At 57.6% G+C, this 57,671-nt stretch carries 51 protein-coding genes and 3 pseudogenes (2 of these 54 cut by a window edge); 38 read left to right on the forward strand and 16 right to left on the reverse strand.

Features of this window, described 5'->3' with window-relative positions; genetic code table 11:
• Positions 1 to 632 carry the start of an ATP-binding cassette domain-containing protein gene (locus NH395_RS06800; RefSeq protein ID WP_253023405.1) on the reverse strand. It extends 1,315 nt beyond the left edge of the window, so only the first 632 of its 1,947 coding nucleotides appear in the window; its start codon is at positions 630 to 632; the stop codon falls past the left edge of the window.
• 29 nt (positions 633 to 661) lie between these two features.
• On the opposite strand from NH395_RS06800, the gene NH395_RS06805 reads away from it, so the two are divergent.
• From NH395_RS06805 to NH395_RS06835, 7 genes are all read left to right on the forward strand, one after another.
• Positions 662 to 1,249 (forward strand): TIGR02444 family protein, encoded by a 588-nt coding sequence (locus NH395_RS06805; protein ID WP_253023407.1) that lies wholly within the window; start codon positions 662 to 664, stop codon positions 1,247 to 1,249.
• Positions 1,250 to 1,420: 171 nt separating this feature from the next.
• Positions 1,421 to 2,443, forward strand: coding sequence for a TRAP transporter substrate-binding protein DctP (gene dctP, locus NH395_RS06810; RefSeq protein WP_253023409.1), 1,023 nt, complete (start codon positions 1,421 to 1,423; stop codon positions 2,441 to 2,443).
• Positions 2,444 to 2,701: 258 nt separating this feature from the next.
• Positions 2,702 to 3,280 carry a TRAP transporter small permease gene (locus tag NH395_RS06815; protein ID WP_253023411.1) on the forward strand — a complete coding sequence of 193 codons (579 nt, stop codon included), beginning with the start codon at positions 2,702 to 2,704 and terminating at the stop codon, positions 3,278 to 3,280.
• 30 nt (positions 3,281 to 3,310) lie between these two features.
• A complete protein-coding gene (locus tag NH395_RS06820; RefSeq protein WP_253023413.1) occupies positions 3,311 to 4,594 on the forward strand; it encodes a TRAP transporter large permease in 1,284 nt (427 codons plus the stop codon).
• A 21-nt stretch (positions 4,595 to 4,615) separates the two neighbouring features.
• Entirely contained in the window at positions 4,616 to 5,059 is a 444-nt protein-coding gene (locus NH395_RS06825) for a universal stress protein (RefSeq protein ID WP_066316329.1), read from the forward strand.
• A gap of 150 nt (positions 5,060 to 5,209) precedes the next feature.
• The gene (locus NH395_RS06830) at positions 5,210 to 5,890 is read left to right on the forward strand and encodes an FKBP-type peptidyl-prolyl cis-trans isomerase (RefSeq protein WP_253023415.1); all 681 of its coding nucleotides are present in this window, start codon (positions 5,210 to 5,212) and stop codon (positions 5,888 to 5,890) included.
• Positions 5,891 to 5,893: 3 nt separating this feature from the next.
• On the forward strand, positions 5,894 to 6,952 hold the full coding sequence (locus NH395_RS06835; RefSeq protein WP_253023417.1) for a PHB depolymerase family esterase: 1,059 nt from the start codon (positions 5,894 to 5,896) through the stop codon (positions 6,950 to 6,952).
• On the opposite strand, the gene NH395_RS06840 is transcribed toward NH395_RS06835, so the two are convergent.
• Entirely contained in the window at positions 6,949 to 7,539 is a 591-nt protein-coding gene (locus NH395_RS06840) for an SCO family protein (protein ID WP_253023419.1), read from the reverse strand. The genes NH395_RS06835 and NH395_RS06840 overlap by 4 nt on opposite strands.
• Before the next feature lie 116 nt (positions 7,540 to 7,655).
• Between NH395_RS06840 and NH395_RS06845 the strand changes: the two genes are divergently transcribed.
• The 11 genes from NH395_RS06845 to NH395_RS06895 all read left to right on the forward strand — a co-directional run bounded on the left by NH395_RS06845 (position 7,656) and on the right by NH395_RS06895 (position 20,741).
• A complete protein-coding gene (locus tag NH395_RS06845) occupies positions 7,656 to 8,573 on the forward strand; it encodes an AEC family transporter (RefSeq protein ID WP_253023421.1) in 918 nt (305 codons plus the stop codon).
• A 418-nt stretch (positions 8,574 to 8,991) separates the two neighbouring features.
• Positions 8,992 to 9,903, forward strand: a complete 912-nt coding sequence (gene thpD, locus NH395_RS06850) for an ectoine hydroxylase (protein ID WP_253023423.1) — start codon at positions 8,992 to 8,994, stop codon at positions 9,901 to 9,903.
• A 568-nt stretch (positions 9,904 to 10,471) separates the two neighbouring features.
• On the forward strand, positions 10,472 to 11,383 hold the full coding sequence (gene kdgD, locus NH395_RS06855) for a 5-dehydro-4-deoxyglucarate dehydratase (protein ID WP_253023425.1): 912 nt from the start codon (positions 10,472 to 10,474) through the stop codon (positions 11,381 to 11,383).
• A gap of 105 nt (positions 11,384 to 11,488) precedes the next feature.
• Entirely contained in the window at positions 11,489 to 12,496 is a 1,008-nt protein-coding gene (locus NH395_RS06860) for an ABC transporter substrate-binding protein (protein WP_253023427.1), read from the forward strand.
• 106 nt (positions 12,497 to 12,602) lie between these two features.
• Positions 12,603 to 13,046: a tripartite tricarboxylate transporter TctB family protein gene (locus NH395_RS06865; protein WP_253023429.1), complete on the forward strand. Its 444-nt coding sequence runs from the start codon at positions 12,603 to 12,605 to the stop codon at positions 13,044 to 13,046.
• An 18-nt stretch (positions 13,047 to 13,064) separates the two neighbouring features.
• Positions 13,065 to 14,576 carry a tripartite tricarboxylate transporter permease gene (locus tag NH395_RS06870; protein ID WP_230445585.1) on the forward strand — a complete coding sequence of 504 codons (1,512 nt, stop codon included), beginning with the start codon at positions 13,065 to 13,067 and terminating at the stop codon, positions 14,574 to 14,576.
• A gap of 34 nt (positions 14,577 to 14,610) precedes the next feature.
• Entirely contained in the window at positions 14,611 to 16,179 is a 1,569-nt protein-coding gene (gene garD / locus NH395_RS06875; RefSeq protein ID WP_253023436.1) for a galactarate dehydratase, read from the forward strand.
• Positions 16,180 to 16,227: 48 nt separating this feature from the next.
• Positions 16,228 to 17,553 (forward strand): glucarate dehydratase family protein, encoded by a 1,326-nt coding sequence (locus NH395_RS06880; RefSeq protein ID WP_253023438.1) that lies wholly within the window; start codon positions 16,228 to 16,230, stop codon positions 17,551 to 17,553.
• Between the two features lie 72 nt (positions 17,554 to 17,625).
• Positions 17,626 to 18,366, forward strand: a complete 741-nt coding sequence (locus tag NH395_RS06885; protein ID WP_234346834.1) for a FadR/GntR family transcriptional regulator — start codon at positions 17,626 to 17,628, stop codon at positions 18,364 to 18,366.
• Between the two features lie 49 nt (positions 18,367 to 18,415).
• A complete protein-coding gene (locus NH395_RS06890) occupies positions 18,416 to 19,993 on the forward strand; it encodes an aldehyde dehydrogenase (NADP(+)) (protein ID WP_253023440.1) in 1,578 nt (525 codons plus the stop codon).
• 145 nt (positions 19,994 to 20,138) lie between these two features.
• A complete protein-coding gene (locus NH395_RS06895) occupies positions 20,139 to 20,741 on the forward strand; it encodes a glutathione S-transferase family protein (RefSeq protein ID WP_253023442.1) in 603 nt (200 codons plus the stop codon).
• Between the two features lie 10 nt (positions 20,742 to 20,751).
• On the opposite strand, the gene trmB is transcribed toward NH395_RS06895, so the two are convergent.
• From trmB to thiS, 3 genes are read right to left on the reverse strand one after another with little or no spacing between them, the layout of a single operon-like run.
• Complete coding sequence (gene trmB / locus NH395_RS06900; RefSeq protein WP_253023444.1) at positions 20,752 to 21,480, reverse strand: tRNA (guanosine(46)-N7)-methyltransferase TrmB; 729 nt, start codon at positions 21,478 to 21,480, stop codon at positions 20,752 to 20,754.
• Positions 21,481 to 21,492: 12 nt separating this feature from the next.
• The gene (locus tag NH395_RS06905) at positions 21,493 to 22,287 is read right to left on the reverse strand and encodes a thiazole synthase (protein ID WP_066320789.1); all 795 of its coding nucleotides are present in this window, start codon (positions 22,285 to 22,287) and stop codon (positions 21,493 to 21,495) included.
• 11 nt (positions 22,288 to 22,298) lie between these two features.
• Entirely contained in the window at positions 22,299 to 22,520 is a 222-nt protein-coding gene (gene thiS / locus NH395_RS06910; RefSeq protein ID WP_092825090.1) for a sulfur carrier protein ThiS, read from the reverse strand.
• A 140-nt stretch (positions 22,521 to 22,660) separates the two neighbouring features.
• Here thiS and NH395_RS06915 point away from each other — a divergent pair, with 140 nt between their 5' ends.
• The gene (locus tag NH395_RS06915) at positions 22,661 to 23,053 is read left to right on the forward strand and encodes a DUF423 domain-containing protein (RefSeq protein WP_253023446.1); all 393 of its coding nucleotides are present in this window, start codon (positions 22,661 to 22,663) and stop codon (positions 23,051 to 23,053) included.
• A gap of 12 nt (positions 23,054 to 23,065) precedes the next feature.
• Here NH395_RS06915 and NH395_RS06920 read toward each other — a convergent pair whose 3' ends face one another.
• The 3 genes from NH395_RS06920 to NH395_RS06930 all read right to left on the reverse strand — a co-directional run bounded on the left by NH395_RS06920 (position 23,066) and on the right by NH395_RS06930 (position 29,095).
• Positions 23,066 to 24,799: an HD domain-containing phosphohydrolase gene (locus NH395_RS06920; protein WP_253023448.1), complete on the reverse strand. Its 1,734-nt coding sequence runs from the start codon at positions 24,797 to 24,799 to the stop codon at positions 23,066 to 23,068.
• A gap of 178 nt (positions 24,800 to 24,977) precedes the next feature.
• Positions 24,978 to 26,480 (reverse strand): methyl-accepting chemotaxis protein, encoded by a 1,503-nt coding sequence (locus NH395_RS06925; RefSeq protein WP_253023450.1) that lies wholly within the window; start codon positions 26,478 to 26,480, stop codon positions 24,978 to 24,980.
• A gap of 101 nt (positions 26,481 to 26,581) precedes the next feature.
• Positions 26,582 to 29,095, reverse strand: coding sequence for an EAL domain-containing protein (locus tag NH395_RS06930; protein ID WP_253023452.1), 2,514 nt, complete (start codon positions 29,093 to 29,095; stop codon positions 26,582 to 26,584).
• A 261-nt stretch (positions 29,096 to 29,356) separates the two neighbouring features.
• On the opposite strand from NH395_RS06930, the gene NH395_RS06935 reads away from it, so the two are divergent.
• Together NH395_RS06935 and NH395_RS06940 are read left to right on the forward strand one after the other, a co-directional pair.
• Complete coding sequence (locus NH395_RS06935) at positions 29,357 to 29,506, forward strand: hypothetical protein (protein ID WP_253023454.1); 150 nt, start codon at positions 29,357 to 29,359, stop codon at positions 29,504 to 29,506.
• Entirely contained in the window at positions 29,503 to 29,946 is a 444-nt protein-coding gene (locus tag NH395_RS06940; protein ID WP_253023456.1) for a DUF411 domain-containing protein, read from the forward strand. The genes NH395_RS06935 and NH395_RS06940 overlap by 4 nt, the downstream gene beginning before the upstream one ends.
• 12 nt (positions 29,947 to 29,958) lie before the next feature.
• On the opposite strand, the gene NH395_RS06945 is transcribed toward NH395_RS06940, so the two are convergent.
• Both NH395_RS06945 and NH395_RS06950 read right to left on the reverse strand, forming a co-directional pair.
• Entirely contained in the window at positions 29,959 to 30,375 is a 417-nt protein-coding gene (locus tag NH395_RS06945) for a PaaI family thioesterase (RefSeq protein ID WP_253023458.1), read from the reverse strand.
• A gap of 66 nt (positions 30,376 to 30,441) precedes the next feature.
• Entirely contained in the window at positions 30,442 to 32,616 is a 2,175-nt protein-coding gene (locus NH395_RS06950; protein WP_253023460.1) for a malate synthase G, read from the reverse strand.
• A gap of 230 nt (positions 32,617 to 32,846) precedes the next feature.
• Between NH395_RS06950 and NH395_RS06955 the strand changes: the two genes are divergently transcribed.
• From NH395_RS06955 to NH395_RS07015, 15 genes and pseudogenes are all read left to right on the forward strand, one after another.
• On the forward strand, positions 32,847 to 33,872 hold the full coding sequence (locus tag NH395_RS06955) for an alpha/beta hydrolase (protein WP_253023462.1): 1,026 nt from the start codon (positions 32,847 to 32,849) through the stop codon (positions 33,870 to 33,872).
• Positions 33,873 to 33,976: 104 nt separating this feature from the next.
• Positions 33,977 to 34,558 (forward strand): NAD(P)H-dependent oxidoreductase, encoded by a 582-nt coding sequence (locus tag NH395_RS06960; protein ID WP_253023464.1) that lies wholly within the window; start codon positions 33,977 to 33,979, stop codon positions 34,556 to 34,558.
• A 269-nt stretch (positions 34,559 to 34,827) separates the two neighbouring features.
• Positions 34,828 to 36,542: pseudogene (locus NH395_RS06965) on the forward strand (ShlB/FhaC/HecB family hemolysin secretion/activation protein).
• Positions 36,543 to 36,628: 86 nt separating this feature from the next.
• Entirely contained in the window at positions 36,629 to 44,005 is a 7,377-nt protein-coding gene (locus NH395_RS06970; RefSeq protein WP_253023466.1) for a DUF637 domain-containing protein, read from the forward strand.
• On the forward strand, positions 44,005 to 44,376 hold the full coding sequence (locus tag NH395_RS06975; RefSeq protein ID WP_253023468.1) for a hypothetical protein: 372 nt from the start codon (positions 44,005 to 44,007) through the stop codon (positions 44,374 to 44,376). The genes NH395_RS06970 and NH395_RS06975 overlap by 1 nt, the downstream gene beginning before the upstream one ends.
• 182 nt (positions 44,377 to 44,558) lie before the next feature.
• Positions 44,559 to 45,023, forward strand: a complete 465-nt coding sequence (locus NH395_RS06980) for a hypothetical protein (protein ID WP_253023478.1) — start codon at positions 44,559 to 44,561, stop codon at positions 45,021 to 45,023.
• 54 nt (positions 45,024 to 45,077) lie between these two features.
• Positions 45,078 to 45,377: a DUF4258 domain-containing protein gene (locus tag NH395_RS18465; protein ID WP_366065401.1), complete on the forward strand. Its 300-nt coding sequence runs from the start codon at positions 45,078 to 45,080 to the stop codon at positions 45,375 to 45,377.
• A gap of 1 nt (position 45,378) precedes the next feature.
• Positions 45,379 to 45,672, forward strand: a complete 294-nt coding sequence (locus NH395_RS06985) for a hypothetical protein (RefSeq protein ID WP_253023480.1) — start codon at positions 45,379 to 45,381, stop codon at positions 45,670 to 45,672.
• Positions 45,673 to 45,786: 114 nt separating this feature from the next.
• A complete protein-coding gene (locus NH395_RS06990) occupies positions 45,787 to 45,930 on the forward strand; it encodes a hypothetical protein (protein ID WP_253023482.1) in 144 nt (47 codons plus the stop codon).
• 24 nt (positions 45,931 to 45,954) lie between these two features.
• Positions 45,955 to 46,059, forward strand: a pseudogene (locus NH395_RS18470) (DUF6862 domain-containing protein); the annotation flags it as partial.
• Positions 46,060 to 47,001: a polymorphic toxin type 43 domain-containing protein gene (locus NH395_RS06995; RefSeq protein WP_253023490.1), complete on the forward strand. Its 942-nt coding sequence runs from the start codon at positions 46,060 to 46,062 to the stop codon at positions 46,999 to 47,001.
• Positions 47,001 to 47,402 carry a hypothetical protein gene (locus NH395_RS07000; RefSeq protein ID WP_253023491.1) on the forward strand — a complete coding sequence of 134 codons (402 nt, stop codon included), beginning with the start codon at positions 47,001 to 47,003 and terminating at the stop codon, positions 47,400 to 47,402. The genes NH395_RS06995 and NH395_RS07000 overlap by 1 nt, the downstream gene beginning before the upstream one ends.
• Positions 47,403 to 47,461: 59 nt before the next feature.
• A pseudogene (locus tag NH395_RS07005) lies at positions 47,462 to 47,662 on the forward strand (transposase); the annotation flags it as partial.
• Positions 47,663 to 47,849: 187 nt separating this feature from the next.
• Entirely contained in the window at positions 47,850 to 49,139 is a 1,290-nt protein-coding gene (locus NH395_RS07010; protein ID WP_253023492.1) for a hypothetical protein, read from the forward strand.
• Positions 49,140 to 49,206: 67 nt separating this feature from the next.
• Complete coding sequence (locus NH395_RS07015; RefSeq protein WP_253023493.1) at positions 49,207 to 49,761, forward strand: hypothetical protein; 555 nt, start codon at positions 49,207 to 49,209, stop codon at positions 49,759 to 49,761.
• Between the two features lie 174 nt (positions 49,762 to 49,935).
• Here NH395_RS07015 and NH395_RS07020 read toward each other — a convergent pair whose 3' ends face one another.
• The 6 genes from NH395_RS07020 to NH395_RS07045 all read right to left on the reverse strand — a co-directional run bounded on the left by NH395_RS07020 (position 49,936) and on the right by NH395_RS07045 (position 56,542).
• Positions 49,936 to 50,196, reverse strand: a complete 261-nt coding sequence (locus tag NH395_RS07020) for a HigA family addiction module antitoxin (RefSeq protein WP_253023494.1) — start codon at positions 50,194 to 50,196, stop codon at positions 49,936 to 49,938.
• Between the two features lie 42 nt (positions 50,197 to 50,238).
• The gene (locus NH395_RS07025; protein WP_253023495.1) at positions 50,239 to 51,747 is read right to left on the reverse strand and encodes a YifB family Mg chelatase-like AAA ATPase; all 1,509 of its coding nucleotides are present in this window, start codon (positions 51,745 to 51,747) and stop codon (positions 50,239 to 50,241) included.
• A gap of 99 nt (positions 51,748 to 51,846) precedes the next feature.
• Positions 51,847 to 52,731 (reverse strand): ABC transporter substrate-binding protein, encoded by an 885-nt coding sequence (locus NH395_RS07030; RefSeq protein ID WP_253023656.1) that lies wholly within the window; start codon positions 52,729 to 52,731, stop codon positions 51,847 to 51,849.
• A gap of 136 nt (positions 52,732 to 52,867) precedes the next feature.
• The gene (locus NH395_RS07035) at positions 52,868 to 54,922 is read right to left on the reverse strand and encodes a TonB-dependent siderophore receptor (RefSeq protein ID WP_253023658.1); all 2,055 of its coding nucleotides are present in this window, start codon (positions 54,920 to 54,922) and stop codon (positions 52,868 to 52,870) included.
• 153 nt (positions 54,923 to 55,075) lie between these two features.
• Entirely contained in the window at positions 55,076 to 56,050 is a 975-nt protein-coding gene (locus tag NH395_RS07040; RefSeq protein WP_253023496.1) for an AraC family transcriptional regulator, read from the reverse strand.
• A gap of 126 nt (positions 56,051 to 56,176) precedes the next feature.
• Positions 56,177 to 56,542, reverse strand: a complete 366-nt coding sequence (locus tag NH395_RS07045; RefSeq protein ID WP_253023498.1) for an accessory factor UbiK family protein — start codon at positions 56,540 to 56,542, stop codon at positions 56,177 to 56,179.
• A 333-nt stretch (positions 56,543 to 56,875) separates the two neighbouring features.
• Between NH395_RS07045 and NH395_RS07050 the strand changes: the two genes are divergently transcribed.
• Both NH395_RS07050 and NH395_RS07055 read left to right on the forward strand, forming a co-directional pair.
• A complete protein-coding gene (locus tag NH395_RS07050; RefSeq protein ID WP_027337181.1) occupies positions 56,876 to 57,214 on the forward strand; it encodes a P-II family nitrogen regulator in 339 nt (112 codons plus the stop codon).
• Positions 57,215 to 57,259: 45 nt separating this feature from the next.
• Positions 57,260 to 57,671 carry the start of an ammonium transporter gene (locus NH395_RS07055; RefSeq protein WP_066320812.1) on the forward strand. 836 nt of this gene lie beyond the right edge of the window, so the window shows 412 of its 1,248 coding nt (coding positions 1-412); its start codon is at positions 57,260 to 57,262; the stop codon falls past the right edge of the window.

The following is a 57,671-nucleotide window of genomic DNA, read 5'->3' on the forward strand; positions in this document are numbered from 1 at the left end:
TCATCCAGGAAATCGCGGTCGTGGGAAATCAACAGCAAGGTGCCGGGGTAGCGGGTAAGCCACTGCTCCAGCCACAGCAGTGCATCAAGGTCCAGGTGGTTGGTGGGCTCATCCAGCAGTAGCAGGTCGGAGGGCATGAACAGGGTGCGAGCCAGGTTGACGCGCATTCGCCAGCCCCCAGAAAACGCCGACAGCGGTCGGTCGAGGTCGGCCTGAATAAAGCCGAGCCCGACCAGCAGTTGCGCCGCGCGGGACTCGGCGCGATAGCCGTCGAGGGTTTCAATCAAACCGTGCAGTTCAGCCTCCCGGTGGGCTTGACCCGCGTCACGGGCAGCCTGTAGATCCGCTTCAGCCTGGCGAAGGGCGATGTCGCCATCCATCACATACTCGATAATCGGCCGGTCCAGCGCCTCGACTTCCTGGGCCATATGCGCGATACGCTGCCCGCCGCTCAGTTCAACGTCGCCCTGGTCCGGGCCGAGTTCGCCCAGTAGCAGCTTAAAGAGGCTCGATTTGCCTGCACCGTTAGCCCCGATGATCCCCGCTTTCACCCCGTCGTGGAGGGTGAGGTCGGCGTTGTCGAGTAGCGTTTGCGTGCCGCGTTGCAGAGCGACTTGGCGCAGTGCGATCATGCGTTCTCCCGAATAAGATGGGGCATACAATGCCAGATTCTATGGCGCTTGATTCTACCCGATTCGCGGCGCTTCAGCAGACACCGCTGTGGGATTTCGCGCTAACCTTTTATCGCCGCCCCGGTGTCGAGCCGTCGTGCCTGACGCTACAGGACCATGCCGGTGTGGATGTCTGCGAGCTATTGTTTCATGGCTGGCTGTATGTGCATGGACTCGAGGCGTTACCCGAATCGCTTGTCGCGCATCGCCAGGCGCGCCGTGATTGGCAGGCGGGAGTCACAGAGGTGCTGCGTGGGCTTCGGCGCGATTTAAAGCATTATGATGCACCCAGCGAGACCGTCTCCGCCCTGCGTGAGCGGATCAAGCAGGCTGAGCTGCTCGCCGAGCGTGAAAACCTTCAACGTTGGCAAAGGTGGGCATGGGACCATGGGCAACCCTCTACGCGCCTGAAAAATATGCCAGCCAACTCGCACGATGCGGGAAGATGGCTGCAAGAACGTGTTTTATTACCGCACGATTCGATGCTGGACGGTGGCGAGCCAGAAGCCCGCGAGGCCCTTGAACACGCCTTTAGCGTGCTAGGTCAGCAACTTGACCCCTTACGGCGAGCGCGCTAGCCTGAAAATTAGCTGCTTTTGAATAACTGATTGTTATTAGGCCTTTGAGATGTGCAGCGCCATTCAGCGACTGCACAATGGTCAATGACACCGCGCGTTGTGAGACGCGCCGATCAAAGCAGATTCCTGCGCACTCGTACAGCGCGCTTACCACTGCAAGGGGAACACCGCATGAAGGCAAGCAAGTTAGTAACGACGGCGAGCGTCAGTGCACTGTTGGTTGGTATGTCGGGCGTCGCTCAGGCTGACAACTGGCGTTACGCGCACGAAGAATACGAAGGCGACGTCCAAGACGTTTTCGCCTATGCGTTCAAAGAGCACATCGAGGATAACTCCGATCATACCGTCCAGGTCTATCGCTTTGGCGAGCTTGGCGAGTCCGACGACATCATGGAGCAGACCCAGAACGGTATCCTCCAGTTCGTCAACCAGTCGCCTGGCTTCACCGGCTCACTCATCCCCGAAGCACAGATCTTCTTCATTCCTTACCTGCTTCCCACCGACGAAGAAACCGTGCTTGAGTTCTTCGACGAGAGTGAAGCCATCAACGAGATGTTCCCGGAGCTTTATGCCGAGCAAGGCTTAGAGCTACTGCAAATGTATCCAGAAGGTGAGATGGTCGTGACGACCAACGAGCCGTTCACCTCTCCTGAGGGGCTGGATAACAAGAAAATCCGTACCATGACCAACCCGCTGTTGTCGGAAACCTACGACGCATTCGGGGCTACGCCAACGCCGTTGCCATGGGGTGAGGTATACGGTGGTCTGCAGACCGGCGTTATCGACGGTCAAGAGAACCCGATCTTCTGGATCGAGTCTGGCGGTCTTTATGAAGTATCGCCACACCTGACCTTTACCGGTCACGGCTGGTTTACCACTGCGATGATGGCTAACCAGGACTTCTACGAAGGGCTTTCCGAAGAAGATCAGCAACTGGTCCAGGAAGCCTCTGAAGTGGCTTACGATCATACCATCGAGCATATCCAGGGCTTAGCCGAAGAATCGCTTGCCAAAATCCAGGAAGCCTCTGACGAAGTCACCGTCACGCGTTTGAATGAAGAGCAGATTCAGGCCTTCCGCGAACGTGCGCCTCAGGTTGAGGAAGCATTTCTGGAAATGACCGGTGAGCGTGGCGAAGAGCTGCTCAATCAGTTCAAGGAAGACCTGGAAGAAGTCTCCAGCGGCGAAGAATAAGCAGCCCTCGCCTTACAAGGTGCTGCAACGGAAGAACCAAAGGGGCGGCCAGCGGCTGCCCCTTTCTCATATGATCAATAGCAATATCAATTCGCTTGTTGGAAAGAAATTCGTTCATCCAGCGTTGAACCAGTAACGTTGGGTTACCGCTAGGCTGATTATGTTAGCCGTGGATGGCACAACAATTTCCGGCATTTAGATCGGGTGTGGAAAGGTGAAATCGCTAGCGCAAGGCTGCGTGATAAAAGGAGTCCGGCCATGACCGAAGAAGAGTCTGAGAAAAGCTACCGCTCTGGCTTGCCCGGTTTTTTAGGGGTAATTGATACCGCTATCAGCAAATTAGAAGCCGTCATTTTAGCGATGGGGGTTTTGCTCATGGCGCTGAATACGGTCACTAACGTGGTTACACGCTTTGTGTTCGGCCACAGCATCATGTTTACAGGCGAGCTCAACCGTATCCTGATTATCATGATCACCTTTGCCGGTATTGGCTACGCCGCCCGGCACGGTCGGCATATTCGCATGTCGGCCATCTACGATGCCCTCCCCACGGGAGGTCGCAAAGTACTGATGATCGTCATTGCCTTGTTTACCTCGCTGGTCATGTTCTTTTTGCTTTACTACTCGGTGTTTTACATCATCGATTTGTATAGCAAAGGGCGCGTGCTGCCATCCTTGGGGCTACCCATCTGGATCATTTACCTCTGGGTACCGATGGGCTTTTTGATTACCGGCATTCAATACCTGCTAACGGCAATTAAGAATATGACCTCCCGGGATGTGTACCTCTCCACCGGGGTGGTGGATGGTTATAAAGATACCGAAACGGAAGTCTAACGCAGGGCAACACTGCCTAGGGGAACCGCTATGACGACAATAATGGTCACTACGATGATTGCCCTGCTGTTGCTGGGCTTTCCGATGATGATCCCGTTGATCACCGCCTCGGCCATTGGCTTTTACATGATGTTCAACGGACTGGGGCAGATGGAAACCCTGATTCAGCAGATGATGGCGGGGATACGCCCTGCATCGCTGATCGCGGTGCCCATGTTTATTCTGGCCGCCGATATCATGACCCGGGGCCAGTCAGCCAGCCGATTGATTGACATGGTCATGTCGTTTATTGGCCATGTGAAAGGCGGCCTGGCCGTCAGCACGGCCGCGTCATGTACGCTGTTCGGGGCAGTGTCGGGATCGACACAGGCCACGGTGGTGGCCGTTGGCTCGCCGTTGCGGCCGCGAATGTTGAAAGCGGGGTATTCGGACTCTTTCACGCTGGCGTTGATTATCAACTCCAGTGATATTGCCTTTCTGATTCCCCCAAGTATTGGCATGATCATTTACGGGGTCATTTCAGGCACGTCCATTGGTGAGCTGTTTATTGCCGGGATCGGGCCGGGCTTGATGATTCTGATGATGTTTGCCGCCTACAGCATGATTTATGCGACGGTGAAAAACGTCCCTACCGAGCCAAAAGCCAGCTGGGGAGAGCGCGGCAGGGCTGTGCGCATGGCGCTTTGGCCTTTGGGTTTCCCGGTGATTATCGTGGGCGGTATTTATGGCGGTATTTTCAGCCCCACTGAAGCCGCGGCGGCCTGCGTGCTGTATGCCGTCTTCCTCGAGTTTCTGGTCTTCCGTTCGCTGAAAGTGAATGATATCTACGCCATTGCCAAATCGACGGGCTTGATTACCGCCGTGGTGTTTATTCTCGTGGCCGTGGGCAACAGCTTTTCGTGGATCATCTCGTTTGCGCAGATCCCCCAGGCGATTCTGGAGGCAGTGGGCGTCAATGAAGCAGGCCCCACCGGCGTCCTGATTGCCATTTGTATCGCGTTCTTCGTGGCATGCATGTTTGTCGACCCGATTGTGGTTATCCTGGTACTGACCCCCATCTTTGCGCCAGCCATTGCCTCCACGGGGCTGGATCCTGTTTTGGTCGGGATTCTGATTACCCTTCAGGTGGCCATCGGCTCGGCGACGCCGCCCTTTGGGTGCGATATCTTTACCGCCATTGCGATATTCAAGCGCCCGTATTGGGATGTGATCAAGGGCACCCCACCGTTTATCTTTATGCTGATTCTGGCGGCCGTGCTACTGATCATGTTCCCGCAAATTGCCCTGTTCCTGCGCGATGTAGCGTTTCGCTAAGTCGTCACAAGGAGAACGCCAATGTTCAACCGCATTTTAGTGCCGGTGGATGGCTCCAAGGGCGCCCTCAAGGCGCTTGAGAAGGCCGTAGGACTGCACATGCTGACCGGCGCAGAACTGTATCTGCTATGTGTGTTCAAGCACCACAGCCTGCTCGAAGCGTCGCTTTCCATGGTGCGGCCGAGCAAGCTGGATATTCCTGACGATGCGCTGAAGGAGTACGCCACCGAAATCGCGGTGCACGCCAAGTCCCATGCGATAGAAATGGGGGCAGACAGCGGAAGCGTGCGGGCCTTCGTCAAGGGAGGTCGACCTTCGCGCACCATCGTTCGCTTTGCCCGCAAACGTGAGTGTGACCTGATCGTCATTGGCGCCCAAGGCACCAATGGCGATAAAAACCTGCTGCTGGGCAGTGTTTCCCAGCGAGTGGCAGGCTCAGCCCACTGCCCCACCATGGTGGTGTGAACGCACTTTCCCGCAAACCTCGCTGGGTATCAAACACCCGCCGCCTTGGCAGATGCAGCCTGAGGCGGCGGGTGTTACTCTTTTAAGTGTCCTTTCAATACGCATCAATTACCCATACCACGGTGCTTCGCACCACAAAAAAGGTGTTCTATGAAAGTAGCGATTTCCTCAACGGCCCTGGTTGGCTTACTGCTGGTGACTCCCTTGGCCGCTGCAGCGCCGGAAACGGAAGAAGAGCGTTTGGCTTATAGCCTGGGCGTTACGCTGGGTGAAAGCATGCAGGCCGATGTCGAAGACCTGGATATCGATTCGTTTACCGACGGCATTCGCGATGTGTTTGAAGGTAATGATCTGGCGCTTGATGAAGCGCAAATGAGCGAAGCATTGATGGCTTTTCAGGAGCAATCCATGGCGGCCCGCGAAGCGGAAGCGGCGCAAGCCAGTGAAGCAAACCGAGAAGCCGGTGAAGCCTTCCTGGCCGAAAACGCTGAGCGCGATGAGGTGACGGTCACCGAGTCAGGGCTGCAGTACGAAGTGCTTGAGTCGGGCGATGGCGAGTCGCCTGGTCCCCAAGACACCGTCGAGGTGAATTACGAGGGCATGCTGCTGGACGGTACGGTCTTTGATAGCTCCTATGAACGTGGCGAGTCGGTCAGTTTCCAGGTCAATCAGGTGATCGAAGGTTGGCAAGAAGCCCTTCAAGCAATGAGTGTAGGCGACAGCTGGATGCTGTATATCCCTGCTGACCTGGCCTACGGTGAAGGTGGCCAGGGCCCGATTGGTCCCAACGAGGTGCTTACCTTCCGCGTGGAACTGTTGGACGTTGAATAAGTGATGCCTTTACCGTCGCGTTTATCCCTACGCTGCTTGGTCAGTGGGTTACTGTTTATCGGTAGCTGGCAGGGTGCGACGGTGGTTCAGGCAGCGCCCGGGCCGTTAGCTGCGCTGGGCGCTGGCAGTGACGTCAGCGTCGTGGGTATTTCGTCCGGTGGTTACATGGCCACGCAGTTGGCCGTCGCCTTCCCCGAGCGCTTCAGTGCAGTGGGCGTATTGGCGGCCGGCCCTTGGGAATGTGCAGAAGGTTCGTTAAGCCGGGCGCTGAGTTCCTGCATGACGACATCGGGCGGCGAGCCATCTCTCGACAGGCTTGAAAATCGCCGTCGCCGCTACGAAGCGGCAGGTCAGGTGGGGCCACGGGAAACGCTCAGTCAATTAAGGGTGTTTCTGTGGCATGGCGAGGATGACGATGTCGTGGAGCCTGAGTTGGGTGATTTATTGGCGGCTCAGTGGAAACGCTGGCTGGCCAATGCCGATCAGCTGCGCGTCGTTCGGCGAGAAGACACCGGCCATGGCTGGCCGGTAAGCCTGGACGATGAGGCACCGCCTCCACGAACCTTGGGTGACTGTCAGCAGGGCGGTGGCAGCTACCTGCTTGCCTGCGATGATGATGTCGCTGGCGCCATGCTGCGCTTTCTGTACCCTGATCGCGAAAAGAACGATGAAGGCCGGGGGCAATTAAGCACCTTTGACCAGTCTGACTTTGCGGTGACCGGACTAGCGGATCGTGGCTTTGTTTATATACCGGAAGGCTGTGAAGAGGGCGGATGCCAGGTCACGTTGGCCCTTCACGGTTGCCAGATGAGTGAAGACGCGATTGGCGATGCGTTTGCAAGGCACAGCGGGCTCAATGACTGGGCAGCACTGCATCAGCAGATCGTGCTTTATCCCCAGGTAGAGAACAGCATGATGAATCCTCAGGGCTGTTGGGACTGGTGGGGCTATGCCGAGCCCTCCTCACAGTTAGCCCCGATGCACAGTACCCGCGAAGGTGTTCAAATCAAGGCGCTAATGGCCATGCTGGAACGCCTTCAAGCAACACCCGAGCAGGATTAACGACTCAGCTCATGCGATAAGGCAGCCGTAAGCCCTTGAGGCGTTGGCGAATACAGCACACGCTGCAAAATATCGCCGTCGCGGTCGACCAAGTAAAGTGATGAGCTATGGTCAATGGTGTACTCGATGGCTGACTCGGGCGCCTCAACGCGACGCGTGATCACCCCATAACGGGACATCACGTCATCCAGTTCGGCTTTGTTGCCCCTGGCGCCGATAAAGTCCTCGCCGAAAAACGCCAGGTACTCTTCAAGCCGTTCCAGGGTATCGCGCTGTGGGTCGACGGTGACCATGACAGGCACCACCTGTTGGCGTTGCGATGCCGAAAGCTCAGCCAGCGCCTGGCGCTTGACCGACTGCGTCATGGGGCATACGTCAGGGCAATACGTATAGCCGAACGACAGCAGGGCAATTTGATCGTCGGCAAGCTGGGACAGCGAAAAGTCGCCTCGGGTGGACGGCAGTTCAATCTCACCGCCAGGTGGCATGTCGTCTTGAGGAGGCAGCGTGGCCTGGTAGAGCATGATGCCACTTGCCACGACCAGCGCGGCGACGCCGACGCCTAGCCATAATTTCGGATAGGCCATGGTATCTCCCTGCAGGCGATGAACCAGCGTCCGTTGATGACTGAAACCCTCTGTTCATAGTAACAGTAAACCTGCAACTGTCACGGCGTGGTCGATCAAAAGGAGAAGGATACTCAATGGAAAGTATTAGCGGTGCCCTCGGCCCCCTGTTTCTCTTGATCTTGATGGGTGCAGCGCTGGGCGTTAAACGCTGGCCCAGCGATACATTCTGGCCGTCCATGGAGCGGCTGATCTACTTCGTACTCTTTCCGGCCATGCTGGTGTCGACGCTGGCGACGGCGAATGTCAGCCAGGTACCCGTGACCCGCCTGGCCCTGGTATTGCTGAGCGCGATGGCTGTCTTTGGCGTATTGCTGTGGCGTCTGAGAACCCAGCTCAAGCTGGCGCCCGGGGCATTTACGTCGGTATTTCAAGGCGCCGTGCGATTCAATACGTACGTCGGGGTGGCGGGCGCGGCGGCCTTGCACGGCAGTGCAGGTGCCACTACCGCCGCCGTGGCAGTGGCGCTGATGGTGCCGGTGGTCAATATCATGTGCGTGGCAAGCTTTGTCGCTGCTGGCACCCTGGGTAACGCAAGTCTCGGCAAAAGCGTCATGGCGCTGGTCAAGAATCCCCTGATTCTGGCGTGCTTGCTGGGTATTGGGCTGAACCTTTCCGGCATAGGGCTGCCGGGCTGGAGCCACGATACCGTCGACCTATTAGGCCGTGCCGCCTTGCCGCTTGGGCTGGTGGCTGTGGGGGTGGCATTGCGCCCGGCAGCGCTGCTGCGCGTTGATCGCGGCGTGCTGGCGACAAACAGCGTCAAGCTGGTGCTGATGCCCGCGCTGGTGCTGGTACTTGCATGGCTGGTTGGCCTGGATACGGTGAGCCGCGACGTCGCGCTGTTGTTTGCCGCACTGCCCACAGCGACGTCTGCGTATATTCTGGCGCGCCAGTTGGGCGGTGATGCCGAATTGATGGCCGCGATCATCACCGGTCAGACGCTACTGGCGATGCTGACGCTACCGGTTTGGCTCCAACTGGCAGGCGGCTGAAAGCGGAATAAAAAATATTCGTATTTGTGTTGACGTGCTAAATGAGAACTATTACATTGTGATTGTGGCGTTTGATGAGACGCCACAGACCACGACAGATTTGGCAATTCATACCATTTTCCTGTCATGGTTTCTCCCTCTCATTGCTAGTCACGGTCTTTTGCCGCTCCTCTGGAGCGGCTTTCTTTTTTCTGAGTACCGGTTTCTGAATCGGTCTCTGAGTACCGGCCAACGCCCCGTTCTCTGCGTGGTTTTTTGGCGACTTCCTTCCTGCCTCCTTGCATAAATAAAACGATGAGCGTTCGTACGCTTTATGGGCGGGTATGGCGCGATTGCCGAAAGGCGGGTTCGTGTCTACGTTTTATAAGGAGTACCTGAAAAGCGTTTATTGGCCCGCATACTAACGGAGGAGTTTGCTATGAGCGATACACAAGATCTTTTCCCCACTCGTTTGGAACGCAAGTTGGGAATGTTTGAGCGCATCGATCCTGTGGTGTTTGGCGATGAGTCCCAGCTTGCCAATGGCCCATTGGATAGCTCGCAAATTGAGGAATACGAAAGAAAAGGCTTTCTCTCGTTTGAAGGTTTTTACGATGCCGAGGATATGCAGGTTTTTCTTCAAGAGTTGCGTGAGTATGAAGACGATGCTGACCTTAAGCTTTCCGAGGGCACGATCCTGGAACCCGGACGTGAGGAAATACGTACTGTTTTCGGTATTCATCAAGTCTCAAAACGTTTCCAGCGCTTGACTCAAGATCCCAAGTTGCTGGCGATCGTGAAGCAGTTGCTGGGCAGCGATGTTTATATCCACCAATCAAGGATCAACTACAAGCCAGGATTTAAAGGCAGGGGGTTCGAGTGGCATTCGGATTTTGAGACCTGGCATAGCGAAGACGGCATGCCGCGGATGCGAGCGCTCAGCTGTTCCATCGTCCTCACGGATAACGGCGAGTTTAACGGCCCCCTGATGCTGATTCCCGGTTCGCATCACTACTTTGTTCCCTGTGTGGGGCGAACGCCGGAGGATAACTACAAGGAATCGTTGAAAAGCCAAGAGGTAGGGGTGCCCCCGGCGAGCAGCTTGCGCGAACTGATGCTGGAAAACGATATTGAAGCCCCTAAAGGGCCAGCCGGCTCTCTGGTGATTTTTGAATGCAATACCATGCACGGCTCCAATATCAACATGTCGTGCTGGCCGAGAAGTAATTTATTCTTTGTTTACAACAGTGTTGAAAATACGCTTCACGATCCTTACTGCGGCAACCGGCCCAGGCCCGAATTTCTGGCCAATCGCTCGGAATGGGATCCAGTGCAACCGCTGGAAGAGTAAGGGCGTCAATGCATAGCGCGGGACGATCATCTGTGAGGTGATGTCCAAAAATAAATAAAAACCGTTCGCATTATTATTGACGTAGTAAATGAGAACTATTACAGTGCGGGTGTGGCGTTGATGAGACGCCACAGACCACGACAGATCGGGTAATCATTACCAGTTTCCTGTCATGGTTTCTCCCTCTCATTGCTAGTCACGGTCTTTTTGCCGCTCCCCTGGAGCGGCTTTCTTTTTTGGGGCCTGGGCAGCTCAACTGACCCGCACGACTGCCTGCACCCCGAGCTGTGAGCAGATTCTCCTATCCCGCTGTACAACCTCGTCTTTTATCACTAAGTCGCTATCAATACAGGTATTTATCTGTGCGATAGGCTTAAGTGTGATACCCGGAGCGTAGGCGACTGGCCTTCAACTTTGGTTGTATTTTGTGTCATGTGCCTTGCCTGATGGGAGCATGCGGCTTAACTTCTCACTTGTACGATGTATGACAACTAAGCGGTTGTCACGATTTCGAGCCTCGCTAATGGGTGTTGGCACACTGCAACGAGGGAAGCATGAGGATGGTGGCGTGAAGTTTTCCAAACAAGACGTAATACAAGCGATCGGCGATGGCCTGCTCTCGTTCCCGATCACCGACTTCGATGACAACGGCCAGTTCGATGAAGCCAGCTACCGCGAGCGGCTAGCCTGGTTTATCAGCCACGATATTTCTGCCGTCTTTGTAGCGGGCGGCACCGGTGAGTTTTTCAACCTATCGCTGGAAGAGTACCGCCGTATCGTTCAGGTGGCGGTTGAGGTGATTGACGGCAAGCTCCCCGTGATTGCCAGTGCGGGCTTAAGCGTGGCGACGGGCAAGGCCTTTGCCGCTGCTGCCGAAGAGGCCGGCGCCGATGGCATTTTGCTGATGCCCCCCTACCTGACCGAGTGTCCCCAGGACGGCCTGGTCGATTACGCCCGGCAAATTTGTGACGCCACGGCAATCAACGTTATCTACTACAACCGCGGTAACGGGATTCTCAATGCGGCGTCTGTTCAGGCGCTGGCGGATGCCTGCCCGAATTTGATTGGCCTGAAGGATGGCAAGGGCGATATCCAGGCGCTGAACAAGATCGTCAAGACCGTGGGCGACCGCCTGACCTATATCGGTGGCGTGCCCACCGCCGAGATTTTCGCCGAAGCGTATCTTTCCATCGGGGTTAATACCTACTCCTCGGCCGTGTTCAATTTTGTCCCTGATATGGCGGTGGCTTTCTATCGAGCTCTCCGTGCTGGGGACAGTCGTGTCGTTAAGCAAATTACCCAGGACTTTTTTATCCCGTTTATCGATTTGCGGGATCAAAAAGCCGGGTATGCCGTGAGCCTGATCAAAGCCGGTGCCGATATTATTGGCCGCCCGGCGGGAGAGGTGCGCGCGCCTTTAACGATGCCTACCGCTGACGAATGTCGGCAGCTCAAGCAACTAATCGATAAAGCCAAGTAAAATCCTTCTCAAACTGCAAGACCATAATAAATTTACAACGATCGAATGAGGTGAAGCATGTTGGTATCTAAGAAAGCGCTAGCTGGACTGGGTTCGGCCGCCTTGATGGCATCAATGACCGTTGGCTCGGGTGTTGCCTTTGCTCAGGATGGCCCTTTGCGGGGCAATGTACGGGTGGTCATCGGTTCTACGTCGACCGGTGGTGATACCTATCAAAACTCCAGCATTGTCGCGGATGCGTTATCCGAAAAACTTGATCTGAACATGAAGGTCGACGCGGTTGGCGCGAACTCTGCTTTCCGGACCCTGGACCGCGATTCCCGTGGCAACACGCTGATGATCTTCCACGATCAGTCTTATCTGGGACACTTGTATGGTGTTGAAGGCTACGACGATATTTTCGAAAAATATACCATCGGGCCGACCGTCGCCATCAACCCGGGTAACGCCTATCTCGTACCTAAAGACTCTCCTTACCAAACCCTCGATGACATCATTGCTGCTGTGGGAGCGGGCGAGACGGTGCGCGTCGCTATCCAGCCGGGTGGCGTCTCCGAGATTGGCTTCAGCGCCCTGAAAAACGCTATTTCTATCGAGCATCCGGGCCAGGAAGACAATCTGGTAGCGGTGAATACCGGCTCGCAGTCGGATAAAAACCAGCAGCTTTTTGATGACCAAGCTGACGTGATCAACGGGACGGTGCAGGCCAACGAGCAATACACGCGCTTGCCTGAAGATGACCAAAAGGCCATGCGATTTGTGTGGCTGACGGCGCGGCAAGATACCATCGAGCAGGCGCCAGAAGAGGGTCTTGGCCAGACGACTCGTGAGCAGTTGTTGGAGTATGTCGAGCCTAACGTCAATGTCACTATGGGGGGGGACGAAAGCTTCACCTTCGATAAAGAGTTCTTCTTCCTTTACAACAAGGATATGGACCCTGCCATCGTTGAGCAGATTGACGAGGCTTTAGCAGAAATCTACGCGGAAGGCGAAATTCAAGAAACACAAAAGAACGCGTTTTTCATTCCTAACTTCAAGCCTTCTGATGAAGCGTCTGAGTACCTGCAAGACAAGATGACGCGCTACGAAGGCATTATCGAAAACATCAAGTAAGCGATTCAGGCACCGGCACATGAGTGTCGGTGCCATCGCTATAAGACATAAAGCACTCTAGAACCATGATAGGCCAGGGTAGCCTGCTGCCTATATCGGAGCTGTTATGGAATCAGGTCTGTCAAGTCTGCTTAGCATCTCGATAGATTTCGAGACATCTCATCTGTTTTTCCCGATGATTATTCATTGGGTGTTGGCGCTGCTGTTCCTTGCCGTTTTAGTGACAAAGACAATTCCTTTTCTGGCCGCTGTAAAGCGCGGCGAGCGAACCTTGCCGATTATCGGTGAGTCCATGGATGGCTTCCGCTTTTTCGGCACTATCATCTTGATGGTGGCGTATTTCTACCTGATGGCGTTCGTGGGCAATATGTTTCCCTACACGGGTTACGGTTTCCTGTTCGTCTCGATGGTTTTCGTCCTGCTCATGGCATTGATGTATATGCATGAGTGGACAAAAAAGGCAGTGACCACTGCGGTGATCACGGCCATTGTTGCGCCTAGCCTCGCTTGGTTCGTCCTGGCCAAGCTGTTCAAAATCACCCTGCCGTGACCGAAGTGAGTGCCCCCTATGGAATTTTTGTCACTTCTTGATCTAACGTTTTTCCTTCTTGCTGCCTTGGGCGCCCTGGTCGGCATCATCTTTGGCGCGATACCCGGCATGACGGCCACTATGGCGGTAGCCGTGTGTCTCCCGTTGACCTACGCCCTGGGCCTTAACCACGGCTTGGCGCTGTTGCTTGGCCTGTATGTAGGGGGAATATCGGGCGGTATGGTGCCGGCGATTCTGATTAATATTCCCGGCACACCCTCGTCTATCACCACCACCTTCGATGGTTACCCGATGGCCCAGAAGGGTGAGGGCGAGAAGGCCCTGCGGGTCAGCGTCATCGCCTCAGTGGTCGGCGGTCTGATCAGTGCGGCCGTGCTGTTCTTTTTTGCGCCGATGCTGGCGGATTTCTCGATCAAATTCTCCTATGTGGAGAAGTTCCTGATCATTCTGCTTGCGTTGAGCGTGATTGCCTCACTTTCCAGCAATATGCTGGTGGGTATCTTCAGCGGCGTGATTGGCATCTGGCTGAGCCTGGTCGGCGTCTATAGCACCTCTGACGGTGGCAACGGCAAGACGCGGCTGATGTTTGACTTCATGGAGCCTTACCTGTTCGAAGGCTTCTCTTTGCTGCCTGTATTGATAGGTATCTTCGGTATCTCGACCATCCTGCTGGAGGCCGAAAAAGGCGTTAAGAATGACCTTACCGGTGAAGGCGTGAAGCTTGGCAAGGGGGGCAGCGGTTTCTCCATGTCGATCTTCAAAGGTCGTTTGACCAACCTGGTTCGCTCCTCCTTTATAGGTACTTTCGTCGGCATGCTGCCGGGGGTGGGCGGTAGTGCGGCGTCTGTGCTGGCTTACACCCAGGAGAAGAACCTGTCGAAGGATTCCTCCGAAATGGGCAAGGGCGCGCCTCAGGGCTTGATTGCCTCGGAGTCTGCCAATAATGCCTTGACCGGCGGTGCGCTTATTCCACTGCTTTCCCTGGGGATCCCCGGTGACTCTACCACCGCTGTGCTGATTGGTGCCTTCACCCTTCAAGGCATCCAGGTGGGGCCGCTGTTCATCCCGGAGAACGTGGATACCTGGTATGTGATGATGACGGCGCTGATCTTCGCCAACATCGTGATGTTCTTCCTGATGTTCTACGCCATCAAGCATATCGCCAAGGTGGTGATGGTACCCAAGCACCTGCTCTTCCCGATCATTGTGATGATGTGCGTGGTCGGTGCCTATGCGATCAATTACGGCATCATGTTCGATGTCTGGACCCTTTTGATCTTCGGTGTGCTGGGCTACGTCATTCAGAAGGTCGGGCTTGAAGTCGCGCCTTTGATTATCGGCTTTATCTTAGGCAGCCAGGCGGAAGTCTATTTCGTCAAGAGCCTTGAGTCTGCTGGCACTTTCTCAATCTTCTTCACCAAGAGCCCAATAGCCGTTGTGCTTTGGATCTTGATCATTGCGTCGGTGGTCTTTTCCATCTTAATGGGGCTCAAGCGTCGCAAGGTCAGCCGCGAGGAGGCTTCCCAGTGATAGCTATTCAACTGCATATCCCGGAGGGTCGACCATGACGCAGGACAATCCGTCACCTCGGGTGATCCGCATTCATCCCAGTGATAATGTTGCCGTCGCTGTCGCACAGGGTGGTCTGGCGGCTGGCGAACGTCTCGATGGCGGCATTGAACTCCAGACGCATGTGCCTCAGGGCCACAAGGTAGCGCTGGTGGCCCTGGCCGAGGGTGATGCCGTGATTCGCTACGGTGAGGTGATAGGAACGGCGGCCCTGGCGATTCCTTGTGGTGGCCATGTCAATGAGACCAATCTACTCATGCCTACACCGCCTGCGCTGGACGATCTGCCGCTGGCGACACGTCCGGCGCCACCCGTGGAGCCATTGGAAGGTTACACCTTTGAGGGGTTCCGTAATGCCAACGGTAGCGTCGGCACCCAGAATGTTCTCGGTATTACCACCAGCGTGCAGTGCGTGGCGGGTATTGTGGATCACGTGGTGCAGCGCATAAAACGTGAGTTGTTGCCCAAGTTTCCCAATGTCGATGCGGTGGTAGGGCTTAACCATAGCTATGGCTGTGGCGTGGCGATCAACGCTCCGGCCGCCGTGGTGCCCATTCGCACGCTCAAGCATCTGGCTCAGAATCCCAATTTTGGTGACGAAGTCATGGTCATCGGGCTGGGCTGCGAGAAACTGCAGCCCTCTACCCTGGTTGATGATCAGCCAGTGAGGATCTACGAGAATACTGAAGCTGCTGACCCCCAGGCCAATGTGTTGAGCCTGCAGGATGAGTCGTTCGAGGGCTTTGACGATATGGTGGCAGGGATCATGGCCATGGCAGAGCGACACCTTGAGCATCTCGATCAGCGCCAGCGGGAAACTTGCCCGGTGTCCGAGCTTGTGGTCGGCATGCAATGCGGTGGCAGTGATGCCTTTTCCGGGCTGACAGCCAACCCGGCAGTGGGGTTTGCTACCGACTTGATCGTCCGAGCCGGTGGTAGCGTGATGTTTTCCGAAGTCACGGAGGTGCGCGATGCGATTCACCTGCTGACGCCGCGCGCGATCGATTCTTTCGTCGCTAAAGCGCTGGTCGATCAAATGGCCTGGTATGACGATTACCTGTCTCAGGGGCAAACCGATCGGAGTGCCAATACATCGCCTGGCAACAAGAAAGGCGGATTGAGCAATATCGTTGAAAAAGCCTTGGGTTCGGTGATCAAGTCGGGTAACTCCCCCATCATTGACGTTATTGGGCCTGGAGAGCGTCTGCGAAAGCGCGGACTGACCTTCGCCGCCACCCCTGCCAGCGACTTTATCTGCGGTACCTTGCAGGCAGCAGCGGGCATGAACCTGCAGGTCTTTACCACCGGGCGCGGGACACCCTACAACCTGCCGATGACCCCGGTGATCAAGGTTTCTAGCAACTCTACCCTGGCGCATCGCTGGCATGATCTGATCGACCTGGATGCCGGGCGCATCGCCACGGGCGAGGCATCCATCGAGGAAATGGGCTGGGAGCTTTTCCAGCTCATTCTCGACGTGGCCAGCGGCCGTCGGCGCGTTGCTGCCGATAAGCTCGGCCTTTACAACGATCTGGTGCTGTTCAATCCCGCGCCAGTGACTTAAAGCAGAAATACATCTCGACAGAGCCGATACTACAAGAGGCAAATGTAAATGTTTCCGACGATTAAAAAAATGCGTGTTGTGCCGGTGGCTGGCTACGATGGCTTTCTGCTCAACTTGAGCGGCGGCCATGCGCCCTGGTTCATCCGCTGTGTGCTGATTCTGGAAGATGACGCTGGCAATCAAGGGGTCGGGGAAATCCCGTCCAGCGACGGTATCATCAAGGGCTTGGAGCAGTGCCGCTCCCTTGTTGAAGGCTCGCAAGTCAACAACGTCAAGCAGACACTGAATCAGGCGCGCCAGCTCCTGGCCCAAAATGGACGTGAAGAGCGTGGCCGTCAGACCTTCGATCTACGCGTTGCGGTTCACGTTATTACCGCTATTGAATCGGCGTTGTTCGACCTGTTCGGTCAGGCGTTGGGTATGCCGGTGGCAGATTTGCTGGGTCAATACGGCCGCCAGCGCGATGAAGTCGAAGCGCTTGGGTATCTTTTTCTGCTGGGGGACCCGGAAAAGACGGACCTGCCGTACCCCAAGGCCGAGAATCCCAAGGATGCCTGGGACGAGGTGCGCTACAAAGAGGCGCTCACGCCAGACGCCGTCGCTAACCTGGCAAAGGCCGCGTATGACCGCTACGGCTTCAAGGACTTCAAGCTCAAGGGCGGCGTATTGCGCGGCGAGGAAGAGGCCGACTGCATCCGCGCGCTCCACGAAGCTTTCCCGGAAGCCCGCTTGACCCTCGACCCCAACGGCGCCTGGAAGCTCGACGAAGCGGTACGCGTGCTCGATCCGATCAAGCACCTGTTGAGCTATGCGGAAGACCCCTGTGGTCAGGAAGAGAGTTACTCCGGTCGCGAGACCATGGCCGAGTTCAAAAAGCGCACCGGCCTGCCCACAGCAACCAACATGATCGCGACCGATTTCAAGCAACTGCAGTATGCCGTGCAGCTCAATTCCGTCGATATTCCGCTGGCGGACTGCCATTTCTGGACCATGCAGGGCGCTGTGATGGTGGGCGAGCTGTGCAACGAGTGGGGCATGACCTGGGGCTCACATAGCAACAACCACTTCGACATTTCCCTTGCGATGATGACCCATGTAGCGGCGGCCTGCCCTGGCGAGATCACCGCCATCGATACCCACTGGATCTGGCAGGATGGCCAACGCATCACTAAAGAGCCATTCCAGATCCGTGATGGCAAGCTGACCGTGCCTAAAACCCCAGGCCTCGGCGTCGAGCTGGATGACGAGAAGCTGAAAGAGGCACATGCGCTCTACAAGAGTCTCGACGTGACTCAACGCAATGACGCCATGGCCATGCAGTTCTTGATTCCAGGATGGGAGTTTGACCCCAAGCGTCCTGCGCTTGTGAGGTAAGAGCCACTCTGCTCTGATATGATGTATATCATCATACTTTAGGCGAAGGTGTTTATGGTCAAGGAAAGCGAAATGACATCGGTTCAACCTCCCCTTAACGTAAGCAAGGTCGCGAAGCAGGGTAGCCTCTCCCAATATGTCGCCGAACAATTGGAGGCATTGATCGTGCAGGGCAAGGTGGCAGTGGGCAATAAGCTGCCCACCGAAAACAGCTTGTGCGACTCCTTCGGTGTCAGCCGAACCGTTGTGCGAGAGGCCATTACCCACCTCAAGTCCCTGGGGCTGGTAGAGACGCGCCGGGGAGTGGGCACCACAGTGCTGCGGGCCAAGGCAGAGGAGCCAAGGCCCGCGCAGCATATCAACCCGACGACCGTGGCCGATATTCTGCACCTGCTCGAACTGAGGTTAACCCTGGAGCCTGCCGCGGCGGAACTGGCGGCGCTGCGCCATGACGACGCCGACCGAGAGCAACTGAGGGCCCAGCATAACGCCTTTATCAAAGCCCATGCCGAGAAGCGGCTGGCGCGGCAAGAGGATTACCTTTTTCACTTTGCGATTGCAAAGGCGACCAAGAACCCCTTCTTTGCATCTTTTTACGAGCAGTGGAGCAAGAGTGTCATTCCCCGTGCCAAGCTGCTCAGTATCGAAATCGACCCCAAATCATCCGACCGTTACCTGGAGCGTGTTCAGGCCGAGCATGACGAGATCATCGAGGCGATTCTGTCGCGTGACGCACAAAAAGCCCGCGAAATGATGTTTCGGCATCTTGATCGCGCCAAGAACATGTATGCCCAGTATCGCGACCAAACGTAGCACCATCGAGCATCCAAAACGCCCGATAAACTAAGCTAAGGAGGAACCTATGACGATCCGTGGTGAAATGCTGATCGGTCAGCAAGCCGTGAGCGGCAACCAGGCCAACATCCATGCGGTGAACCCGGCCACCGGCGAGACGATGGAGCCAACCTATGTGGGGGGGAGCAAAGCAGAAGTCGAGCGTGCCTGCGAGCTCGCTGAAACCGCCTTCGCCAGCTATCGCGAGACCGGCCTTGAAGCGCGCGCTACCTTCCTCGAAACCATTGCTTCCGAAATCGAAGGTATCGGCGATGAGCTCATCGAGCGTGCCATGGCCGAGACCGGCCTGCCTCGCCCACGCCTGGAAGGCGAGCGCGGCCGTACCTGCGGTCAGCTGCGCCTGTTTGCTTCCGTGGTACGTGCCGGTGAGTGGCTCGACGTGCGCATTGACCCGGCCCTGCCGGATCGTTCGCCCATGCCGCGGACTGACCTTCGCCAGCGCCATATCGGCCTTGGTCCGGTAGCCGTGTTCGGCGCCTCCAACTTTCCGCTGGCGTTCTCCGTAGCCGGTGGCGATACCGCTTCAGCACTAGCGGCCGGCTGCCCGGTGGTGGTCAAGGGCCACTCCGCCCACCCCGGTACGTCTGAACTGGTGGGGCGTGCCGTCCAGCGTGCCGTGGCCAAGTGCCATCTAGCCGAGGGTGTTTTCTCGTTGCTGTTCGGCTCCGGTAAAGAGATCGGCCAGGCGCTGGTCAACGACCCGCGCATCCAGGCCGTTGGCTTCACCGGCTCGCGCAGTGGCGGCACGGCGCTGATGGCCACGGCCCAGGCGCGCCCGCAGCCGATCCCGGTCTACGCGGAGATGAGCAGCATCAACCCCGTGTTCCTGCTGCCGGAGGCCCTGGAAGCGCGTGGCGAGAAGATCGCCGAAGGCTTTGTCGGGTCACTCAACATGGGGGCCGGTCAGTTCTGTACCAACCCAGGGCTTGTGATTGCCGTTAAAGGCAAGGCGCTGGACGCCTTTATCGACGCCGCTGGCGACGGCGTCAAAGCCAGTATCAGCCAGACCATGCTTTCTCCGGGGATTCACCAGGCCTATGAGCAGGGTGTTAACACCCTCTCCTCGCATGCCAAGGTGCGTGAAGTGGCGCGTGGTCAGCTCGGCGAAGGCGCTAACCAGTGCTGCGCGGGCTTGTTCGTTGCCTCTGCGGCCGACTTCCTCACCGATGAGACCCTGCAGGCCGAGGTATTTGGTGCCAGCTCGCTGGTTGTGGAGTGCGCCGATCAGGCTGAAATGATGCGGGTGGCCGCCGAGCTCGAGGGGCAGTTGACCATCACCCTGCAAATGGATGATGGCGATGTGGACGCGGCCAAAGCGCTGCTGCCAACCCTGGAGCGCAAAGCGGGCCGTATCCTGGCCAACGGCTGGCCGACCGGTGTCGAGGTGTGCCATGCCATGGTTCACGGTGGCCCTTACCCAGCCACATCGGATAGCCGTACGACCTCGGTGGGCAGCGCGGCGATCCATCGCTTCCTGCGTCCTGTTTGCTACCAGGCACTGCCGGAAGCGCTGCTTCCCGACGCCCTGCAAGATGCCAACCCCGAGGGTGTCAGCCGCTTGGTGGATGGTAAGCGTGAAGCCTGATTCAGCAAGTCGTCAATCGCAGAGACGGTTTTTATAAGCACTCAACTAAGCGGCCTTCGGGCCGCTTTTTTTTACCGATTGGCCTATTGCGTTGCACGCGCTAGCCACGCAAGCTGCGGTGAACTGCCCAGCCAAGGAGACTCCCATGCAACTCTACCTGAACGCGACTTCCCCCTATGCCCGCGTGGCGCGGGTTTGTCTGTATGAAAAGCAGTTGATCGAGCATACCGAGCTTTGCTGGTGTGACCCCTGGGCGACGGATAGCGAACTTTTACAGATTACCCCGCTCAGCCGCATCCCGACGCTGGTCACCGACGACGGCGAGGTGCTGACCGAGTCGCTTTTGATAGCGCTCTATTTGGATGCCCAGGGCGAAGGGGATTCATTGTTGCCAGACAAGGCATATGCGGAAACCCTGGCGCTGGCCGGGCTTGGCCATGGCTTGACGGACGCGGCGTTCAATGTGGTGATTGGCCGCAAGCACAATGGCCATGAGGTCGATACAACGGTATTGGGCAGCCGTCGCTTGAAAGCCATCGAGCGCACGCTGGCAACGCTTGATGCGCACCCCAGCGTGCTGGCGGGCAATGCGGAACGCACGCTGGGGGCGATTACCGTTGCCGTGGCGCTTTGCTATATCAGCTTTCGCTTACCGGCCTTTGATTGGCCTAACCGCTTTCCCACACTTCAGGCCTGGCATGCCAAGGTGGTGGAGTGCGAGAGCTTTGCTATGACGGCGTTTGAGTAGTTTCTAGGGCCTAGTCTTCCCGCCGGTAAATCAAATCCCACACCCCATGGCCGAGCTTTTCGCCGCGGGCTTCAAACTTGGTCAGTGGGCGGAAGGCGGGGCGGGGTACGTAGGGAGCGGTGTCAGCGCCAGCCGTATTGGCGTAGCCGGGGGCGTCTTCCATCACGTCTGCCATCCATTCGGCATAGGCCTCCCAGTCGGTGGCCAGGTGAAAGCTGCCGCCGGGCTTAAGACGGGTGCGAATCAGCTCAACAAACGCAGGTTGAACGATGCGCCGCTTGTGGTGCTTCTTTTTTGGCCAGGGGTCAGGGAAGAACAGCTGAACGGTGGTCAGGGAGCCTTCCGGTAGACACTGTTCCAATACGGCCAGGGCGTCTTCGCGGTAAACGCGCAGGTTGGTGAGGCCGCGTTTATCCGCTTCATCGAGCAGTTTGCCCACGCCGGGGGCGTGCACTTCAATGCCGATAAAATCGGTTTCCGGATGGGTTTCGGCCTGTTCAATCAATGAGTTGCCCATGCCAAACCCGATCTCGACGACGCGCGGCGCCTGGCGGCCAAAGAGGGCGTCCAGATCTTGGCGGCCGTCAGCGATTGTCAGCCCCAGGCGTGGCCAAACGTCTTCCAATCCACGCGTTTGTGCTGGTGTCATGCGCCCGGCGCGAATCACATAGCTTTTAATGCCCCGGCGGTGCAGTGGGGCGTCGGCGTTTTCGGGCGCGGTGTCTTTCGTATCGGTCATGGTGTCTCTGTATCAGCCGTTAATCCGGCCAGCAAAAGGCGAAGAGGGGTCGGCGGTCTGGCGGCGTGGCATCCGGCCTGACAAAAAGGCGTCTCGTCCTGCCTGCACGGCAAGCTTCATGGCGTTGGCCATGCGCAGCGGGTCGCGGGCATGGGCAATCGCGCTGTTTAGCAGTACGCCGTCGCAGCCCAGTTCCATGGCCATGGCGGCATCGGAAGCAGTGCCAATGCCTGCATCCACCAGCACCGGCACCTGGCTTTGTTCAATGATCAGGCGCACATTGTGCGGGTTTTGAATGCCGTGGCCGGAGCCGATCAGCGAGCCCAGCGGCATGATGGCGCAGCAGCCCATGGCTTCCAGCTCGCGTGCCACAATGGGGTCGTCGCTGGTGTAGACCATGACGTCGAAACCGTCGGCGAGCAGCGTTTCCGCGGCTTGCAGGGTTTCAACCACATTCGGGTAGAGGGTGGTGTCATCGCCCAGCACTTCCAGCTTGACCAGGTTATGGCCGTCGAGCAGTTCGCGGGCCAGTCGGCAGGTGCGTACGGCGTCTTTGGCGGTGTAGCAGCCAGCGGTGTTGGGCAGCAGGGTGTAGCGCTTGGGCGAAATCACATCCAGCAGGTTCGGGGCCTCGGTATCCTGGCCCAGGTTGGTGCGGCGTACTGCAAAGGTGACGATTTCAGCGCCGCTTTGGGCGATGGCCGCGCCGGTTTCGTCGAAGTCCTTGTACTTGCCGGTGCCGACCAGCAGGCGAGAGCTGAAGTCGCGTCCGGCAATGGTAAACGGTGTGTCAGTGAGTGACGTCATCATGGGTTCCTTTAGCCGCCGCCAATAGCGTGGACGACCTCTACATGGTCGCCATTGGCCAGGCGGGTGTCGGCAAGCTGGCTTTTGGGCACAATTTCTTCATTGATCTCAACGGCAATGCGTCGGCCACTGAGCCCTAGCTCTTCCACCAGGTCAGCCGCCGTCGCCCCCGCAGCGAGAGAGTGCGGGTCACCGTTGAGCGTAAGCTGTATTAACTCATCAGGGGTAGACATAAACTGGCGCGTCCCATTGTGTGCAACAAAACGTGTAGGGCCAAACATCGTCTATTGTAGCGGTTTCGTGCCGCTCAAGGTATGTGGCAGCGTTAAACTGCACAATGAAAGCTGATAAATCGGTAGACAAGGAGTGCAAGGTGCAGCGAATAGATAAACTGTGGTGGCTCGGGGTTGCGCTTTCAGGGGCGTTGTTGGTATTGCTGGGCGCCTACGCTGCCCATGGACTCGCGTCGCGTACCAGCGCTGATATGGTCAGTGCGGTAGAAACCGGGGTGCGCTACCAGGCCTGGCATACGCTGGCCATGCTGGCGGTATTGGTATGGCGGAGGAATACCCCAATCGCCGGGCAGCGCTGGGTGCTGTCACTCTGGGCGCTGGGCATCGCCGCCTTCTCGGGCTCTCTTTACCTTATGGCGCTGGCGGGTTGGAACCTGGGTATCGTTACTCCCATTGGCGGGCTCTTGCTTATCACCGGCTGGCTGGCGCTGGGCGTGGTGGCGATGTTCGATCGCCTTCCTGCCAAACCCTAGCCGTCACACGGCTCAGTGCTTTAACACCTTCACCCCGTAGTCTGCAGGGTTGACGATACCTTCTAGTTTACCAATCTGCGATAAATCCCCCTGGGTGATAACACTGCTGATGTTCGTGTCAGGAAAGCGCAGATTCTTGACCACATGAACCTGGCTCGGCATGCCCTTGCCGTTGATGTCCATGACCCAGGCAAGGAAGCCGCCCGAGAACTTGGCCAGGCTGCCAATGGGGTACAGGCCATAGATCTGGATATATTCCACCAGAACGGTTTTGTCGTAGGCGGCACCTGCTTCGTGAACTTTACGGTAAGCGTCAATGGGCGCGCGGGGTGGTACGCCGTTGCGAGCGTGGAGCAGTTTGTTGATCGCCTTGATGACTGAAACGAGCCGCACGGTCTCCGATAGCTGTTCGCCTCGCTTGCCTGCCGGGTAGCCGGAGCCGTCCAGGCGCTCGTTGGCATTCTCGATCACATCGCGGCAGATGGGGCTGGGTGTCCAGTTCAGTTCATGCAGCTTATCGAGTAGCTGATGGACATGGCCGCTGAGAATGTCCTTCTGTGCCGGGGTCATATTCACCTTGAGTGATGGCAACTGCTCGCTGATCAGCAGCGGCTTGCCCATGGTGTGCAGCAAGGCACCCAGGGCGGCCCCACGTACGCCTGGGGAGTGCGGATCGCGGGCGACGAGCATGTCGATAAGTTGGCCGGTTACCTGCACGACGTGTCTTACCCAGTCTGGTTCATCACGCAAAAGCGCCAAGGCGAATAGAAACGTCTTGCGATCCTGCTCCACAAGATAGCGCAGGGTATCGACACAATCGTAAAAGAGCTCGGCCGGAAAAAATTGGCGGGTCTTCATGTACATCAGCCCTATTTGCAGCTGATGAGACACGTCCATGACGCCGCGTTCCATGGGTGATTGATGAGAGCGCTTTTCACTCTCCTGAGCCTCTCGATGCTGGATACTCTTCTCCTTGGTACTGGGAATAAACAGGGGAGAGTGATACATCATTTTGTCGTTGGTGCCGGTGCGGTAGGCGGCCTCTCTTTCTGACTCATTCACGTAATGGAACAGGGCTTCACTTTTGGTCGTTGATATGTTGGTGAACTGAATACCGACAGCGGCATAACCGTGGTGGCCAAAAGGGCGTATATGGCGGATATTGCCTTCAGTAAAAAAATTCTCGCCGTTTGGAAACGAAAGCGTAATTCCGGGAATTGCTTGCCCTACGCCGATTGCAATGCTGTCGGCCAGATCGATATCGACCATGCAACCGCCAATAGACAGGTTACGCAGCCTGCCCGGTACGTTGAGCTCATGCAGATACACTTCGATGTTGACACGGGCATGCATGCCTAGAATGAAAGGAATACGCACGGCGCCTCGGTTTTCATGAACGAAAACCGATTCAGGCAGTTGGCACTCCAGGCGGTACAACGTACTGTCTGCCTTGAGCAGCTTGACGGCGACGTTGCTGAGGCTATAAGTCTCGCGCTCAACGGCATGTGGTCCTTTCAACGCCTCCAGGTCAAAACTCAGGCCATCGCTGGTCAGGTAGCGCTCGATATCCGAGCCAGCGTATTCCACCTCCAGTACCATTCGCCCATTACCCAGGTTCAGCTCAATGACCTCAGCCTTCAGGGCATAAGGCATGGCATGGGAATAAATAGACAGTTCATGGGTATGCTGAAGCAATGAGCGAATCACGCTTGCTGAGGGATTTTCGTGCAGGGTTGGAGCCGCCATTTGAAATACCTCAGTGATTAATTATTATTCGCCTATTATTAAGATATAGGTCTTTTTATTAAGTATGGACGACTATATAGACTTTAAGTAGCCGGACAATCACTCCAACGGTAAATTTTTGTTCCTGCCCCCTTCAATGGAAATCACTTGATGAAGGAAGAGGGAAAAACGCCTTGCACTAAACCGTGGCCGGTGCGATCAGCATTTGTTTATTGGCCATTGAGGAAGACACTGGAAGTGTGAAGCCGCTCACTGCCTGCATCATGGTGTCGGCAGTCGCTGAAAGCTGTTCGGCCATGCTGTGGGAGTTATCCACCGCTTTGCGTGAAAGCTCCAACGCATTATAAATTTCATTAACGCTTTGCTCGAGCTCTTCGACGCCCTGATGCTGCTGCTGGACGGCGTTATCCATATTGCTCAAGCGAATTGCTACTTGCTCGAAGCTTTGTATAAGTGACTGGGTGGTATTGGCGATGGTGGATGTTTGGTCAACGCCTTGTGAGACCTGATCAGTGGTGTCGGCGATAGTCTGGCGTATCCGAGACGCGGTGTTCTGGGTATTCTTCGACAGCGTACGAACTTCGTTAGCCACCACGGCGAAGCCTCGCCCGTGCTCACCCGCTCGAGCAGCTTCCACGGAGGCATTCAATGCCAGAAGGTTGGTCTGGAAGGTAATATTATCAATTTCGCTCAGCATTTCGTGAATGTTGCTTGCGTGGTGTTTTAGCAGGCGCATCATTTCGCGCATCTCTTCAACTTGCTCGCCGTTTTGGCGCGCGACCTTTTCAGAATGAGTGGCCAGTTTGCGAATTTGCTGTGATTCTTCGGCGGTTTCGCGTGTCGTCGCAGCGAGTTCTGCGGTACTGGTGGAGATACGCTCAGTTTGACTGCTGTTGCGCGCTGTTTGCGTGCGTAGTTGTTCTTGGGCAACAAAAAGCTGCTGACTGTAGTCAGTGACGTGGCTGGCCGCCGTTTGTGTTTTGCGCAGGCTTTCGGCGACCTGGTCGCGCATGCTGACCACTGCAGCGACGGCTGGAAGCTGCTGCTCTTTATCACTGAAGCTCATGTCCAAATTACCGCCGCCTGCGGCAACCGCAAAGCGGGTGACGTGAAGCCCTTCTTTCACCATGCTTTCCAGCACCTTGGCCAAGTAGCCAAGAATGATCACCTGGACAACCACAGCACCACCATGCATCAACAAACAATAGAGCAAATCTGCAAAGCCGTGACTGTTGCTCCCCTCTGTCATGCTTTGCATGTCGCCCATACTGGTATATAGCTGAACCACCCCCTGGTATTGAAGCCAGGTAAACAAGGTGTGATGCAACGCAATCACCAAGCCACCCAATGCAATGACTCGCCAATCACTATAGAGAATCAAGACGGAGAGCAGGATAAAGATACTGAAGTGGGCTTCGATCAGTCCGCCGCTTTGTTCGATTAATACCGCAGACCAGGCCATCATGACGGCGGCTTTGACAAAGCCATTGACGATATGACCGCGCCACCGGTGTTGGACGATATACGTCAACGGTAGCGTCATTACTGCCACCACAAGGGCCAACAGCAAGGTTTGGGTGAAGATACCCACGATGACGCATAAAAAAACGACAAAGCCCAAGGGTAACCACATGAGTCTGTCGGTGCGTGCGATATGCCTGGCAAGGGATGCATCAGTCATTGTTGTAATGTCCTTTCGTGTTATGAGAACCGCCAGTTCTGTATAACTTATGTACGGCTTTTGTAAAATTATATTTATAATAATGAGCTAGATGCAAGGGGTCATTTGTGTGGAAGGCTGGCGTGGTCGGCCGCGGGGTCGTCTTCGACAATGGTGTGCAAAAATGCGTCTACTGGGAGGGGGCGGCCAAACAGAAAGCCCTGGTAAATATGACAGCCCAGTTGAGCGAGCACCAGGCGCTGGTCATCAGTTTCCACGCCTTCGGCCACTACTCTAAGCCCCAGGCTTTGTGCAAGGGCGATGATGGTGGCGGCAATCGGCGTGGCTTGCATGCCCAGGGCCAGATCCCTGACGAAGGCAATGTCGATTTTAAGCGTGTCGAGGGGCAATACCTTGAGATAGGCAAGCGATGAATAGCCCGTGCCGAAGTCATCCAGAGCAAAGCTGATGCCTGCACGCTGTAGCTGCTGCATTTTTTCGATGGTGCCATCAGGGTCACTTAATAACAGCGACTCGGTAAGCTCCAGTGTCAGGCGTTCGGGGGGCACATCATGTTGCTGAATGACCGACAGCACCTGGTCGGCAAAGTCAGGCTGCTGGAACTGACGCACGCTGACATTCAATGATAGCTGAAGCCCTTGAAGCGCCGGAATATTGCGCCATTCGCCCAGCACCCGGCAGCCTTCCTGAATGACCCAATGCCCCAACGGCAGAATTAGCCCGGTCTCCTCGGCGATGGGGATAAAGTGACCCGGTGAAATCATGCCGCGCTCAGGATGCTGCCAGCGAACCAGGGCTTCAGCGCCTATTATGTTTCCAGCCTCATTGACCTGAGGCTGGAGATAAAGGCACAGCTCATCGTGGTCAATCGCGAGCCGTAGTTCGCGTTCAAGGCTCAAGCGTTCTTCTAGCTCGTCTTCTTGCGCTTGACGAAAGAGCCTGGGTTTACCATCCCGCTGGCGCTTGGCTTCCAGCAGGGCCAGACCGGCGCGTTTGAACAGTTGCTGTGTCGCCTCCCGGTCGAGGGGCTGGAAGATAAGCACGCCCACGTTAAGCCTGCACGGATAGGGATGGCCTTTTAGCAGATAGCCAGCGGTCAGCGACGCCACTATCTCATCAATGAGGCGCATCGTTTCCTGCTCGGCGCTGGGCGCATCGCGGCTGGCAAGCGTGCCCACCAAGGCGAACTCGTTGCCGTCCAGCCGGGCGACCAGCCACTCAGCCTCTGCCCATTGCTGAAGGCGTCCGCCCAGTTGGCGTAGCAGTTCATCGCCAATATCCTGGCCCATGCTGTCGTTGAGTACCTTGAAGCGGTCAATATCAAACAGGGCCAAAAAAGCGAACGGGTGGGCAAGTGTCCTTGAAGAGCCAAGCCCGGTGAGCCGCTCCTGCAGCGCCCGCCGGTTGGGAAGTTCTGTCAGTATGTCGTGATAGGCGAGATGGCGAATACGCTCTTGAGCCTGCTGTTCTTTAGAGCGGTCGCTGAGCAGCGCGACGTAGTCACGGTCTTTACTGTCGGCATAGGTAACGCGGCTCACGCTAAGCCAGGCGGGAAAGCCTTCACCGTTGGCATCCAGGGCGGTGATCATGCCGCTCCATTCGCCCTTTTTTTCCAATGCTTGGCGTATGTGCTGGCTGAGTTCGCGGCCTTCTTCGGCGTAGTCCAGTTGTGAGACCGACATGCCTTCAAGCTGCTGGCTGCTGAGGCCCATCAACCGTTCAAACGCTGCGTTGCAGAGGCGAATCCGGGCCTGTTCATCGAGCAGTATCACGCTATCCTGCAGTGCAGAAATGACTTCGAGCAGGCGCGTCTGTGTCATGTGTTCATGGCGCTCGCTGTCATGCAAGCGACGCTGTACGCGGGTGGCGACTAACGCGAGTATGGCGGTCAATACGGCAGCGCCACTGATAAGGAAAATAATCCAGTGGGAGGCTGGCGATACCGAAGGCGCCACGGCATCCGGAGTAGGCACAAACCAGGCGGCCTGCATGGCGACGTAATGCATCCCACAGACGGCAGTGGCGAAACACAGCGCTGCAATAAAGGCACAGGTTCTGGCGCGTTTTATCCCCCACTCATGCTGGCAGAGGCGGTAGGCATAGACGCACGACATGCCTAAGCCCACTGCGACCAGCAGTGAGACCACGAACAGCCCAGGAGCGTGATGCAGCTCAGCGGGCATACGCATAGCGGCCATGCCGCTGTAGTGCATTAGCCCAATGCCGGCACCAAGGCCGACACCTGCCAGGAGAAGCGCTCGGTGCGGCGGTCTTTCATGGGAAAGTGCGACCATCACGCCAAAGCTACCCAGAATGGCGGGCACAATGGATATCAGGGTAAGCCCCGGTGCATGGCTTACCGGAAAATCAAGCTGATAGGCGTGCATGCCAATAAAGTGCATGCTCCAAATGCCAAGCCCCATGGCGCTGGCCCCGGCGAAAAGCCAACCCAGGCGCCACAGAGGGTTAGATCCCTTTCTCACCAGCTTGATGATATCCAGGCCAGCGTATGAAGCGGCCAGGGCGACCAGCCAAGAAACCAGTACCAGGAAAGTATCGTGTTCTCCCTGAACCGCATTTAAGGCGCCAGGGTCTGACAAAAAATTGATTAACATTTATAGACCGCAGACCCTTTGGCTAGTGGTAATACAGTTAATATCGACACATGACCTTTAATCTGTAATAGATTTGTTCAATAGCGTTTGAAACGATGACCTTGATGCAAACAGTCTACGCTAACATGAACGAAGCGTGATCGGCGTCGTGTCGATCAAACGGTGGGAACTGGCGAGTGGGAGAATCGCAACGAACGCTTGACCTTGGGGTAACCCCAGGGTTGTACGCTTGATTTGTGTCCACTTGTCGGGAGAGTTGCCATGATGAACGCAGATTGTTTTGCTTTGATGAGTTCCATGGGCTGGTTTGGCGGGTTGATGCCGCTGGCTTTTCTACTGCTTGTCGGCTTGGGTGTCGCCGCGCTGGCAAAATATTTGTTTAGCCGTACTTCACAGGGAGATCCCTCATGAACCGTTTAACTGCCTCGCTGCTATCCAGCGCATTACTTTTCGGTGCCACCTCGGCCCATGCCGCGCTGCCCGATGAAGCCACGCTCTACAAAAACCCCCAGTGCGGCTGCTGCGATGAGTATGCGCGTCATCTGGAAGAACAGGGCGTTGACGTCACCATTGTCGATGATGCTCAACTCGGCGAGATCAAGCAGCAGGCGGGCGTACCCTATGGGCTTGGCTCCTGCCACACCATTGAGATGGGTGAGTACTGGATTGAGGGGCATGTGCCGATGGAAGCCGTCACCAAGCTGTTTGACGAGCAGCCTGACGTCGGTGGTATCGGCCTGGCCGGTATGCCCATTGGCACGCCGGGCATGCCAGGGCCTCAGAGTGAACCCTATGAGGTGTATACCTTCACCGACCAGGAAGACGCCCCCTTTATGACGCTTGAGCCGTGATTGAAGGTCGCGTCACGGTTTATCCGGCAGCACATAGCTGGCGGTAACGTGGATGACCGGTTTGGTTTCATCGGCGGTGGAGACGATCTGCACTTCGCCCACCGCCAGGCGGCGGCCGAGCTTGATCAGCTTGGCGTGGGCGATGATGTCGTGATCGCCGGAGGCGGCGCGGAGGAAGTGGCAATTCAGGTCGCTGGTCACGGCCATCGGCTCCGGGCCAATCTGCGCCAGAATGGCGACGTACATGGCCACATCGGCAAAGCCCATCATGGTAGGGCCGGAAACACGCGGCCCCGGCCGCAGGTGCTCGTTACCAATCGTCAGGCGCATCGTGGCGCTCATTTCCCCCACGCTTTCAATCGTGCCCATGCGCTGGGGAAAGACCTCATCGAGAAACTGTTCTATCTGTTCGACGGTCATCACGGTCATTGTTGTTTTCCTTCATAAAAAAGCCCCGAGGCAAACGCCCCGGGGCTGATAGTACCTTTGGCGAGTTTACTTCGCCTTATGCACCTGGCGCCACTCGTGAAGTAGCGGCTCGGTGTAGCCAGACGGCTGGACGCGGCCTTTGAAGATCAGGTCGGACGCCGCCTTGAACGCGGTAGAGTCTTCGAAGTTAGCGCTCATGGCGGTGTAGCTGGAGTCGCCTGCGTTCTGCTCGTCCACCACCTTGGCCATGCGCTTGAGCGTTTCTTCCACGCGCGGCGCATCGACAATGCCGTGATGTAGCCAATTGGCAATGTGCTGGCTGGAGATACGCAGCGTGGCGCGGTCTTCCATCAGGCCGACGTTGTGGATATCCGGCACTTTCGAGCAACCCACACCGTGCTCTACCCAACGTACTACGTAGCCCAGAATGCCCTGGCAGTTGTTGTCCAGTTCCTGCTGAATTTCCTCGTCGGACCAGTTGGCGTTTTCGGCCACCGGCACGGTGAGCAGGTCATCCAGGAAGTCCGGCTCGCCCTGGGCTTCCAGTTCGCGCTGAACGTCGGCGACGTTGACCTGATGGTAGTGCAGCGCGTGCAGCGCGGCGGCGGTGGGCGAGGGCACCCAGGCAGTGTTGGCGCCTGCTTTCGGGTGGCCGATTTTCTGCTCAAGCATGTTGTGCATCAAATCGGGCATCGCCCACATGCCCTTGCCGATCTGGGCGCGACCGCGCAGACCACAGGCGAGACCGACCTGGACATTGCTCTTCTCGTAGGCCTGGATCCAGGCGGCGCTCTTCATGTCGCCCTTGCGCACCATGGGGCCCGCTTCCATGGCGGTGTGCATTTCGTCGCCGGTGCGGTCGAGGAAGCCGGTGTTAATGAACACCACCCGCGACGTGGCTTCGGCAATACACGCCTTGAGGTTGACCGTGGTGCGGCGTTCTTCGTCCATGATGCCCATTTTCAGGGTATCGCGGCTCATGCCCAGGATGTCTTCCACGCGGCTGAACAGCTCGTTGGCAAACGCGACTTCTTTAGGGCCGTGCATCTTCGGCTTGACGATATACACCGAGCCCGCACGCGAGTTGCGTGGCTGGTCGGCGTCTTTCTTGAGGTCGTGCAGCGCCAGCAAAGAGGTAACGACGGCATCGAGGATGCCTTCCGGCAGTTCGTTGCCGTTCTCGTCCAGTACCGCCGGGGTGGTCATCAGATGGCCGACGTTACGCACGAACATCAGCGAGCGGCCCGGTAGGGTCACGCTGCTGCCATCGGTGGTTTGCCAGGTGCGGTCAGCGTTGAGCTTGCGAGTAAAGGTCTTGCCGCCTTTCTCGATCTTCTCTTCCAGGTCGCCCTTCATCAGGCCGAGCCAGTTGCTATAGACGCCCACTTTATCTTCCGAGTCGACGGCGGCCACGGAGTCTTCGCAGTCCATGATCGCGGTCAGCGCCGCTTCAGCCACCACGTCCTTGACACCCGCCGGGTCGGTTTTACCGATGGCGTCGTTGGCGTCGATCTGGATTTCCAGGTGCAACCCGTTGTTACCCAGCAGAATCGCGTCAGGTTTGGCCTGCTCGCCGATAAAGCCGATCAGTTTATCCGGGTCTTTCAGGCCGGTTTCGCGGCCACCTTCCAGCGTGACGACCAGGTGCTCATCGCGAATCGCGTAGTTCACCGCATCACGGTGAGAGCCGGTTGCCAGCGGCGCCGCGCGGTCGAGGACGCCACGGGCATAGGCAATGACCTTTTCGCCACGCTTGGGATTAAAGCTGGTGCCCTTTTCCGCGCCGTCTTCTTCGGAAATCACGTCGGTGCCGTAGAGCGCGTCGTAAAGGCTGCCCCAGCGGGCGTTGGCGGCGTTGAGCGCATAACGCGCGTTGCTCATCGGCACGACCAGCTGCGGACCCGCCTGAACGGCGACTTCACGGTCAACGTTGGCAGTGGTGGCGGTGACGTTGGCGGGCGCGTCGACCAGGTAGCCGGTGTCTTTCAAGAAGCGACGGTAGGCGGGCATGTCGGTAACCGGGCCGGGGTTTTCGCGATGCCAGGCGTCCAGCTTCTCTTGAAGAACATCACGTTCTTCTAGCAGTTGGCGGTTTTTGGGGGTTAAATCGTGAAATAGGGCATCGACGCCTGCCCAGAAGGCGCTTTCGTCGACGCCGGTGCCGGGCAGGGCCTGCTCGCTGATAAAACGATCTAGGTCGGCTGCCACCTGTAAACGGTGACGCGTGATACGCTCGCTCATGGAGACTCTCCTGTTAGGGTGGCTGTGACGCCGTGTTGCTCGGCTGATGCCCCGTCACAGTCAGATGAAAACGCATTTAAAAACTATTTGTGGAAAATAATTCCATATCTGTGTGGGCATGTAAACAGCATAGACGCTAAAGCGCTATCATGCTCGACCAAAAGATAAGGAATGACGCCATGGCTGATTGACTGGCCGGTGGCGAAAGAGCGGTTTAAGGAGAGGTGCGAATGCGCGAGTTCGATCATTTAGAGGCATTGTTTCGCCGCCATGCTGGTGACTCAGCACTCTCCCGCTTGGTGCCTGGTGACATCCTAGCCACGGCGATGAATGACTATTTTCAGCACTACGGCCTGGAAGCGCTGCGCCTTGACACCCGGGACGTATACGCAGGGTTTATCGATACCGGGCGTTTTGCGCTGTGGTGCCAGGTATGGAGCCCGCCTGCACCAAAAGGCACCGCCTTTGTCGTCCACGGCTACTTCGACCATCTGGGGCTTTATCGCCATCTGCTTGAACGCCTGTTGGATAAAGGCTGGCGCGTTGTACTGTGGGATTTGCCCGGCCATGGGCTTTCCAGCGGTGCGCGTGCCGCCATCGATGACTTTGACGACTATCAGCACTGCCTGACCCATGTGCAAACCATTCTGGCCCAGCAGTCCATGGCGCCCGCACCCTGGTTGGGCATCGGGCAAAGTACCGGTGGGGCGATCCTGGCGACCGACGCGCTGAACCGTCGCCATGCAGCGGGGTGGGATGGTCTGGTGCTGTTGGCACCGTTGGTTCGCCCCTGGGGCTGGAGCCAGGCCAGCTGGCTGCACCTGATCGCCAGCCCCTTTGTGAAGGCGTTGCCGCGCAAGTATCGGCCTAACTCGACTGACGAAGAATTTACCGAGTTTCTACGCGAGCACGACCCTTTGCAGCCCAATCAATTGAGCGTGGCCTGGGTCACCGCCATGCGCCGCTGGATACCCAGGTTATTGGCCCGCGACCCGCTGGATTTGCGGGTGATGATTTTACAGGGCGAGCAGGACGTTACCGTGGACTGGGAATGGAACCTGGCGATTCTGCAGGATAAATTTCCCGGCGCGCAGATCTACCGGCATCCTGACGCCAGGCATCACCTGGTGAATGAAGCAGAGCCGATTCGCCGTGCGTTGTTCGATGCCCTGGATGCGTTCATCGATCAAGTGGCGGCATCCAGGACAGAAGCGTCAGCCAGGCAAGCACCGTCATCGCCGGGTGATAACCTTTAACTATTAAGCCCTTTATATGAGCAGGGGTTAATGCGATCGCCCAACGGCTGTGCGAAGATTAGCCGAATGCGTTTACGTCAGTCCATTTTGATCAGGAGCGTGCAATGACCCATACCCCACCGAAAGTACTGGTATTTGCTGGCAGTGCCCGTGAAGGGTCACTCAACAAACAGCTGGCCCAGCTCGCTGCCAAACGTATCGAGGCACTGGGCGGCCAAGCCACTTTTATCGATTTAAAGGATTATCCCTGCCCGTTATTTGACCAGGACATTGAGGCCCAGGGCATGCCGGACAATGTGCTGAAGCTGCGCGCTATCCTCGCCGAGCACCAGGCGGTATTTATTGCCTCGCCGGAGTACAACGGCTTTATCACGCCGCTGCTCAAGAACACCCTGGACTGGCTGTCGCGGCCCTATCAAGGCACCCCGGGCCTGGGGCTCTTTGCGGGCAAATGGGCGGCCCTGGTAGCAGCATCACCCGGTGGGTTGGGCGGTATTCGCGCCATGCCCCTGGCGCAGCAGCTACTTGCCAACCTCAGCCTGACGGTACTGCCGCAGCCGCTATCGCTTCCCCAGGCAGGCAGTGCATTCAACGACAGTGGCGCGCTACATGATGAGGCCACCGGCCAAAAGCTTGATGCCCTCTGCCAGCGCCTGGTCGATTCGCTGGCCAAGACCCACGGCTAATCGCCTTTCAACAACCTATCCAACTGCCGGTAGCCAATGGCTATTAGGTATTGCCCCTGCAGTAAGGGCATAACGAAAATTATATTTTTATGGCTGTGATATGACCACTCTCAAGCGGTGGGGGGCTGTTGTCTGGATGACGGCCCTGAAATGCTTGGCGTATTTCTGGTCGGGGTTATGGAAAAGCTCGTACTAATATAGTGTTAAAGTTTTCTTATTGGCTGTCGTTATTATTCCCATTGATCAAGTTTATCGTAAGGGAATACGGCGTGGTCATAAGTGGATTACGAAGCTGCTTGACACTGGCAGCACTCTATCTATGGAGCGCCACGGCCATTGCGGTCGAGTTGCCTCCTGAGGCGAATGCAGGGTCTATCAGCCAGAATTTCATTCGCGGTGACCAGCAGCGTCTTTTGGAAGACCAGCGTCATCGGTTGCAACAACTACAACGGCTACCAGGCAGGAGTGAAACACCGTCGACGCCCCCTGCGTCGCCGCAGACACAATGCTTGCCAATCAAGGTCATTGACCTTGAAGGCGTCGAGTTGCTTAGTGATGGCTTTCAGCAAACCATCATAGAACCGTTCATCGGACAATGTCTGACGGTGGATGACCTCAATGAGCTGCTGCAAGCTGTTACGCAGGCCTACCTTGACCGTGGTTTTGTTACTACGCGTGCCTATCTGCCGCAACAGGATCTTTCCCGGCAACGCTTGCGGGTGGTTGTCGTCGAAGGGCATATCGACGCCTTGGAAAGCCCAGGCGACACGCCGACGCCCCGCGAATTGGCCATGGCTTCGCCGACCGGAGTGGGTGATGCCCTCAATCTCCGCGATCTTGAGCAACTGATCGACCAGTTGAATCGCTTGCCTTCACGTCAGGCCACCTTGGAGCTTATACCGGGCGATACGGTAGGCGGCAGTCGCGTTCAGGTCTCCAGCGAGGCCAGTCGGCCGGTAAGCGTTTCTCTGGAGCGCAACAATGACGGTAGCGGGGGAACCGGCGAACAACAGTGGCGCGGGGGGATCGAGTGGGATAGCCCCTTGGGGCTCGCCGATCAGTTTACCGCTCAATGGGGGCAGGACGTAACTGACCGCGCCCATATTGGCTCCAGCAGCGGCCATTTTGCTTATAGTCTGCCATATGGTTATTGGACGTTCTCTTACGACTATACCAATAGCGATTATCACACCCTTGCCGAAGCCAACGGCTTTCTCTTCACTCTCGAGGGCAAAAGCGAGCGGCATCGGTTGCAGGCCGAACGGCTGTTATGGCGCGACAGCGTCAGCAAGACAGCAGCGAGCATCGGCATCAGTCGCCTATCAACGCGCAACTATATCGATGGCGCCCGCATCGGGGTGAGTAGCCAGCGCTTGAGCGAGCTCAACATCGGCATCAACCATGGCCGCCGTATCGGCAACGCACTCTTCAATACCGATATCGGCTGGCATAAGGGACTTACCCTGTTTGGAGCGCAGAGCGATGGTGCCAATGCTCCCGGAACCCCAACGGCGCAGTTCGAAAGGGCGACCCTGACACTGAGCTATCTCCAGCCCTTTTCATTGTTCCGTCAATCACTGAGTTTTTCGAGTCTGCTCCATGGCCAGTGGAGTGATGACGTCCTCTATAGCCCGCAACGCTTGAGCCTAGGGGGCAGGATTCGGTTCGTGGCTTCAAGGAACAGTCCTTGAGTGGGGCCAGCGGTGGATATTGGCGTAATCAGGTCACTTGGCAATACCCGCTCGAGAGTGTCCGGCCCCTGTTCGAAAACCTCGAAGTATCGCTGGCCTATGATGTAGGGGTGATCCACCGTGGCCGCCACAACCCCGAACTCCATGGTCGGCTCAGTGGTTATGCTCTGGGCGTCGGTCTGCGGGGTGAGCATCTCGCGGCCAATGTCAGTGTCGGCCATTCACTGGAACGTCCCGATGTGTTTCCACGGCGGGAGGCGCCGGTGTATTTCAGCGTTAAGGCGTTCTTTTAGGTGAGGTCCAGTCGCGATGGACTGTGAATGGCCACAAAAAATTAGTGGAACTAACAAACGAACAGTGATGCAGGGAAGCAGCCACCATGAATAGTCGTAGCCCCTTGAGTCGTTACGTCACCATCCTCATTATCAATGCCCTTTTCTGGCACCCAGCAGTGGTTCTGGCCGACGGTATCGCCGTCGCTCCCGGCGCGGGCAACACTACCCTGGATCGGGCCGGCAACGGCGTACCCGTGGTCGATATCGCGACCCCCAATGGGAGTGGACTGTCGCACAACCGCTTCTCTGACTACAACGTCGACGAGAGGGGCGTCATTCTCAACAACGCCACTAGCAAACTGCAGTCCACCCAGCTCGGCGGGCTTATTGTCGGCAACCCTAACTTGCGCGATCAGGCGGCACGTCGAATTATCAACGAAGTTAATGGTGGCCGACCCAGTCGACTCGAAGGCTATACGGAAGTGGCTGGTGCTGGCGCCGATGTAGTGGTGGCCAACCCTTACGGCATCACCTGCAACGGCTGTGGTTTCATCAACAGCCCACGGGTGACACTCTCCACGGGTCGGCCCATCATCGAGGACGGTGATCTCGAGCGTTTCGCCGTCGATCAGGGGCGAGTTGCGATCGAAGGTCTGGGGCTAGACGCCACCCAGGTCGATCAGTTCGACATCATCACCCGAGCCGCCGAAGTTAATGCCGAACTCCACGCCAATCGCCTGAACGTGATCACTGGGGCTAACGACGTCGACGCCGAGACCCTGGCGACCACGGCGCGCCAGGGCACGGGGGAGGCCCCGGCACTGGCCATCGATGCCTCGGCCTTGGGTGGCATGTACGCCGGTAGCATCCGCCTGATCGGCACCGAGAGTGGCGTGGGGGTCAAGCTGGCTGGGGATATGGCGGCCAGCGAAGGCGATATCCTCATCGACGCCAATGGCCACCTGCGCCTGGCCGATGCCTCCAGCACCGGACAGACGCAGGTCAACGCCACGCGCGCGACCCTGGGCGGCGATGTTCATGCCAGCCAGGCTATTACAGTGCGCACCCGTGACAATCTCGACATCGACGGCAACCTGACCAGTGGCGACGATATCACGTTGGACGCTGGAACCAACATCGACAACCAGGGGACTGTCGTCGCTGGCATCGAGAATGACACCCTCCAGCCTGATGCCGACCTCACCCTTCGGGCAGACCGCCTCGATAACCATGGGTGGCTCGATGCTACCGAGCGCCTCATGGTGACATCCACCGAAGCGCACAACCATGGCCGCCTGCTGGCCGATGAGATCGCCGTCGAAGCCGCCTCCCTTGACAATGGGGCCGATGGGCAGATCACTGCTGGAGGAGACCTCACTCTCGACGTCACTAATACCCTCGACAACACTCAGGGTTGGTTGCAGGCTAATGGCAACGTCTCGCTAACCGTCGGCGAGTTCGACAACCGGGATGGTACTCTGCTGGCCGAGCAGGCCCTTGATGCTAGCGTGGTCGGCACTCTCGATAATCGAGGCGGCTCGCTGAGCGGGGAGCGGCTCGCTATCGACACCGCCACTTTCGTTAACGACGGTGGGCAGGCTGTGGCCGGTGCCGAGGGGCTGTCGCTCTCCGCGCAGCAGCTCGATAACCGCAATGGCTTGGTGCTCACCCAGAACGGTGCGCTCGATACGTATTTCGGCTTGCTGCAGAACCAGGGCGGTGCCCTGCAGGGTGACAGCGCCACCTTCACCGGCGACACCCTGGTCAATGCCGATGACGGTCTGATCGCTGGCCTTGATGGCCAGGTGAAAATGGTCCTGACCAATGGTCTCGACAATCGCGACGGCCAGGTCCTCGCCAACGGCACGCTCGATATCGACCCGCCGTTTATCGACAACCGCCAGGGGCAGCTGGCAGGACGTATCGTTCGCCTGGAAGCCGGTCATCTCGACAACGCCAGTGGCATAATCGAAGCCAGCGAGAATCTGGCGGTGGACGCCGAACGACTGACCAATACCGATGGTGAGTTACGGGCCCTGGGCGGCGATGATAGCCGCCTCACCATTGCCGACACCTTCGATAACCAAGATGGACGAGTCGAGCTGGCCAGCGACAACGCCACTTTGGAGGCAGGCACCTTACGCAACGGCCAAGGGCAACTCCAACATGCCGGCAGTGGCCTGTTCCAGATCTCCGCCGACCGCCTCGCCAACGCCGGTGGCCAGGTGCAGGGCACCGGTAGCGGCAAGGTGACGCTAGGCCAACTCGACGATATTGGCCAGTGGCAGTTCAATGGCGCGCTCGACTTCGACCTCGAGCAGGAGCTGACTCTTGTCGCCGATGACCGAATCGCCACTGCCGGTCACCTGAACCTCAATCTGGGAAGCCTCGATAACCGTGGCCAACTGCTCGCTAACGACGGCCTTACCCTGACCACCAGCGGCGACATCACCAACCGCGGCCTGATTTCCACCCAGGGCGACCTCGCCGTCAGTGCCCGCCACCTCACCCAGCGCGATGGGCGCCTGGCCAGCGGCGACACCTCCACCTACCACCTCGGCGGCAACCTCGACAACCAGGGCTTTCTCACCGGCGTCGGTGATGTCGACATCACCACCGCTTACCTCAACAACCGCGGCACCTTGGGAAGCCAGGCGGACCTGCGTCTCGTTAGCCGTGGCCGTATCGACAACCGCCCAGACACCCTGCTGTTCGCCGGTGGCGACATGACCCTACGTGGCCAACGGCTCTTCAATCGGTATGGCGATATCTACAGCCGGGGCAGTCTCGGTTTCGCGCGTGACGATCAACATACCAAGGCGAACAGCCTCGAGAACCGCTCGGGGACGATCGAGGCCGAGCAGGGGCTTCGTTTCTATACCAATGATTTTCTGAATACTAAGGATACATTCGAGCTGGCATTCCATCCGATCGAGAATCGTATTGAGGTGAATAGTCAGTTCATTCCTGGCTATGACCGGGAGTTCGGAACACATCAATGTGATGCGCCGGGATCTTGTTACAAAAGAAATGAACATAAAGACTCTTATAACTATACGGTCACAGTTCATGAGCTTGGCGAATATGAGATTAAGGAAGATTCCGCGAGCGGGGTGATTGCTTCGAACGGCGATATTTCCATTCGTGCGAAGAATGTCATCAATTCTAATAGTTCCATCTTGGGCAATGGCAATGTGTCAATTTTTTCGGCCACCTTTCAGAACTCCGGGGGTGGATTATCAAAAGTAAATAGACAAAGGGCCTATGAATTTTCCATGCCAGTCTATGTGGCTGAGCATAGGAATGAAGCAAAAAATGGCTGGAACACTTATTATTTGCCCAATCAAGCTATCGCCACTTTTTCCTCCAGCGTCGCAGAGTGGAATCAACGAGACGGGTGGGATAATCACGGTAATCTTCTGCCACTACCAATTCCATTGAATGGGAATACGCAACAAAGCGACATCACCACGAGTACAGCTCAAGGAAGTGGTGCCCGAGCGGTCGTTCAGGCAGGGAAGCAAGTGACTATCAACGCCAGCAATAACATTCAGAATGGAGCAGTCAGGAACAATGTCCGTACCCAGATCGATGGCAACCTGGGTAACAGCGCTACTGATGGCCCTGTCAGCACACTTGATATCACCCTCAACCGACGGGCTTCGGATCCCGACTCAGCCAGCTACCGCGACGTTCCCTTCGAGCGCGTCTCTCCCACCCAGCTCTCCTCGTTCCGCCTGCCGCAGGGACGCTATGGGCTCTTCGTTCGCAACACCTCGCCGCAGAGCCGCTACCTGATTGAGACCAATCCCGAGTTCACCAGCACCGAGCGGTTGATGGGCTCCGACTACCTGCTCGACAAGCTGGACTACACCGATGATGGTGCCTACCAGTTGCTCGGCGATGGGCGCTACGAGTCGCGCCTGGTACGCGATGCCGTGCTGGCCAATACCGGGCAGCGCTTCCTTGAGGACTCTCTGAGCGACGACTACGCACAGTACCGCCAACTGATGGACAACGCCGTGGCGGCCAGGGATGCCCTTCAGCTTAGCGTCGGCGTTGGCCTGACCCCGGCCCAGACCGCGGCACTCACCCACGACATCGTGTGGCTCGAAGAACAGCAGGTCGACGGCGAGACGGTACTCGCCCCAGTGCTCTATCTCGCCCAGGTCGACGAACGCAACGTGCGTGGCGGAAGCCTGATCCAGGGCCGCGACATCGACCTGATCACAGGTGGTGACCTGGTCAACGTCGCCACCATTCGCGCCAGCGACGATCTCTCCGCGACCAGTGGCGACTCGGTTCTCCAGGGCGGCCTGATCGAGGCGGGCCAGCGCCTGGCGCTGAGCGCCCGTGACTCGATCCGCAACGCCCTGGCCGGTGAGATCCGCGGTGGCCAGGTTAGCCTGGCGGCGCGCGAGGGTGATATCGTCAACGACCGCACCGCGGTCACGGCCGGTCATGATCGCGCCTATAGCACCTATCTCGACCAGGGCGGCCTGATCAATGCCCGTGACGGCCTGGAGCTGAGCGCCGGGCGCGATATCGTCAACCGCGCCGAGATCGCCAGTCAGGGCGATGTCGCTTTCCTGGCAGGGCGGGATATCGTCAGCGAAGCGGTGGCCGATGCCCGCCGCCAGGTCAATGGCTATGCAGCGGGTGTCGGGGAAGGCAGCGAACGCACCACGCAGCTCGGCGCCAGTCTCACGGCGGGGGGCGATGCCGCCCTGATGGCCGGCCGTGACGTAAGGCTTACCGCTAGCACGGTCGACGCCGACGGTGCCCTGGGCGTGACAGCGGCCCGCGATATCCGTCTCGAGGCCGGCGAGGACACCACTTACGACTGGGACAACAATACCTCTATACGGCGATGGTACAGCAAACGCGACGGTGAGCGCACCACTACCCAGGTCGGCAGCCAACTGAGCAGTGGCGACGACACCCAGTTGAACGCCGGACGCGACGTGCGGATGACCGCCAGCGAGATTGACAGTGGCGCGAGCCTATCCATCACCGCGGGCAGTGACATCGTCCTTGATGCAGCCGAGGACCAAACCTACACCCAAACCCATAGGGGGTGGCGCGCGTCACATACCCACCGCGTCGAACAAGTCGGCAGCGAACTGAAGGCCAGCGACGACATCGCCCTCCAGGCGGGCCGCGACGTCACTGCCATCGCCAGCCGTGCCGAAGCCGGTGGCGACCTGGCGCTCGACGCCGGTGGCGACCTCACCCTGGCCGCGGCGGCTAATATCGACCACCACGAATCCTATACCGCCAGCACTAACTGGATCAGCCGCCGTGTGCGCCAGCAGGGCAGCGAGATGGTCGCCGGCGAAGACCTCACCATGCGCAGTGGGCGTGATATGCGCCTGATCGCCAGCCAGGCCGAAGCGGGCGACGATGCCTTCCTGATCGCCGGTCGCGACGTCGAACTGCTCGCCGCCAATGACCAGGACTACTCGCTCTACGAAAAGGAAGAGAGCGGCCTGTTCAGCAGCAGCTACCAACGTGACGAAATCAACGACATTCGCGCCGAAGGCAGCCAGCTTGAGAGCGGCGGCGACCTCACCGTGGTTAGCGGCGCCGACCAACGCTACCAGGGCGCCCGCCTCGAGGCCGGTAACGACCTGACCCTGGCCAGTGGCGGCACCATCCGCTTCGAGACGGCCAGCGACGTGCACACTGAATCCCACGAGCGCAGTAAAAGCGGCTTTGCCTGGCAATCCGCCTCCGGCGAAGGCTTCACCCGCGAAACGCTGCGCCAGAGCGAACTGGTGGCCCAGGGCGAGCTGATCCTTCAGGCTGCCGACGGCCTCCAGATCGACGTGGAGGAGATTGACCGCCGTAGCGTCACCCGCACCATCGACGCCATGGTCGCCGCCAATCCCGACCTCGCCTGGCTCAAAGAGATGGAGCAGCGGGGCGATATCGACTGGCGGCAGGTCAAGGCGATCCACGACAGCTGGGATTACGAACAATCCGGGCTAGGGGGCGGAGCGGCAATGGTGATAGCGATTGCCGCCGCAGCCACCGGTCAGTACTACGCCTTGGCGGCCATGGGTGGGGCGGGTGCCGGTACGATGGCTGTCGCTGCCAGTGCCGCCGCGGGCTCGCTGGCTGGCACCGGGGCGGTCAGCCTGGTCAACAATCGCGGCAACCTGGGTGATACCTTTAGCGATACCTTATCAAGCGACAGCCTGCGCAGTGCGGCCATCGCGGCCGTCACAGCCGGCGTTACCCAGAAGTTGATGGGCGATACCACCCATCCCACCTCCGGCGCCACCACCAAGCTGGACCTCAGCAAGGCTGGCGACATCGGCCGCTTCGCCGGGCAGCGCGCCACGCAAGCCGCCATCGACGCCGGTGTACGCACCGCCATCGACGGTGGCAGCCTGGGCGACAACCTCGAAGACAGCCTTGAGGGCGCCCTGGCGCATGTCGCCTCCGGCGTCCTGTTCAACGCGGTGGGCAATGTCAGCGATGACCGCTTCGCTAACGGCAGCCCCGAGAAAATCGCCCTGCATGCGCTAACGGGCGGGATGGTAACGGAGGCCATGGGTGGCGACTTCCGTACTGGGGCGATGGCGGCGGGCGCCAACGAAGCGCTGGTGGACCACCTGGCCGAATTGGTCAGCGACAACCCCGGCTTGCTGGTAGCGGCCTCCCAGGTTGTCGGTGTTATTGCTGCCGAGATGACGAAGGGGGATATCTCCCAAGGTGCCGAGATCGCTGCGCAGGGGACGCGGTATAACTATCTGGGTCATGACCAACTGGCCATGGCGCGGGACGAGCTGGCCGCCTGCGACGGCGACAATAGCTGCATGGCCGATGTGGTGGCGCGCTATCAGGCCATCAGCGAGGAGCAGAACCAAGCCGCTCTCGAAGCCTGTAGCACCGACCTGACGGCCTGCCAGGAACACTCGCTCGCCGCAGCGAACGGCGAATACGCCCGCTACGGGGACGACGCCCTGTGGGACCTGCCCTCTGGCGCCTTGCCCTACATGCAAGCCTTGTTCGATGAGAACATCGGCGTGCAGAATCAGTTCGGGGAGGCCACGATTGCGAGGCTATTAAGCGAAGGAGGGGTCTCGCCGGAGATGGCGGCAGTGCTGGCTGCGATGCCTGTGGGGTATAATTCAAGATCGGCAAATACAAACCGCACTAGGCACGAAGCGTATAAAGATGCACTTCGTGCGTCTATGGAAAAACCAGGGGTACTAAATCCTGAGTTGGCAATGCTCATGAATACTTTATATCGACCTAATGCTGAGCTGGGTAGCGGTAGTACAGCAGCTGCTGTCAGATACGAAAAATCAACTGGTGAGCCCGTCGGTGGACGCTTCCACTCAACAAAAGCTAGCGATGGGATAATTGCATTGCAGAGATGGCTTGACAGGAACCCGACTGCAAGCCCTGGGGATCGAGCTGCGGCGGAAAATGTGATTAAAGATATGTCTAATGCATTGGGGGGAGAGTGATGGGACGCAAGTATAGAGAGTTTCTTACTGAGTTATTTGCTATTGATTCTTCGCTAAAGGTTGTATCTGATAATGTTTATGAGGACTGGGCACCTGTATCTCCTCCCTTGACAATCCTATTTGCCACAATAGGTGTAAAGTTTGCTGAAGAATATGAAGAACGCAGTCTGGAAATTAATCAGAAAATTCTCCGGCTGGTGGAGGAAGGGGTGGTAAGCGAAGATGAAGAGCTAGGAACAGCTGTGGCTACTGGAATGGTCGAAGCTATGGTTAATAACTTTCTGCTTGACGGAATCCAATGGGAAAAATGCAAAAAACAGTTGGGGGAACAAACCTTAAAGCATGCTGAAGCTTGGACTGGCAAAGTTTGAAGCCATAAGCCGTGTACTAATATTCTTTATATGCATCGTTCGTACAGTGAATACAGAAGTATGCTACGGGTTCTGTTCGATTAGCTTTATAAGATCGCTCTTTATACCCTCGACGTTGGCATGGTAGCTCAAACTCCCTTCAGGACCGGCACCTTCGGCTTTGGTGTCCCAACGGCCAGCTAATGGAGTATCTGGTCACGCTGGTAGCGAACAACCAACACCTGTTGATCACTACCTCCCAGGCCTCCGTCATCATCAACGCCGAACTGACGGATGGAGATGTGCATCAAGGTGCCGAGATCGCGGCGCAGGGGACGCGGTATAACTACCTGCGGCATGATCAAGTCGACGACTATATCGAGGAACTGGAAGGCTGCGAAGCGCGGGGTGACTGTACCGAGATACAGGAGAAATACCGGGCGCTCAGCATCGCCCAGCAGGACGAGTTGATCGCACTCTGTGCCACAGACCCAGTGGCTTGCGCGGCTGAATACCAACACTTGGTCGACGATTCGGAACGGTTCCGCGAGGCGTTGGATGGCTTCGGTGGGCGCGAGGTCCCGTGGCAGATCGGCTTGGATGCTGGTCCTTTACTGGGCCAGTATATGGAAGCGGAATCTGTCGTCTCGCAAGAGGGATTTGCCTAGTTCCTTCAGGACCGTCATGGGCTTGATAGTGAGCAGGCGTCTGTGTTGTCTGCCATGGCGGCTGGGGTATTGCCTTTAGGCAGTAAGCGCCTCCAGTTGAATCAGCCGAAGAGCCCAGAATACCAGCCTGTTCGCAATGCACCGACTAGTATTGCTGGGCGTGAATACTCTGGTCATGCTCTCGATCGAATGCAGGATCGCGGAATAATGCCCTCTGTAATAGAAAATACAATTCGAAATGGACAGTCCTATCCTAGCAGAGGAGGGACAACTGTTTTTCACAGTCCAAAGAATAATGTAAGTGTTGTTGTTAATAGTAAGGGCGACGTTGTGACAACTAGGTATGGTAGGTGATATGAGTAGAGAGTACATTGAAAAGAGTTCTGAAACTGCTCTGAATGACGTCTTTAGCTTTGCTAAATTTGTCGTGGAAACAGAGTTTCTTTCCGACATAATGGGCATAGAATTTCAAGAACAGTATCATCGAGCTTGGTTTGAGATGGAGTTGGTAAATTCATTGGCTTTGGCAGAATGGGAACAAGATGGTAGCCCTAGGAAGTGGGATAAGGTATGGAATGACAAATATAAAGAAGAAGCCAAGGAAACCTTGGGTGATTTTTTAGAAGTAGTTAAGAAATGGCCTAGTTGAGAATGAATTACGGCTTTTCCAACAACACCCGGCTATCGTCTGGCTTGGCTGGTCAACGTCAACCCCGGTCTGCTGGTAGCGGCCTCCCAGGTCGTCGGCGTTATTGCCGCCGAGATGACGAATGGCGATGCGTCCCAGGGTGCCGAGATCGCGGCGCAGGGGACGCGGTATAACTACCTGGCTCATCCAGAAGCCAAGCGGCTGCAAGAAATCAATCGCCAACTGGAAGACGAAAACCTCACCGAGGCACAGCGCTAAACCCTGAAGGAAGAGCGCCTAGCGATTCATACGCTTAGTCAGTCGCGTGACCTGGCGCTAGAGGAAGCCTGTGGCCAAGGCGGCTCTGTACAAGCCTGCAGCTACGAGCGGGCACTGCTGCAGGTGGCCATGAATAGCTGGCAAGACGTAACACTGGGTCGAGAGGATCGAGACACGGTCTTTGCTGAGTATATCCATACGGCGAGACAGTATGGTCAGCACCAACAACAGCGCATGGAGCGTATTGGCGCCGAAGCCCTCACCGAGATGGCGATAGATTCTGTCAGCGCGCCTATCATAATGGGCCAGCTCGTCCGGCAAGCGCTGTTGGGTGATGCAGAATCCCAAGCGCTACTGCAAGCGATGGGCCAAGAGATAAAGGCCTTTGCTGCCAATCCGCTGAACTACATTACCGAGAGTAACCGCGAACAGTTGGCCCAAGCCGATGCGCTGGAGCTGCCAGGGCAGCCGGACGAAGCCGACAGGCTGAGAGTACGCGTTGCGCTAGAAAACCAGTCGATGCTGATGGGCGCAGGTGGGCTAGCGGCGAGTCTGCCGAGCATGGCCAGGAATGTTGCCACAGGCCGGTCAGGTATGGCGGGAACGGGGGACTTTTCTAGGGGTAGAGCGCAGGATGATGTTGTTGTTTCAGACAAAATTGTATCCATTGATACTCTACCAATTCAGCCGAGTAGGGATATACCAGCTTGGGCGGGGTCAGGGCCTCAAGAGGGGGTGCTAGGTGTCAACCCTGCTAGCCACTCAACCGGAGCCCTGCAAAATTTCACTACGAATAAAGGTGGTGTCGAATTTATTTTCGATCCAACAACATCAACTTTCTTGGTAAAGGGTAATAGCTATCCAGGAAAGCATTCCTTGCTGGCTCAGTCAATTGATGCTCCAACAGACCAAGTCGTTGGTGGTATTCTGACTAGGTCTGAGAATGGCGCGTTCATTACCAACGAAGCTTCAGGTCATTTCTGGCAGAACTGGACACCAGAACTTCGAGAAAATTTTGTAGAAACAATGAGTCAATATGGTTTGAATGTTAGGCATTCGGAGGGGATGTAATGATCAGAATTGATTCAACAGCAGATGGAGTAGCCTTAGAGTTTAATAACGTTTCTGGTTGGTCAGTTGTTGTGAGGGGGGAAGAGCTAGGTTTGTCTCTATCAGATCCCAGGGTTTTGTTATCACTGCTTCCTTTCTTGGAGGTTGGTAAAAAAGGTATTGTTGATCAGGTCAATAGCACTGATGCGCTAGAGACATTTCCTGAAATGACTTTGATTGAGGCTGGGTTGAGAAATGGGTCGGAGCATTGGGTAAGCTGTGCTCTTGATTGGCTGAAGGATAAAGAGCCTGAGGAAATAAGTGGTTTCTATTCATATTTGCAAGCTGTTTTTGATGGTAAGAAGAAATATAGTCAGCCTTTAAGACATAAGGCGAAAGCCTTGTTAAAGGTGGTTGACTAGGTTTTTTACGAAAAGTCTTATCTGCTAACTTTTCTCATGCAATAGCACAGGAAAAACCGATGGTCGGACGTTACGAGATACCCGATGACGGTTGGGCACAGGTCGAAGATATTGTGTCAGCAGCTCAAACCATAGGCAGACCCAGGTGCGATGATCGGCAAGTGCTCAATGGTATCTTCTGGATATTATGCTCTGGTGCCAAATGGCGCGATTTACCTGAACGATATGGCCCCTGGTCTACCGTGTATGAACGTTTCCGCCAGTGCGCGATGATGGCGCCTTCGACGCTATCTTGGGGCGCCTCCAGTTTAGGCTGCGTGAAGACGGGTAATCCCCCTTTTTTTAGCGGGCTTTAAATGTAGAGTTCAGGCCACAGCGGACAGTTTCTGTTGTAGGGTCATGCCTCTAAGTGCCATGTTCGGTCGTTCGTGATTGTAGCGACGCCGCATGCACACCGAATCCCACGAGTGCAGTAAAAGCGGCTTCGCCTGGCAATCCGCCTCCGGCGAAGGCTTCACCCGCGAAACGCTGCGCCAGAGCGAACTGGTGGCCCAGGGCGAGCTGATCCTCCAGGCCGCCGACGGCCTCCAGATCGACGTTGAGCAGGTCGACCGCCGTAGCGTCACCCGCACCATCGACGCCATGGTCGCCGCCAATCCCGACCTTGCCTGGCTCAAAGAGATGGAGCAGCGGGGCGATATCGACTGGCGGCAGGTCAAGGGGATCCACGACAGCTGGGATTACAGCCATTCGGGATTGAGTCAGGTTGCTGCATTAGCTTTGAGTATCACCGTGGCTGCCATGACGTCGGGAGCAGCGAGTTCAGCTATTGGGGCGGTGTCGGGTACGGCGACCGGCGCAGGAGCGACGAGTGCCGCCTCTATGTGGGCCGCAGCCACGGAAACTGTGGCGGCTGGATGGGCAAATGCTGCCATGTCCGGTGCCATTGCCGGTGCAGCTGGCAGTGCCGCGGGAGCAGCTAGCCAAGGGTTAGACTGGAAGAAACCGGCATTGCATGGGGCGATAACCGGAGGCTTGGCTAATTATTTAGCGGCGGGTACCTATTACGGCAACCCCTTAAGCAAGATGACCGATCTTGGCCAACAGGTCTCGCAAGGCACGCTGCTAGATGCCGGAAAAGTGTTAGGCAGCATGGCTATGCAAGAAACCTGGAGTCGTATCGCCGAAAAGATGGCCTCGGATGTGGGCTTGAGTGGGGATGAGTTGAATTGGCTATTGATGGCCGGTTCGATAGCGGGCGACCAGCTCCCCGGTATCGGCAATCGTTACAAGTCGGACGACCAGGAATTCACGCTGACGGAGTCCGTGGGCGAGCGGGGCGTCATGGACCGCGATCTACCGGGGCTCCCGTTCGACGCGGTTGATATCGCGCTGGGGTATCAGGGGTTGCCGGATGCTTCGGTACGTGCCTATCTGGCTGATCAGGGTTTTGGAGAGGCCCTGACAGGGCACAGCCTGGGTACGTTGAGTTCTAACTACCTAGCCAGTAACGGGCTGGTAGATCACGCTGAACTCTTCTCTCTCCCCTTCGGCAATATTGCGGCACCCGACGCACATCTGACCATCGGCTCGGGGGATGTGATAAACGGGGGATACCTTGGCAAGTTTTTCAACCCGGACGCGGTTGTGGCACCGCTGGCGCCACTCCAGCATCCTTTCAAGAACTACAAGGCGTTTATCGATGCAAATCCTGAACTCTACCCGACGGATCTTTGATTCCTGGCGTGCGTGCCTTAGTCGCTTTAGGCAGCCGCGATGGGCGTTGGTACCCCTTGGAATCATCATGATGACCATCCTCAGCGGTTGTCCGACCATGGCCGATTACGGAGCTGCGACCAGTGGCGATAGGCGTGATTTCGTCGCGCCTCACGAGCAGTTTCAGGTGAATCCCATGGATTATCCGGTTTTTGCCGTCAAACAGGATCGTGAGGCGCCGCGGAGTAATGTCAATTATCCACGAAACGATGGCAGAAAAATGCCTCCGTTAAAGAAAAGCTACCGCTGGCGTGTCACCCACAAGGTGCATGGTGAATATCTGGTCGGTTCCGAGAAGTTCGATCAAGCGTGGTGCCGCCAGACAAAGGATGGCCGGGATCATCCGGAGCACTGCGAACCGGGGGGAATCGGTGCCGAATATTTGGAGCGTATTTACATCCTTCCGGATGGCTCGGCCTATGCCTACGGGTATTTGAAGAATACCCCCCGGTGGCCGCACTGGTTCGGCAAGGACGAGACCTGGTTTCGGCATGACGATACCGGGGATTGGTCCGGTCAGCCGTGGTTCGAGTGCGTGGCCCGGTGCGACAAGCTGAAGAACATGAGGGGCGAGCCGGAATAATTACTAGCAGCGGGGGGACATCGACTGGCGGCAGGTCAAGACGATCCACGACAGTTGGGACTACGAACAATCCGAGCTTGGGAGCGGGGCGGCGATGGTGATAGCCATCGCGGCCGCCGCTGCCGTCACAGCAGCCGCCGTCACCCAGAGGTTGATGGGCGATACCACCCACCGTCAGGCCACTTGGTGGCGGCGGGCTTCTTCCAGGTCATAGGCGTTTTGCAGGCGTAGCCAGTAACCCTCGCTGGTGCCCAAGACCTCTGCTAGGTGTAAATCAGTATCTGCCGTGATGGGGCACCGCCCCAGAGTGACTTTGCCAATACGAGTGGCAGGAACGTCCATCTGCTTGGCCAAGGCATCTTTGCTTAGCCCCATTGGCTGCATGAAGTCTTCATAGAGAATTTCGCCGGGATGGATATTAGGTAGTTTGGCCATTTCGACCTCCTGGTTCCTTAGTGCTATCCGGCAATCTTAATACTAAGCTCCCTTCAGCATCCGATCCAGCTGCCGGTAGCCGATGGCCTCAATTAGATGCGGCTGGGTGGGCTTGGGTTCACCCTGCAGGTCGGCCAGGGTGAGTGCGACGCGCAGCACGCGGTGGTAGGCGCGGGCGGAGAGCTTGAGTTTTTCCAGCACCCCGGCCAGCCAGGCGCGTTCCTCGTCGTTTAGCGCGCAGGCGGTTTCCAGGGCTTTGCCGCTTAACTGGCTGTTGAGCGCACCCCTTGCCATTTGCCGTTCACGGGCGGCCATCACGCGCCGACGCACGGCTTCCGACGATTCGCCTTGTGTCTGTGCGGTGAGCTGCTCGGGTGGCAGCGCCGGGACTTCCACCTGTAGGTCGATGCGGTCTAGCAGCGGGCCTGACAGCCTGTTCTGATAGCGCTGGATTTGGCTGGCGGTGCACTGGCAGCGGTTGCGTGGATCGCCCAGGTGCCCGCAGGGGCAGGGGTTCATTGCCGCCACCAGCTGAAACTGCGCCGGGTAACGGCGCTCGTGGCTGGCGCGGGCGAGATGAATTTCGCCGGTTTCCAGCGGTTGTCTCAAGACTTCCAGCACGCTGCGGGAAAATTCCGGCAATTCGTCCAGGAACAGCACGCCATGGTGGGCCAGCGAGATTTCGCCGGGTTTGGGTTTTGAACCGCCGCCCACCAGTGCCGCGGCGCTGGAACTGTGGTGGGGTTGCCTGAAGGGTCGCTGGCCCCAGTCGGCTTCCAGCGGCAGCCCGCACACCGAACGCACCGCCGCCACTGCCAGCGCATCTTCTTCCGAGAGTGGCGGCAAAATGCCGGGCAGGCGACTGGCGAGCATGGTCTTGCCGGTGCCTGGCGGGCCCGCGAAAAGCAGATTATGGCCGCCAGCAGCGGCGACTTCCAGCGCACGGCGGGCCTGTTGCTGGCCACGCACGTCGGCAAGGTCGGCCATTGGCGCCGGGCTTTTGACCGAGGCTGGCAGTTGATGGGGCGGGATTTTCTCCTGGTCGAGCAGGTGGGCAACGACATCCCATAGGGTGTCCGCAGGCAGCACCGGCAAATCACCTGCAAGCGCGGCTTCATCGGCGCAGGCGCGGGGGATGATCAGTGCCTTCTTGGCGCGCCGCGTGGCCAGGGCAAAGGGCAGAATACCGGGTACCGCCCGCAGCTTGCCGTCCAGGGCCAGTTCGCCTGCAAACTCCATGCCTTCCAGGGCGTCGACCGGAATCTGCCCGGAGGCGGCAAGAATGCCCAGCGCGATGGGTAGGTCGAAGCGGCCACCTTCCTTGGGAAGATCGGCAGGGGCCAGGTTGAGAGTAATGCGTCGGGTGTTGGGGAAGTCGAAACCAGCGTTGACAAGGGCGCTGCGCACCCGTTCGCGGCTTTCCTTGACGGCGGTTTCCGGCAGGCCGACCAACGTCAAGCCGGGCAAACCGTTGGCCAGGTGCACCTCCACGTGCACTGCCGGTGCGTCCAGGCCGACCCCGGCCCGTGTCGCCACAATGGCAAGCGTCATGCGCGTTCCCTCGCTGGTTGTTAATTACCGTATGCTGATTAACCTACCGTATTTATCAGAGGGTGAGTAGCCAGATGCGCGGTGCGGCACAGCCCGCGCTCACTCCGGACTTAGCGTTTCCTTGGGCGCGTCTTCCAGCGCGGCGACCAGTTCCCTGGCGAAGCGCTGCGCCGAGGGCAGTGCGCCAAAGCTCCATACCGGCGGCAGGCGTAAAAGTCGGTCGTTCTTGACGCTGGGTAGCTGCTGCCACAGGCCGCTTTCCGCGAGTTGCGCCTCGACCCCGGTGGGCAGTGGGTCGACGATCACCAGGGTGGCCTCGGGATAGCGAGCGAGTTCCTCGACGCCGACCAGCGAAAAGCCCCAGGCGTTGGTCTCCTGATCCCAGGCATTGGGCAGATCAAGCTGTTCCAGCACAGCGTTATAGAGGCTGTTATCACCGAACACGCGCACGTGGCGGGCATCCATAAACTGGATCATCAACAGCGGCGCCGTGTCGGGGCGTTCGTCACGCAGCCGGGCCATCAGTGCATGCGTCTGCGCGATCAGTTGCGCCGCTTGAGGTGTGCGGTCCGCCAGTTCGCCTATCTGCTCGGTGATGCTTTGCATTTCTTCCCAGGTGTCGCTGCCGGGTGTGTAAAGCTCGACGGAGGTGACGGGCGCAATCCTTTCCAGGCGCGGCGTTAACCCGGCAAACATGGGCGATATCAGGGTCCGCTCGGGTTGTATCTTTGCCAGCAGCTCCATGTTGGGCTGGCTGCGCAGGCCCAGGTCGGCGGTTTCGCCGGGCAGCCGTGGTTCCCCCACCCATTCATGGTAGGCCTGTTTTTGGGCGCCACCGACAATGGGGGCGTCCAGGGCAATCAAGGTTTCAGCCACCGTCCAGTCGATGGTGGCCAGTTGCGCCTGGGCGGGCGAGCCGCCGAGCAGGCACATGACGGCCAGGCCAATACGAGTGAGCAGGGAAGGCACAGCGGAGCAGCGCATCATGACGACTTCAATGGAAAATAAGGCCTGTATTTAAACGATAATATTTATTGTTTGCAAACAAAACGCCCAGGCGAGTGCCTGGGCGCGGTGCTGACGTGCCTGATTTAAAGCCGCCGACGTTAAAACGCCAACATTAAAACCGATAATGCACGCTGGCGGTAATGCCGCGTTCGGCGCCGAAGTAGCAGTACTCGAGCGAATTACACGAGGCGACGTATTCTTCATCCAGCAGGTTGCTGACGTTGAGGCGGGTCTCGACGCCTGGCATACCGGCCTCGCCAAGGTCGTAGCCGAGCGTGGCGTCGACTAGGGTGTAATCGGGCACGGTTTCGGTATTGTCGCGGTCAGCGGCAATGTCGGCGTAGTGGCGTACGCCTGCGCCAATGTCGGCACCGTTCAGCCAGCCGTCGTTAAACGCATACTGCGCCCAGAGCTGAACCTGATGACGTGGCGAATAAATTGCATCATTGCCCTCGTTGCCGTCATCGCTCTTGGCGTAGGTAATGTCGGTGAAGCTGTACCCGGCCTGCAGCGACAGCGCATCGGTGAGTTGGGTACGCGCCTCCAGCTCGATGCCCTGGGACTCGATTTCACCCACTGCGCGGTAAGGGTCGGTGGGCTGTTCCTTGGTGGCCACGTTTTCCTGGCTGATGTGGAACACGGCGGCGCTGTACTGGCTGGCGCCATCGTTGGGCTGATATTTCACCCCGGTTTCCCACTGCTCGCCTTCCATGGGGGCCAGCAGGTCGCCGTCGGCATCCACAAAGCTGGTGGGGGTGAAGGCCGTGGAGTAACTCAGGTAGGGGGCAACGCCGTTGTCGAACAGGTAGACGGCCCCGGCCCGGCCGCTGAATTGGGTGTCGTCGAGGGTGCTCGATTGGCCGGTATCCTGGTTGGTATTGTCGATGTCGACCCAGTCGTAGCGTCCGCCCAGGGTGAAGCGCCAGTTATCGAGGGCAATCTGGTCTTGCAGGTAAACCCCGGTCTGCTCCAATTCGTGGCGTTCGTTGGTCGTTGCATACATCGCCGTAGGCTCTGCGCCATACGTCGGGTTGAACGCATCCAGCGAGGGAAATGCGCCTGATGGCCAGCTGACGTCGTTGTCGCGCTGCTGATAGTCGACCCCGACCAGCACGGTGTGGTCCATAAAGCCATCGTTAAGGTTGGCTTCAAGCTGGTTATCCACTGTCCAGGCGTCGAGCGATTCCTCGCTGCCGGAGTAGTAACGGGCGAGTTCATTGGATGTGGGTGACGTCCAGCCAAAGCCATAGACCTGATTCAAGGTGACATCCGAATTGAGGTAGCGCAGCTGCTGGCGCGCGGTCCAGTCGTCATTGAAACGATGTTCCAGGGCATAACCCACCATGCGCTGGGTGCGCTCATAGGCCTCGTAGTCTTCCTCGCCGTCGAAGAAGTTATTGCTGATCTTGCGCCCGTTGCGCGGAACGACGGCGCCTTCGTAAGGCACGCCGGAATGGTAGCCGCCTTCGGGTTCGTCCTGCAGGTAGGCGTCCAGCGTCAGGCTGGTGGCGTCGCTGATATCCCAGGTAAGCGAGGGGGCAATGGCGTAGCGTTCCTCCTCTGTCGGGCCAAACTGGGTATCGGCGGCGCTGGCAATGCCTACCAGGCGGTAAGCGACGCGCTGTGCTTCTCCGAGTGGGCCGGTCAGGTCAAAGGCGGCGCTGCGCTGATTATTATTGCCCACACGAAAACGTAGCTCGCCGCCGGACTGAAACTCGGGGCGCTTGCTGTTAAGTGCCACCACGCCCCCTGGCGAGGCCTGGCCGTAGAGTACCGAGGCGGGGCCCTTGACCACTTCAATGCTGTCCAGAAACCAGGGGTCTACGCGCAGGGAGCTATGCGAGTTGGTATCGCCGATGAGTTTCAGGCCGTCAAGGAAGGTGTTGCTCAAGCTGCCATCGGAGAAGCCGCGCAGTACCAGGTAGTCAAAACGGTTCGACGCCCCGATCTGGTTGCTGTAGACCCCGGGCGTGTAGTCGGTCGCCCGCTGTACGGTGCTAATCCCGCGTTTGTCCATATCTGCGCGGGTAATGGTCGATACGCTCTGGGGTATTTCGATCGACGGCGTTTCCACCTTGGTGGCCGCCTGCTGAGCGGTGACGGTCACCGTGCCCAGGTTGTCGCGCTGGGCTTCCTGAGCGGCGGCAAAGGGGGCGCTGCTGGCCATGGCGACGGCAATGACCAGCAGCGATGGGCGGAAGTGGCAAGCTGAAATTGGCATGGTAACGATCCCTTAATAGTTCTAGTAATGAGAATTGTTACTTTTTAATGCAGGCAGTAGGTATGCGGTCTGCCAAATTGGCTATGCGCAATGCCAAATTCATCTGGGGGCGCGCTGTGAAATGACGTCATGAGGGGCGATGCCAAAGCGGCGACGAAACGCCGTGGCGAAATTCGTGGCGTGACGATAGCCACAAGTGTGGGCGGCTTGCTGAACGCTCATGCCTCGTTGCAGGGCTTGATAGGCCCGTGCCAGGCGGCATTGGCGCAGGTGATCAAAAATTGAGCAGCCATAGCGGGCACGAAATTTCTGGCGCAGGCTGCTTGGGCTCATCGCCACTTCTCTTGCCAGGTCGCTGAGGCAGTACGTGCGCTCGGGATGGGACGCCAACTGGGTATGGAGGGCGGCCAAGCGCGCCTCGTCACGGGCCGGGATAACCGGCGGCACCTTTGCCGCCAGCGGTGTAGCCGGGTCTTGCCGGGCGTAATTCGGTAATCCTTCACCCAGCAGTTGGAGGGCCAGGCCTTGCCAGATCAGTGGCTGGCGCCAGTTGGCCAGCGGCTCGGCGGCGGTATCGCTTAATAGTTGCGTGAAGGCGGTCGACAAGCGCCAAGGGTACAAGCCCGGTGTGGGGGGAGCCGATGGCAGGTCCAGAGGGTTGGTGGCAAGCACTGCCAGATTTACCGTGTGCAGCCTTGCCTGGGCCGGTTGGAAAACCGTAAGCGGCTGCTCGGCAGTAAAGTGGACGCACATGCCGTCGCCCGCGTTAAGTTCGATGCGTTGGGAGCCCAGGCGGGCGCTTATATGGCCTTCCAGTACCACGCTGATAAACCAGGGTGCCGTCTGGCGGGAGGCCGAGCTATAGGCGCAGTTAACGCACAGGTCGGAAAGCGTCAAGTGCATGGCTTGAGGCAGGGCGACATCGCGAACGCTGCCGGTGGCGACGCTCGCCCCGGCAGGGGCATTGCGAATGCGATAGTCGATACCGAAACGCTGGCCTAGCTGGGCAAGCGTCCCTGGCGTTAGCTCATAAAGCGGTTGGCTGGCTTGGGGACCGAAGGTGGCGGTGGTCATGCGTGCATCACGGTAACGGTGAAATTCGGCAATGCATCAAAATGGGGCATTGATGCATTGCCCGCATCATTGGATGCGAATTACGTTACCATGTGCACATTAATAGTCAATGATATTTATTCGCATTCATTGTGACGATTTGGATGTGTCGTCATCGCCTTTGCTGTCGGCGTCATCGGAATCCGACTGGGGCTCTGTGGGTAGCGGCGGTGCCTCGGCTTCGACGGGCGTCGAGGCATCGGCTGCCTGGGCATCCACCGCGGCTTCCAGGCTTGCGACCTGGCGTTCCAGTGCTTCTACCCGTGAGCGGGTGCGCTGCAATACGTCCATCAGAATATCGAAGTCCTCGCGGGACACCAGCTCCAGGCGGTCGAAGGCCCCACGCACGACCTGATGGACCCCCTTCTGGATATCTTCGGGCGCTTGTGAAGCGTTCTGCAAACGGTCACCGATTTGCTGGGCGAGTCGGCTAATACGGTCTTGAGGCGCCATGGCTTTCTCCTATCGGTCAATGTCTCGATACGGCTATCTAATTATCAGGATACGCAACCCAGGCGGGATTCGCATGCTTCTTGGGCTAATTTGTGCCTCCCGTTCATGCCCTACAGTGGGGCGCTTGCGTTTTGCCTTTGATCAATTTTGGTGCAATAGCCGACTTGTTAGCGCGTGTTGCTGGCGGTGAGTCGCCAGCATGCCTCACTCTATTGCATTTAAAGCAATGAAATATAAGTAAAAAAAATCAGATGGCACGGTATGCGCATTAGTGGAGCAGGCACTTTTTTTGGGCGGCTCGGCCGCTCCTTAATCCAGCAGGGGAGATTCGGGATGAAACTCATCACCGCCATTATCAAGCCATTCAAGCTCGACGACGTTCGCGAAGCACTGGCCGACAACGGTGTTCAGGGCATTACCGTCACTGAAGTCAAAGGCTTCGGCCGCCAGAAAGGCCATACCGAGCTATATCGCGGCGCGGAATACGTGGTCGATTTCTTGCCCAAGGTAAAAGTCGAGGTCGCCGTCGACGACGGTCGCCTCGAAAGCGTGCTCGATGCGATCTGCAGCGCGGCCAACAGCGGCAAGATCGGCGACGGCAAGGTATTTGTCACGCCGCTTGAGGACGTCATTCGGATTCGGACGGGTGAACGCGGTGCGGACGCCGTTTAAACCTGACGTTACGGATCATTTCTTTAGTTCAACGGGGAACTTACAATGAATGAGTTGACTGATCTGAGCTACGCGCTCGATACGTTTTACTTTCTGATCTGCGGTGTGTTGGTCATGTGGATGGCCGCTGGCTTCTCCATGCTGGAAGCTGGCCTGGTGCGTTCCAAGAATACCGCTGAAATTCTCACCAAGAATATCGCGCTGTTTGCGATTGCCTGCACCATGTACCTGCTGGTGGGCTACTACATCATGTACTCCGGCAACGCCGGTGGCTTCCTGCCCAATCTGGGCTTCCTGATCGGAGCTGAGAATAGCGTGGATGCGGTTACCGCCGGTGGCGATGACGCACCTTACTACTCCATGCGTTCCGACTTCTTCTTCCAGGTCGTCTTTGTAGCAACCGCGATGTCGATCGTCTCGGGTGCGGTCGCCGAGCGCATGAAACTGTGGGCCTTCC

Origin of the sequence: Halomonas sp. Mc5H-6, from assembly GCF_024124705.1 — a bacterium.
GTDB classification, from domain to species: domain Bacteria; phylum Pseudomonadota; class Gammaproteobacteria; order Pseudomonadales; family Halomonadaceae; genus Vreelandella; species Vreelandella subterranea.

Coding starts and splice junctions, on each gene's coding strand:
- NH395_RS06805 (WP_253023407.1), top strand. CDS start 662: ATGCCAGATTCTATGGCGCTTGATTCTACCCGATTCGCGGCGCTTCAG.
- dctP (WP_253023409.1), top strand. CDS start 1,421: ATGAAGGCAAGCAAGTTAGTAACGACGGCGAGCGTCAGTGCACTGTTG.
- NH395_RS06815 (WP_253023411.1), top strand. CDS start 2,702: ATGACCGAAGAAGAGTCTGAGAAAAGCTACCGCTCTGGCTTGCCCGGT.
- NH395_RS06820 (WP_253023413.1), top strand. CDS start 3,311: ATGACGACAATAATGGTCACTACGATGATTGCCCTGCTGTTGCTGGGC.
- NH395_RS06825 (WP_066316329.1), top strand. CDS start 4,616: ATGTTCAACCGCATTTTAGTGCCGGTGGATGGCTCCAAGGGCGCCCTC.
- NH395_RS06830 (WP_253023415.1), top strand. CDS start 5,210: ATGAAAGTAGCGATTTCCTCAACGGCCCTGGTTGGCTTACTGCTGGTG.
- NH395_RS06835 (WP_253023417.1), top strand. CDS start 5,894: ATGCCTTTACCGTCGCGTTTATCCCTACGCTGCTTGGTCAGTGGGTTA.
- NH395_RS06840 (WP_253023419.1), bottom strand. CDS start 7,539: ATGGCCTATCCGAAATTATGGCTAGGCGTCGGCGTCGCCGCGCTGGTC.
- NH395_RS06845 (WP_253023421.1), top strand. CDS start 7,656: ATGGAAAGTATTAGCGGTGCCCTCGGCCCCCTGTTTCTCTTGATCTTG.
- thpD (WP_253023423.1), top strand. CDS start 8,992: ATGAGCGATACACAAGATCTTTTCCCCACTCGTTTGGAACGCAAGTTG.
- NH395_RS06860 (WP_253023427.1), top strand. CDS start 11,489: ATGGCATCAATGACCGTTGGCTCGGGTGTTGCCTTTGCTCAGGATGGC.
- NH395_RS06865 (WP_253023429.1), top strand. CDS start 12,603: ATGGAATCAGGTCTGTCAAGTCTGCTTAGCATCTCGATAGATTTCGAG.
- NH395_RS06870 (WP_230445585.1), top strand. CDS start 13,065: ATGGAATTTTTGTCACTTCTTGATCTAACGTTTTTCCTTCTTGCTGCC.
- garD (WP_253023436.1), top strand. CDS start 14,611: ATGACGCAGGACAATCCGTCACCTCGGGTGATCCGCATTCATCCCAGT.
- NH395_RS06880 (WP_253023438.1), top strand. CDS start 16,228: ATGTTTCCGACGATTAAAAAAATGCGTGTTGTGCCGGTGGCTGGCTAC.
- NH395_RS06885 (WP_234346834.1), top strand. CDS start 17,626: ATGACATCGGTTCAACCTCCCCTTAACGTAAGCAAGGTCGCGAAGCAG.
- NH395_RS06890 (WP_253023440.1), top strand. CDS start 18,416: ATGACGATCCGTGGTGAAATGCTGATCGGTCAGCAAGCCGTGAGCGGC.
- NH395_RS06895 (WP_253023442.1), top strand. CDS start 20,139: ATGCAACTCTACCTGAACGCGACTTCCCCCTATGCCCGCGTGGCGCGG.
- trmB (WP_253023444.1), bottom strand. CDS start 21,480: ATGACCGATACGAAAGACACCGCGCCCGAAAACGCCGACGCCCCACTG.
- NH395_RS06905 (WP_066320789.1), bottom strand. CDS start 22,287: ATGACGTCACTCACTGACACACCGTTTACCATTGCCGGACGCGACTTC.
- thiS (WP_092825090.1), bottom strand. CDS start 22,520: ATGTCTACCCCTGATGAGTTAATACAGCTTACGCTCAACGGTGACCCG.
- NH395_RS06920 (WP_253023448.1), bottom strand. CDS start 24,799: ATGGCGGCTCCAACCCTGCACGAAAATCCCTCAGCAAGCGTGATTCGC.
- NH395_RS06925 (WP_253023450.1), bottom strand. CDS start 26,480: ATGACTGATGCATCCCTTGCCAGGCATATCGCACGCACCGACAGACTC.
- NH395_RS06930 (WP_253023452.1), bottom strand. CDS start 29,095: ATGTTAATCAATTTTTTGTCAGACCCTGGCGCCTTAAATGCGGTTCAG.
- NH395_RS06935 (WP_253023454.1), top strand. CDS start 29,357: ATGATGAACGCAGATTGTTTTGCTTTGATGAGTTCCATGGGCTGGTTT.
- NH395_RS06940 (WP_253023456.1), top strand. CDS start 29,503: ATGAACCGTTTAACTGCCTCGCTGCTATCCAGCGCATTACTTTTCGGT.
- NH395_RS06945 (WP_253023458.1), bottom strand. CDS start 30,375: ATGACCGTGATGACCGTCGAACAGATAGAACAGTTTCTCGATGAGGTC.
- NH395_RS06950 (WP_253023460.1), bottom strand. CDS start 32,616: ATGAGCGAGCGTATCACGCGTCACCGTTTACAGGTGGCAGCCGACCTA.
- NH395_RS06955 (WP_253023462.1), top strand. CDS start 32,847: ATGCGCGAGTTCGATCATTTAGAGGCATTGTTTCGCCGCCATGCTGGT.
- NH395_RS06960 (WP_253023464.1), top strand. CDS start 33,977: ATGACCCATACCCCACCGAAAGTACTGGTATTTGCTGGCAGTGCCCGT.
- NH395_RS06970 (WP_253023466.1), top strand. CDS start 36,629: ATGAATAGTCGTAGCCCCTTGAGTCGTTACGTCACCATCCTCATTATC.
- NH395_RS06975 (WP_253023468.1), top strand. CDS start 44,005: ATGGGACGCAAGTATAGAGAGTTTCTTACTGAGTTATTTGCTATTGAT.
- NH395_RS06980 (WP_253023478.1), top strand. CDS start 44,559: ATGGAGTATCTGGTCACGCTGGTAGCGAACAACCAACACCTGTTGATC.
- NH395_RS18465 (WP_366065401.1), top strand. CDS start 45,078: ATGGCGGCTGGGGTATTGCCTTTAGGCAGTAAGCGCCTCCAGTTGAAT.
- NH395_RS06985 (WP_253023480.1), top strand. CDS start 45,379: ATGAGTAGAGAGTACATTGAAAAGAGTTCTGAAACTGCTCTGAATGAC.
- NH395_RS06990 (WP_253023482.1), top strand. CDS start 45,787: ATGACGAATGGCGATGCGTCCCAGGGTGCCGAGATCGCGGCGCAGGGG.
- NH395_RS06995 (WP_253023490.1), top strand. CDS start 46,060: ATGAATAGCTGGCAAGACGTAACACTGGGTCGAGAGGATCGAGACACG.
- NH395_RS07000 (WP_253023491.1), top strand. CDS start 47,001: ATGATCAGAATTGATTCAACAGCAGATGGAGTAGCCTTAGAGTTTAAT.
- NH395_RS07010 (WP_253023492.1), top strand. CDS start 47,850: ATGCACACCGAATCCCACGAGTGCAGTAAAAGCGGCTTCGCCTGGCAA.
- NH395_RS07015 (WP_253023493.1), top strand. CDS start 49,207: ATGATGACCATCCTCAGCGGTTGTCCGACCATGGCCGATTACGGAGCT.
- NH395_RS07020 (WP_253023494.1), bottom strand. CDS start 50,196: ATGGCCAAACTACCTAATATCCATCCCGGCGAAATTCTCTATGAAGAC.
- NH395_RS07025 (WP_253023495.1), bottom strand. CDS start 51,747: ATGACGCTTGCCATTGTGGCGACACGGGCCGGGGTCGGCCTGGACGCA.
- NH395_RS07030 (WP_253023656.1), bottom strand. CDS start 52,731: ATGCGCTGCTCCGCTGTGCCTTCCCTGCTCACTCGTATTGGCCTGGCC.
- NH395_RS07035 (WP_253023658.1), bottom strand. CDS start 54,922: ATGGCCAGCAGCGCCCCCTTTGCCGCCGCTCAGGAAGCCCAGCGCGAC.
- NH395_RS07040 (WP_253023496.1), bottom strand. CDS start 56,050: ATGACCACCGCCACCTTCGGTCCCCAAGCCAGCCAACCGCTTTATGAG.
- NH395_RS07045 (WP_253023498.1), bottom strand. CDS start 56,542: ATGGCGCCTCAAGACCGTATTAGCCGACTCGCCCAGCAAATCGGTGAC.
- NH395_RS07050 (WP_027337181.1), top strand. CDS start 56,876: ATGAAACTCATCACCGCCATTATCAAGCCATTCAAGCTCGACGACGTT.